Consider the following 57,671-nt stretch of genomic DNA (forward strand, 5'->3'; position numbering starts at 1 on the left):
CTGATATTACTGTAGTGGAGATGCTTGACACAATAGCAAAAGATATAGGACAATTACGTAATATTTGTGTTATGGAGAATCTGTATTCGGATGGTATAAAGACTTTAACTAATGCAAAATGTGTAGAAATTAGAAATGATGCTGTTGTTATTGAAAAAGATGGCAAGAAAGAAGATTTGCCATGTGATTATGTTGTGGTTTCCATTGGGGCAAGATCACGAAATTTTGATAACATAAGTAAGTATTGTGAAGAAAAAGGCATACCATGCCATGCTATTGGTGATGCAGTACGTGCCCGTAGAGCACTTAATGCTGTAGCTGAGGCAAGTGAATTAGCAAGAAAAATTTAAGAGCAAAGCAGTATATATAGAAAGTTTAAAATTGGAATATTTTAGTAATGCTAGAATGTTCCGACTTTTTTTGTTAATACGTTTGGCATGGGAACATTAATATTTTAATCCAATTTTAATTTTATCCCGTCATAATGATCACATGTACAAAACCGTACAGTTTAGTATTATATATATTATGAAGGGAATGACAAAATGAACTTAGAACTTTTTAGATTGATAAACAATTTAGCAAATAAAAACAAGATTTTAGATGATATAATGATTTTTTTTACAAACTATGTACCCTATATGTTTATGCTTATATTGGTAGTTTTATTTATTGGAGGCATAGTTAAGAAAAACTCTAAATATCAAAAGGCTGCAATAAATGTATTTATTGTTACGGTAATTAATTTAGCTTTAAACTTTTTAATTGGCAATATATTTTATGTAAACAGACCTTTCGTTAATAATAAAGTTAATTTACTATTGCCCCATGTACAAGATGCATCTTTCCCTAGTGATCATGCAACAGGAACCATGAGCATTGCTCTAGGACTAGGTAAGTACAATAGATTAATTGGAACAATACTAACTATGTTGTCCTTTGTTGTGGGATTTTCTAGAATATATGTTGGACATCATTATCCACTAGATGTTGTAGGAGCTTATATAATTGTGTTTATAACTAGTAATTTATATAGTTATAAGATTAGGGGGATTGTGGATAAGTTGTACGATAGAATTGTTAATAAGGCATACTTTTTTAAGTTGAAAATTAAGCGGTAAGGAAGATTTTTTGGCTAAGGCTCAAGAGTCAATAAGATAGGTATGCAAGTAGATTTGCCCAACAAATCTACTTGTATACCTATTTTGTTATTATTTTTCAATAAAAAGCTTCACCTGAAACAAAAAACTCTGTTTATATAATTAAATATTAGATTGGGATAAGATTCTTAACGAATATGAACTAGTACCACTTTATTATATTTCTGTTTTGTGTTAGGTTATTACTAAGGATTAGATTAGTTCTATTAATAATGAAGGGAAGTATTTAAATGACTGAAAAATTATTTTATGAGGATCCATATATTTGTGAGGCAGAATGTGAAGTAGAAGATATAATAAAAAAAGACGATAAATTTGAAATTATATTAAAGAGCACTCCTTTTTATCCAGAAGGAGGAGGTCAACCATCTGATACCGGGTTTATTGACAATATAAGAGTTGAGTATGTTCATGAAGAAAATGATATGATTTATCACGTTATGGGTGAAAAACCATCTAAAAGTTTAGTTAAATGTAAGGTGGATTTTCAGAGAAGAGTTGATCATATTCAGCAACATTCAGGAGAACATCTTATGTCAGCAGCTTTTTTTAAACTTTATAAGGTGTCAAATGCAGGATTCCATCTTGGTGTTGATTATGTAACTATAGATATAGAAATGAAAGATATAACAGAGGAAATGATACGAAAAGTTGAGATAGAAGCTAACTCCTACATATTTAGAAATGAAATTGTAAAAACATATTTTCTATCAAAGGAAGAAGCATTAAAACTTCCACTTAGAAAGGAAATAAAAGCTGAGGGTACTATTCGAATGGTTCAAATGGGTGAAAGCATAGATTATAGTGCTTGTTGTGGGACACAGGTAAATAGAACAGGAGAAGTTGGCATTATAAAGATAATCAAGTGGGAAAAAAATAAAGGCATGACTAGGGTGTATATAAAATGTGGATGGAGAGCCCTAAAGGATTACGAATTAAAACATGAATATGTTACGGACATTGCCCGTGGGTTTTCCGTTGATGATTCCGGAATTATAGAAAAAATAAAAGGTCAAAATGAGACAATAGAAGATCTAAGAAAAGAAGTTTCTAATCTTTATTCAAAAATAGCTTCAAAGGAAGCAGAGGCACTGATTGAAAGTTCGGACACTAAGTTTATTATTAAGGAATACAATGAAGAAGGTTTTGATTTTCTTGATAAGCTCTATGAAAAGCTTAAGGACACAGAGTCTATTTTGATATTGTCTTCAATTAAGGATAAAAAGTTGATTCTAGCACAAAATGGTTCTTTTGATTTTCAGTGTGGAAAATTGTTTAAGGAAAAATTAAAAGAGTTTGATGGTAGGGGTGGTGGAAACGCTAAAAGAGCACAAGCAAGTTTTCAAGATATTGCCTCAATGCAAAGTTTTGCTGAGTATTTAAAATCAAATCTATAATTGACAGATTGGGCCTTGAAGAATAATAGATCCTCAATGTAAATATTGAGGCAGCATGGCAATCACATGCTGCCTCACATGATTTACTAAAATAAAATATATTCATTATTGTGGCTTCTGGTAGTAACATTTTCATATGCCTAAATTGTTTTGTTAAGTGTATTGTCAGTGGTATGAAAAATACCACTTTTTTTTAGTAACACTGTAATAGGTACAGCAATAACAATACCAACAGCAAATTGTGCAATATTTCCTGGAATATCAAGTAAAGATGTTGCTATAGCTACGTTTAGGTTTGTTGATACTGTAAGTCCATATACAATGATTCCTGCGCCTAAATATGCGATCACTTCCCAAATACCAGCTACAATAAAACTTATAGTATCTATTATAATATTTTTTCCAGTATGATTATATTTTAGAACAATGGCGCCAACAATTAATGCCATAACTGCCTTTATTACCAAGGTAAATGGCGAATAGATAGGATATCCACCTAATAAATCTGATAAAAAACCACCAATTCCAGCAGCTGCAGCTCCTTTTTTTCCACCTAGTATAATTGCACCTACAAATACCATGCTATCACCTATATTTACATAGCCAGTACCAGAAGGTGAGGGTATTTTTATTATAGAAATTGCAACAAAAATGATTGCGGCCATCATGGCTATTTGAGATAAAGATCTTAAATCTAATATATTTTTTGATTTATTCATATATATTTCACTCCTTTAGTAAAGTTATAATGAGATTATATAATAAATATTTAAATTATTAAAGTGTATGGGTACAAACTTCAAATATAATATATAAGGGGATATTTTATGAGACAGGAATTAAAAACACATGTAGAGCAAATACATAGTGATTTTACTATTGTAGATGCTCATTTTGATATGTTAGGGGATGTCTTAAAAAAAAGAAGAATGGGATATACAAAGGTTATAGAGCGAGATTTTATACCGGATTTTATAAGCGGAGGAGTAAATATAGTTGTGGCTTCATTATTTGTGGAAAATCAATATGTTCCAGAAATGGCAATGAGAAATGCTTTGGACCAAATCTCAGCATTATATGAAGAAATAGAAGAATCACCTGACAAAATTATTATCTGTAAAACTTACCAGGATATATTAACAGCTATTAAAAATAAACAATTGGGAGTAATCTTATCGTTTGAAGGTGCTGAACCCATAGGAAATGATTTGAAACTGCTAAGGATTTTCTATGAGCTAGGGGTAAGGATTCTTGGTCTTGTATGGAGTAGAAGAAATTATGCAGGTGATGGCTGTCATTTTCAGCAGGTTGAAGAAGGGCAAAAAGGCGGGCTTACTGATTTTGGAGTTAAACTTGTACGGGAAGCAGAAAAGCTAGGTATGTTTATAGATGTAAGTCATCTGAATGATGAAGGGTTTTGGGATGTTATGAAAATAGCTAAAAAACCAGTAATAGCATCTCATTCAAATAGTAGGAGTATTGTAAATCATCCAAGGAATCTTACCGATGAACAGATTAAAGCTGTTGCAAAACATGGAGGAGTTATAGGCATGAATGCATACAGTGATTTTGTATCTGAGGAAACTTTGACTAAAAATGCTGAAGGTTTAGTAAAACATGTACTTCATATAGTTGATTTAGTTGGCATAAAACATATTGGGTTAGGTTTTGATTTCTGTGATTTGTTTACATCTTCTAATCCGAATTTTTTACCTGATAAAAAAGAAAAAAAATCTTTTGATGTTATAAAAGGACATAAAAACATAAAGAAATTTACTGAGAGGCTCATTATCCATGGGTTTAAAGATGAAGAAATAAAACTAATTCTTGGAGGTAATTTTTTAGAGATTTATAAACAAAGTTTAACAAAAATTAATTAAAAAATTTATTTTCACACAAACTTCACATGATAAGTACACAGTGATGTAATAATTCCTATGTATAATTACAACATGTTACATAGGAAGTGGGGGAATTAAAAATGAACTTTTTCAAAAATATAAAATTAGGTAAAAAAATAGCGTTACTTTCAACTAGTTTTCTGATATTTTTAGTTATTGTAGGTTTTGTTTCAATAAAGGATTTGGCAGATAGTAATGGACAACTTAGAGAACTTAATAATTCTAGAATGACTCCAATTGTACAATTGGAAAATGTAAAGACTGATATTGAGTATATAAGATCGCAGAGCAATTCACTTATGAATGCATCGGATGCTGCAGCAAAGGAAAAAATAGTAACAAATATTACCACGAAAGAAAAGGTAATAGCCACTAGTTTGTCAGTTTACAAAAGTAACACTGATTTTAAAACTGTACTTAGTAATTATAATAAATATATAACAGCTATAAATACATTTACTAAAAATCAAGAAGGTACTGATAATCAACAACAAGCAAATATGCAAGCTCAATCAGCACCAGGTACTAAAAGGGCTGAGCCAAGTGATATGGCAAATTTAGATAGTACAAAGACAGCAATAGAGTCCTCATTAGATAAAATTATTAATAAACATGTTACTGCTGCAAAACAAATATATAGTGACAGTGAAACATTTTTTATTAAAACTGTAATTGGAGCCGGGATATTTATATTGATGTGTATATTAATAGTAATAGCTTTGTCAATTTTTATAATAAAATCTATTGTTGTTCCTGTTAATAAGGTTACTCTAAAACTTAAGGAAATTTCAGATAGCAATGGAGATTTGACTCAAAGGATAGGATATGACAGTAAAGATGAAATAGGGGAATTAAGCACTAATTTCGATTTGTTTATGAGTAAGCTTCAATTAATGGTTGGTGAAGTTACAGAATCAGCTAAGACAATTTCTGATTCCACCATAGGTTTACATAAGGCTAGCTTTTCTAGTACACAGTCTTTAGAAGAAATATCAAATACTATAATGGAAATAGCCTCAGATACTACAGATTCTGCCGCTGCTATTGAAGAAACTAATGCTAGTCTTAGTGAGGCTTCAAATTTTAGTGAGTCTACAGCAGCAGCAAGTAAAAATACTACTAATAACGGTATGAATGTAAAGCGAGCAGCAGAAAAAAGTGCGTTCAAAATATCTGAAATCACAGAAAACATTACTGAAATAGCCACATCCTCAAAAGAAGTATCTACTATTATAAACGAACTCGACTATTCCTCAAAAAAAATAGGTGATATTATTAAGATAATAACATCAATTTCAGGTCAGACTAATCTTTTAGCATTAAATGCAGCAATTGAAGCTGCAAGGGCAGGGGAAGCGGGTAAAGGATTTAGTGTAGTAGCTGAAGAAATACGAAAATTGGCAGATGAGAGCAATAAAGCAGCAGCAGAAATAGCAGGTTTAATTAAGGATAATCAGTCAAAATCAAGTTTGGCAGTAACTTCTGCTGAAAAAGTTGAAGAAAGAGTATCAATTGGAGTAAATAAAGCAGTGGAAGTTAAGGCCAGTATGCAAAGCATAATTAAAAATATACAAGAAATTGCAGTAGAGATAGAGGAAATAGATAAGTCTAATGAGCAACAGGTGGCAAGTAGTAGGGAAATAGAGAAAGCCGTGGGAAATATAGCTCATAGTTCAAACAAAATGGCAGAAGGAACTGAGAATATTAGTGCTAGTATACAGGAACAACTTAGTACAATGAATGAAATAGAAAAGACTACAGAAAGTTTATCAAAAATGGCAGAAAAACTTAATAAAATAACACTTGGATTTACAGTATAGTTTGGCAAGAGACAAATTAAGAGGTTAGGAAGATAAGCAGATTTGTGTAAATAAATCTACCTATCTTCATTTTTTTTGATTTTTTGCCTTTGGCAGAAAAATCATCCTCTACTTGTCACTTGCAATTTGTCACTTTCCCTCATGGTTTATGACTAGTGAATTTATTTAGTACAACATACTTTATTTTATAAGTATATACTTATAAAATAAAGTATGTTATTATAAATTTATAAAAATTAATGATTGAATTTAGGGGTGATTATGGTGGTATTGAAGCTAGCAACTGTCTTTTCAGATAACATGGTACTTCAGAGAGAGGCTGAGGTTGTTATATGGGGTGAGGCAGAAGAAAATACAACAGTTAAAGGTATAATATGTGGACAAACTTCAGAATGTAAGGTGAAAAATGGTGGTTTTAGATTAACATTTAATTCACTTGAAGTTGGAGGACCCTTTCAGCTAGAGGTTTCATCTGAAAATGAGAGTATTGTTGTAAAAAATATTCTTGTTGGAGATGTGTGGGTTGCTGGAGGCCAGTCCAATATGCAACTAAGGCTTAAGGATTCGGCTAATGGACAAGAATATATTCAGAAATCCAATTATCCTGAAATTAGGTATTATGAAGTTCCAGAAATAGAATATGAAGATGATAAAATACGAATTCCAAATCTCTTAGATAAAGGTTGGCAGAGTTTCTCTAAGGAGCATTCACAATATTTTTCTGCAGTGGCATATCATTTTGCAATAAATTTGTATAAAGATTTATCCATTCCCATTGGAATCATTGACTGTGATAAGGGTGGTACATCAGCAGCATGTTGGATGTCAGAAAAATATTTAGCTAAAGATGAAAACGTTAAGATTGCATACTTGGATGAGTATAAAAAAACTATTAAAAACCTTACGGGGGAAGAAGAAGATAGACAAATCAATGATTTACACGAATCTCAAAAAAATTATACTAAAAGAGAAGCAGAATACAAGAAAAAATATCCACAAAACACCTTAGAAGAACTGCAACATGACATTGGATATGCTCCATGGAAACCTCCTATTGGAAGAAAGTCATATCTTAGGCCCTGTGGATTATATAAAACTATGTTAAGAAAAATCACTCCTTATACGATTAAGGGGGTACTATGGTATCAAGGGGAAGAGGATTCACCAAAATCTAGGCTTTATAAGAGTCTTTTTAAAAGTGTAATAGAAAATTGGAGGGAGGATTTTGAAAATGAAAATTTGCCATTTATATTTGTGCAACTTCCAATGTTTAATGATGAAAAGCTAGATACTTGGCAGATAATAAGGGATGCTCAGCTTTACACATTAAAAAATATAAAAAATACTTCTATGGTTGTAACTGTAGATTGCGGTGAAAAAGAAAATGTTCATCCAAAGGATAAAAAAACTGTGGGAGAAAGACTGGCACTATTAGTAAGGCAAGATATATATAATGAAGATATTAAGGGACACTCTCCTATATATAGTGGATATGAGTTGAAAGGGGATAAAATAGCTATATCTTTTGATTATGTTGAAACTGGAGATCTTGTAATACAAGAAGGAAAAGATTTAAATGGGTTTGAAGTAAGTGATGGTAACGGAAAATATTATCAAGCAAAAGCTGAGATTTTTGGGGATAAGGTGATTGTTTATAGTGAAAAAGTTAAAGAACCAAAGTCGGTTAGATATGGGTGGAGGAATTATGTTGAAATAAACCTATTCAATAAATACGGATTACCGGCATCACCATTTAATACAGAAAGTAAATACTAAAATTTAGAATGGAGTGGTAAAATTGAAATATAAATTTCCAAAAAACTTTTGGTGGGGTGCAGCAACATCCGGGCCTCAATCAGAAGGAAGATTTAATAAAAAACATAGTAGCATTTTTGATTATTGGTATGATATAGAGCCAACAGCATTTTATGATCAGGTTGGACCGAATATTGCCTCGAATTTTTATAATAGTTACGAAGAAGATTTGAAGATGATGAAGAGCATAGGTCTTAACTCATTCAGAACATCCATTCAGTGGACAAGACTTATAAAAAATTTTGAAACAGCAGAAGTTGATGAAGACGGAGTTAACTTTTATAATAATGTTATAAATCAATGTGTTGAACTAGGCATGATACCAATAATCAATCTACATCATTTTGATTTGCCAATAGAATTATATGAAAAATATGGGGGATGGGAATCAAAACACGTTGTAGAATTGTTTGCTAAGTTTGCTAAAAAGTGTTTTCAACTCTATGGAGATAGAGTTAAATATTGGACCACTTTTAATGAACCAATAGTTATTGTTCAAGGACAATATTTAAGTCAGTTTCATTATCCTAATTTAGTTAATGGTAAAAAAGCCATGCAAGTAGCATATAACTTAAATCTTGCATCAGCAAAAGCTATAGAGGAATTTAGAAAAGGCAAATATAATAAAGATGGGAAGATAGGCATAGTTCTAAATCTTACCCCTGCATATCCAAGAACACAATCAAAGGATGACTTAGAAGCAGCGGATATTGCAAATATGATTGATAACAGAATTTTTTTAGATACAGCAGTTCTAGGCAAATATCCTGAGGGATTGACACAAATGCTTGAAAAAGATGGAGTCATATGGGAATATACAGAGGATGAAATTAAATTACTTCAAAATAATAAAGTGGATTTTTTAGGTGTGAATTTTTATCAACCACTTAGAGTAAAAAAGAGAGAAAATAAATTTGATGATTCTAAAGGGTGGCTCCCTGATAAATATTATGAAAGTTATGAAAAACCAGGTAGAAGGATTAATCCTGATAAAAATTGGGAAATATACCCTGAAGCTATGTATGATATTGCTATAAATATAAGAGATAATTATGAAAATATCCCTTGGTATGTTTCTGAAAATGGAATGGGCGTACATGGGGAGGAAAAATTTATGGATGAAAATGGAATGGTAGTTGATGATTATAGAATCCAGTTTATTACTGAACATCTTCAGTTCCTCCATAAAGGTATTGAGGAAGGTTCAAATTGTTTTGGTTATCATCTTTGGACACCAATAGATTGTTGGTCATGGAAAAATGCTTATAGAAATAGATATGGGCTTATTTCACTAGACCTACCATCTCAGACAAAAACCATTAAAAAATCTGGATATTGGTTTAAAGAAGCAGCAGAAAACAACGGATTTTAGAAAGTTATAGGTGACAAATGCGATTAGGGGGAGAGGTGAAAAATGTATATACTAACATTTGATATAGGTGGAACTAGTGTAAAGTATGGCGTTTTAGACCGAAATGGAGATATATTTGAAAAGGGTAAGTTCAAAACACCACAAAATGATATTGATGAATTAATGGCTGGGATTCTACATATTAAGTCGAAGTTTGAAAAAAAATACGATTTTGAAGGCATAGCAATGAGCTGCCCTGGAGCAGTGGATGATAAAACTGGGTTTATAGGTGGTGCCAGTGCGGTGCCTTGTATACACGGTTTTAATTTTAGAAAAAAAATCATGGAAAAAACGGGAATTGAGAATGTTAGAATGGATAATGATGGAAACTGTGCAGGACTTGCTGAAGTTTGGAAGGGCGCTGCAAAGGACAACAACGATGTTCTTTTTGTTATATTTGGATCAGGTATTGGAGGCGCTGTTATAAAAGATAAGAAAATTCATAAAGGAGCTCATCTTGAAGGTGGCGAGTTTGGATATATGATTATTTCTGAGAAGTGTGATGTTCTAAGCGATGTTGCTTCACCTGTGAGTATGGCAAAAAATGTAGCCAAAAGAAAAGGGTTAGAATCCTTAACAGGGGAAGAAGCATTTAAACTTGCTGAAGATGGAGATATTATTGCTATTGATGAAATAGAGAAATTTTATTTTAATGTGGCAATAGGAATATATAATATTCAGTATATATTTGATCCAGAGGTTATTGTAATTGGAGGAGGTATAAGTTCAAGATCAGATATTCTAGAAAATATAGAAAAAGGTATGGACAAAGTTATGAATAAAATTAAAATAGCGGAAATAGCAAAGATAAGACCAATAATAAAAAAATGTAAATTTAGGAATGATGCAAATCTTATTGGTGCAGTCTACAATTTTATAAGTTAGTAGTTTAATTAATTTAAATGTATATATTTTTTAAAGAAAGTATATACATTTAAAAAAATATAGTATATAATAAAAATATGGAAATGTAAACGATATATATATATATGGAAATAAGGAATTTTAAGATCTTTTATTATTGTGGAAACGGCATTAGCCTTTCTTTATATTAACAATATAGTAAAACTAGGGGGAATTTTATAATGAAAAAAAAGGCTTTGGTAGCAATGATGACATGTGCATTAGTAGCGAGTGTTTTTGTTGGTTGCGGATCAAGTAGTTCAAGTTCAAGTGATAAAATAACACTTACAGTTCTTACAAATCGTACAGATATAGCAGATTCTGTGTTAAACAAAACTTACAGGGCTGCATACTTAAAGCTTCATCCAAATGTAACATTAAAATTTGAATCTGATGTTGCTTACGACAAGGACACAGAGACAAGACTGAACTCAAAGAACTATGGAGATGTTCTATTAATTCCTGGTATTATTAACAAATCTGAAGAACCAAACTATTTTGCGCCACTTGGAAAAGAAAAAGATTTAAGTAAGAAATATTATGGATTAACCGGTACAGGGGATCAATTTGGTGGGACAATTTATGGTATACCAACAGAAATGAATGTAAGTGGCATAGTATATAATAAAAAAGTATTTAAAGACGCTGGCATAACGGAAATACCAACTACTGAAGAAGATTTTATAAAAGATATGCAGTTAATTAAATCTAAAACTACTGCAACACCTTATTATACAAATTATAAAGATGGATGGCCATTAACTCAATGGGAGCCAGATGTTACATCTGTATCAGGTAGTGCTTCATATTATAACGTTGATATGGTTAATGATGACTCTCCATTTTCACCAGGAAAACCTGAATATATAACATACAGTTTATTGAGCAATCTAGTAAAGAATAAGCTTGTAGAATCAGACCCAACTACTTCAGATTGGGATAAATCAAAAACGGGGCTAGCTCAAGGGAAAATTGGTGCTATGGAACTTGGCTGTTGGGCAGTTGGTCAAATTCAATCTCAAGCAACAAATAAAGACGATATAGGATTTATGCCCTTCCCATATAAAGTTAATGGAAAAAGTTATACTAACATGTCTGCAGATTATATGCTTGCTGTAAGTAAATATAGTAAACATATACAAGAATCTAAAGATTTTGTTACATGGTTTATAGAAAAATCAGGATACTCAACTTATAATGGTACTATTAATACTTTGAAATCACAAGCAGCACCAAAAGTATTATCAAGTTTAACTGATTTAGGTGTTATAAAATTAGAGCCAACTGCTTCTAAGAGTGGTCAAGCAGATTGGAGTAATAAAATTGATAAAGCAGGACAAGTTGGGTTACAAACAGCAGATTTCAGACAAAAAATTGTTGAATCAGCTCTAGGAAATTCTAGTGATAGCTTCGATAAAATAATGAGTGATCTTAACGCTAAATGGAAAGCTGGAAGAGACGCAGTTAAAGCTGGGAACTAAATAAAATAAAATTTGAGAACTTTGTCTTTGTTCTTTATGAATAAAAACAAGGTTCTTACTTTAAAAAACAGAAATTATTTTATTAAAATCTATTTATGGTAGGTGAAATTTTATGTTTAAAAAACTTAGTTATGAATCTCAAAAAAGAGTGATAATTGTATTGTTTACAATTATACCAATAGCAATGCTGGCAACATTTACCTATTATCCACTTGTTAGGATGATTGAGTATAGTTTTACTAGTTGGGATGGGTTATCGCAAAATATCAAATTTATAGGACTAAAAAATTATATAACGGTATTTACTAACCCAGATTATTTCAAAGTCTTTGGGGTAAGTTTATACTATCTAGCTGCTACGTTTGTACAACTAGCACTAGCACTATATTTTGCTACAGTTCTTAGCTTTAATGTTAGATTTAAAAACTTTTTCAAAGGTGCATTGTTTTTTCCATACCTTTTAAATGGTGTTGCAATTGCATTTATATTTCAATATTTCTTTCAAGTAAATGGTACTTTTGATACAGTTCTAAAAGCTATTGGACTTGGCACACATACTCAGTTATGGCTTGGTAATCCTAAAATAATTAATATTTCACTTGCCGCTGTATCTGTTTGGAGATATATGGGCGGAAATTTTATAATATTCTTAGGGACAATACAAGCTATAGACCCACAAATATATGAAGCTGCTGAAATTGATGGTGCAAATAGATTTCAACAATTTATTAATATTATACTTCCAAATCTAAAGAGAATTATTTCACTTAATTTAATTCTTGCATTAAGTGGAGCATTTAGCGCATTTGAAATTCCGTTTATTATGACAAATGGAGCAAATGGAAGTAAAACGTTTGTTATGGAAGCTTTAGAAGTTGCTTTTAACTTTCAAAAGGTTGGACTCGCTTGTGCCATGGGAATAATTTTATTATTAATTTGTATTTTTGTAACAGTACTTCAAAAGGGATTGCTAGTTGATGAAGATTAATTTGAAAGGAGAAATAAAATATGAAAAATAAAGTTAGAGAAAGATCAGTGCTTCAATACAAAATAAAATATGCAACGTCAAGCATAATTAAATACCTTACTTTAATACTCGGAGTAGCTGTAGCTATTATCCCAATATTGGTTATATTTTTATCATCTATAAAAACAAAAAAAGATTATGATACTGGCGGTGTACTTTCACTTCCAACTAGTATAACTTTTCAGCATTATATAGATGCTTTTACAAAAGGAAATATGCTTTCAGGCTTTAAAAATACTTTCTTTATACTAGTAGTGGTTATTGTAGCTAAAATAGTTTTAGGAGCCGCAGCTGCATATGTTCTTCATAGGTTTAGATTCAAGGGTAAAATATTTATTATGACAGCATTTCTTATGGCTACATTTGTTCCTGGTATAGTAAATAATATTATCGTATATCAAATTATAAGTGCTATAGGGCTGTTTAATACCCTTGGGGCAGTAATGCTTCTAGGAATAGGAACTGATGTAATTTCCATGTATATTTTTCTTCAATTTCTTGATAGTATTCCGGCATCTTTGGATGAATCAGCAATGCTGGATGGAGCATCATATTTTACAATTTTTAGAACTATAATTTTCCCTCTTTTAAAACCAGCTATCGCCACTGTTGGTATTCTTCAAGGTGTTGCATTATATAATGATTTTTATACACCATATCTTTATATGCCAGATCCAGGTTTAAGTACAATTGCCACTGCACTTTATCGTTTTAAAGGTCCCAATGGATCAGATTGGCAGATCATTGCTGCAGGTGTAATGATAATTATAATACCAACGCTTATAGTTTTCTTAGCACTACAAAAACACATATACAATGGTATACAAGGTTCAGTAAAATAAAAACATTATAGTTATTCAAAGGGGAAGGCTATGGAATTTATTAATGGGTTCACTTTCGGCATTACAAATAGCAAGTCTGATTTTTCTTTAGATAGGGGAAAAGAATCTTTAAGGCTTTTAAAACTTAGGACAAATACCAGTTATGTTGTATTAGCTGTAGCAGCGTGGCAAGATACGCCACAGTCTACTGAAATACATTACAATACTAAAGATTCAGTAAAGGACGAGGATTTAGTAGGCATTATAAATTATGCAAAAGAATTAGAACTTAAGGTTATTTTAAAACCATTACTTAATTGCACTGATGGAACTTGGAGAGCACATATAAACTTTTTTGATATAGAGGCAAAATGTGAACCAAAGTGGTCTGATTGGTTTAAAAGCTATAATGAACTTATACTTCATTATGCTAAAATTGCACAAAATAATAATTGTGAAATGCTTATTATTGGTTGTGAGATGGTTCAGACTGAAAGAAAAGAGAAGTATTGGAGAGAACTAATTAAATGTGTTAAAATGGTATACAATGGGTTAGTATCCTATAATACTGATAAATACCAGGAAGCTAATGTTAAATGGTGGGATGCAGTAGACGTAATATCTTCAAGTGGATACTATCCAATTAATGATTGGGGCAACCAATTAGATAGAATAGAAAAGATTATTAAGCCTTATGGAAAACCATTTTTTTTCGCTGAAGCTGGATGTGCAAGTACAAGTGGGGCTTCAGTGGAACCGAATAACTGGGAATTAAAGGGAAATATTAATCTTGAAGAACAAGAGTTATATTACCAGACTATGTTTAGAGAAACTAGTAAAAAGTCATGGATTAGAGGGTTTGGTCTATGGGATTGGAAGTCTGAACTTTATAATGAAAATCAAGCTATAAATGATAGTGGTTACGAAGTTTTTGGAAAGCCAGCTGAAAAAGTAATATTTGATTATTATGGCAAGGCATCTAAAAAAAATAGCTAGTGGATATCTCAGTATGATTAAGGTCATTCTGGGATATTTACTAGTTATTTCTCATGGTCATTTATTAAGATAAGCTTCAAATACACATGGAAAGGTTAAATTATCTTACTATAACTGTTTCAAATGAAAAACAATCGTACCTATGAATGGATATTGAATATTCAAAGGCGGTACCGCTCTCAATATAAGCTACTTGTTCTACAACAGCCACAGGATCATTATCTTCAAGTTCAAGATATTGTTGTTCTAATTTATTTGATTTTCTAACGGTGATATTCCTATGAGAACTCTGTATCTTAAGACCCAATTTATCTTCAATGTATGCATATATTGATTCTTCTGCATGTTGCTTTTTTAGGCCTGATATTAGATTGATAGGCATATATGTATTTTCCATTACAAATGGAGCATTATCTAGATATCTAACTCTAAGGATATTATATAGGAATTCTTCATTTTCAAGATTAAGTTTATTCATAACATCCTCATTGCTATTAACTACGGCAAATTCAAGGAGCTTACTAGTTACCTTACGGTCAGAATACAAAGCAGTTAGTCCTCTAAATTGATTTGAAACTAAAAGTCTAGTCATATCCGAATTACTAATATTTTTAACAAAAGTCCCAGAACCACGTCTTTTTACTATAAGACCTTCAGCTACTAAAATATCTAATGCCTTTTTTACTGTCATTTTACTAACTTTGTATTTAATACAAAGATCTTTTTCAAATGGCAATTGTTCATTTGCTTGAACCATTTGTTTAACTATTTGATTTCTTATATCGTTTGCGATTTGAGTATACTTAGTCATAGCAATCTCCCCAAAATAAAAGTATAACGTACCTAAAGATATGTATATACTCATGATATCACATTATATATATGATATCATCTCTATTAGATGAAATATATTTATATTTTGGCGATTTTAATATAAAATATACTATAAAACAGTGAATTCTTATATAATAAAATAACAATGTAAGTATATATATGTAAAAAGATAAATAAATTTACAATAAATAGTTTTCAAATAAAACATAGAAACCATATCGAATGCTGAGTATTAACTCATGGATTTATAATTTTAAAACCATATTAAAAAGCATAATATGGATATTATTAATTTAAAAAAAATAACCAATTATTATTACAAAAATACATAAAAAAAGATATATTATTAACTGTTTATCAAAATAATCATTGACTTTTTGGGAAAATAATAATATACTCATTAACAATAAAATGTATTTTTGTTGAGGTGAGTTAGGGTATGATACTAAAAAAAATACAAAGAAAACTAATAGAATATTTAGATATAATAAGTGGAATATTAGATGTTAATATGAGGATCGTAGACAATAAATTTAATATAATAGCTGGAAGCGGAAGTTTTAAAGACAATATAGATATAAATTTAAAAGAAGATAATTGTAAATATAAAAAAATATTTAGTACAGGAGAAATAAATATTATAGGTAATCCACAAAAAGATGATATATGTGCAAAATGTAGTTATGATAACAATTGCACAACTAAATTTGAAATGTGCGCACCAATAATTTTAAATAATCAAATTATAGGAATTATACAATTGGTATGTTTAAATGAAAAGCAAAGAGAAAAGATAGAGGGGAATTTAAATAATTATATTGTGCTTCTAAAATATTTATCCCAAATAATAAGTGAAAAGGTTTCTGAAAATGTAGAACTGCAAAACAGTATATCACTAGTGGAATTGTTAAACATTATAACAGAGGAGATAAATGAAGCCGTGGTTATAATGGACAAATATTTTCACATATCTTATTCAAATAAAAAGGCTAATGATATTCTGGGGATTTATGATAGAAGTAGTTTTAAAATGAATATAGATTTCACTGGTAATTATATTATGGAATCTAAGGAGTACAAAGTTTTATTGCATGGAGATGAATATTTTTTAGTAGGTAGTTTAAATGATACGCAGCTTGAGGAAAGGTACAAACAAATATTTGTATTTTATGAAAGTAAGGTAGTTAAAAATAATATAAATCGTATGGTAAATATTGATAATGAAGTGGTATTTGATAGTATATTAGGGACATCTTCAAATATAATTAACATTAAAAAAAGTATACTAAAAATATCCGACTCTACATCTACAATATTAATTACAGGAGAAAGTGGGGTTGGAAAAGATACTTTAGCTAGAGCCATTCACAGATCAAGCTATAGAAAAAAAGAAGCCTTTATAGAATTTGATTGTAGCAATATTGGTGAGCAATTAATGGAGAGGGAACTGCTAGGTTATACTGCTAACAATGGTAGATATGAAAATGGAAAACTTCAACTTGCAAATAAAGGAACCATATTTTTTCATAACATAGATGAAATGCCATTGGATGTACAGGCAAAGCTTTTAAGGGCACTAAAAACTCAGGACATTAACATAATTAGTGAAGAAAAATTAAATAAAATTGATATTAGAGTTATATCGGGCACAGATAAGAATATTGAAGAGATAATAAAAAATCAAGGATTTATAGAGGAATTATATTATTATTTAAGCGCTATACCAATTGCAATTATGCCATTAAGGGAAAGAACAGAGGATATAAAGTTAATAGTCTATAATTTTTCCACCAGATTTGCAAAACTTTTTAATAAGAAATTTATAGGAGTAGATGGAGAAGTATGGGAATACCTACTTAAATATAATTGGCCTGGGAATACTTCAGAATTAAGAAGCACTGTAGAGTTTATGATAAGTATAATGGATTCTAGTGGAATAATTACTAAAGAAATGCTCCCAAAGAGATTAGCTCAAAAGGTTGAAACGGAAAATGCAAGTAAGAATGGAAAAATATTGAGTTTAAAGCATATTGAAAAGCAGGCTATAAAAAATGCTCTTTCAATATATGGATTTAGTACAGAAGGAAAAAAAATAGCAGCTACAAAACTAGGTATTGGTATTGCAACACTTTATAGAAAAATTGAGGAATATAAAATCATTAAGGGTTAAGGAATATACAAGGCATAATCAAAAGCACTTTCAAAGGGTAAGGGACGTATTTCCAATTGAAGTTTCAAAATCTGAAGCTAGATTTATATAAAGAAAAGCAAAAGTAGATTGATAAAAATCTGCTTTTGCTTTTTTTATACTTAGCAAAATTCATATACGAACACATTGTAAATCATAATATATTGTAATATTAAACTGTTATAATATATAATCAGAACAACAATAAGAAATAGTTAAAATTAAAAAATATTAGCTTAATAAAATCTGAGGTGGAGAAATAAATGAAAAAAATACGAGGATTACCTAAACCTAATAGTTTAAGATGGCAATTAATAGAACGATTTATTTTGATATTAGTGTTACTTCTTGTAATAATGGAAATCTTCCAATACACAAACACAAGACAATTTTTATATTCTAGCAAAGAACAGATTTTAGATGCTAGATTTCACAATATAGAAGTGGATACTTTCAAGCAAATTAAAACTGCAGAGCTTTTAAAAAATTCTTCTAAAATAATAGATACCACCATTGATGAAAATATGTGTGCAGCAGTTATAGATGTTAATGGAAAACAAATAGCCAGTAGAACTAAAATGAAAAGTGCAATTGATATTTATGATACTGATAGAGATAAAGTAAAAAAAATTGGGAAGCCACAAAGCCCACTTCCTATCCCAGAACTATCCCAAAATCAATATAAGGATTTATTAAAGCAAAAAGGAACATTGGAAGGATATAGATTAGTTAAAGACAAAAATAATAATTTGCAGATAGTGGGATTTCGGAAAATTGGAAACATCCATTCCCCAGTTGGTTTATTACAGCTAGCGATTACAGCAAAACCTGTTGAAGATATACTTGATAAGCAAGTTAAAATATATATTATAGCTTCTTTATTAATTCTTTTAATAGGGTCAATTGTAGCTGGCAAGGTATTTAAATATACTTTAAAACCACTTTATAGTATGAAGGATATGGTGGAACAGATTAATGTAGGACAATTGGATAAAAGGTTAACAATATATAACGGCCAAATTGAAATTGATAGCCTGTCTAATGCATTTAATAAAATGTTAGAGAGAATAGAAACATCTTTTGAAAAAGAACGGTCTATTAAAGAAAAAATGAGGCGATTTGTTTCTGATGCTTCCCATGAACTAAGGACACCTCTTACATCCATTCATGGTTTTGTTGAAGTGCTATTAAGAGGGGCAGCAAAAAATGAAGAACAATTACATTTAGCTTTGAATAGTATTTTGATTGAGAGCGAGCGTTTAACTAAATTAGTCAATGATTTGTTATTATTAAATAGATTAGATAATGATGCCGAAACGGATATGCATTCAGAAAACATAAGTGACATTATTGAAGAAGTATATCCACAGCTTAATATACTTTCAGGAGAAAGAAAAATAGAATTAGAATTAAAGGATGATATATTTGTTTATGTAAATAGAAATAAGATTAAACAGGTTATTTTCAATCTTCTACAAAATGCTGTTAGGCATACTGATGAAAAAAAAGGCTGTATCACTATAAGTGTTGATAATGCATTAGAAGCTTCTACGGATTATGTAGTTTTAAGGGTTAAAGATAATGGAACAGGAATTACAGAGGAACATTTAGGTAAAATATTTGATAGGTTTTTTAGAAGCGAGGAGCATAGAGCTCGTAAAAATGGCGGCTATGGGTTAGGTCTTTCAATTGTGAAATCTATAATTGATGCCCATGGCGGTAAAATTGAAGTTAAAAGTGAAATTGGAGTAGGGACTACTTTTTATATATTTATTAAAAAAGTGAACAAAATTGGTTAGGTTTTTTACAGTTTGTTTAAAATTTTCTCAGCAAAATCTCAGCAAATTCTAAACTTATATTAAGCTAAGCAAATTATAATAGTAATTGCTTACAAATACTGAGGTGATAAAAATGAATATACTTTTATTAATAATAATCCTTGCATTGATTATTATGTTAATTCTAATAGTGCGTACAGATAAAAGTAAAAAGCGACAATTTGTTAAGGAATTTTATTCATTGGGAACCACAATGACATTAATGGTGAATGGGAAAAAAGGTGAAAAAGCATTGGATGAAGCTATGAAAAAAGTCATGAATATTGACGATAAAATGTCAGTATTTAAGGATTATAGTGAAATTTCAAAAATAAATAAAAATGCTGGAGGAAAATTACAGATAGTTAGTGAAGATACTTATTTTGTAATAAAAAAGGCAATTGAGTTCTGCCATTTATCACAAGGTACCTTTGATATAACAATAAGACCAATTGTTGGTCTATGGGGAATTGGAAGTGACAATGCACGGATACCTAGTCAAATTGAAATAGATAATAAACTTAAACTTATAAATTATAAGGATGTAGTTTTAGATGAAAATAGTAATTCAGTAGGATTAAAATATAAAAATCAGGAAATAGATTTAGGTGGTATTGCTAAAGGTTATGCTGCAGATCAGGTTAAAAACATATTTTTAAACAGAGGTATAAAAAGTGCTTTGATTAACCTGGGAGGAAATGTGTTTGCTATGGGGGAAAAAACAAATGGAGATAAATGGAAAATAGGCATTCAAAATCCACTTAGCCCAAGAGGTGAATTTGTTGGAATTATAAGCATAATTAATAAGTCTGTAGTTACTTCAGGAAATTATGAAAGATATTTCGATGTAGAGGGTAAAAGGCTACAACACATTATTGATCCAAGAACAGGGTTTCCTTCTGAAAGTAAAATTATTAGTGCAACTATAATATCAGATTTATCCATTGATGGAGATGGATTATCCACAGGTGTTTATATATTAGGGCTTGATAAGGCATTGAGTTTAATAAAATCATTAGACGGAATTGAGGCTATATTTATAACAGAAGATAAAAAAATATCAGTTACAGCTGGTATGAAGGACAATTTTAAGTTATGTAATGAAGAATTTATATTGGACAAGAGGAGTGATTTAAATGAAAACTAAGATTCAAAAAATGCAGATATTAAGAATTGTAGTTCAAATTGCTTTTCTATTTTTACTACCGGGACTTTTTACATTAACTTTCAGCGGAATAAAAAGCATATACTTATCAATAATAAAAGGAACTTTTAATTTAGCCCAGTCTTATCCTAATATGATTGAGCTTTTTACAATCATACCATTAACAATCATCCTGGGAAGATTTTTCTGTGGGTGGATGTGTGCTTTTGGTACATTTAATGATATAATCTACAAAATATCTAGGCACATATTCAAAGTAAATTTTAAAGTGAACAGTGCAACGGACGCGACATTTAAATATGTAAAATATTTAGTTCTAGTTATGCTTATAGTATTTGTTTGGACAATGGGAAGCACTATATTCGTAACTTCAAATCCATGGGATGCTTTTGGCCAGATAACAAATTTCCCACAAGTTATATCCAAATATACTGTGGGTTTTATACTCTTAGTGTTAATAGGAATAGGTGCTGCATTTATTGAAAGATTTTTCTGTAGATATTTATGTCCACTAGGAGCTATATTTTCAATAACATCAAAACTAAGTATATTTAAAATTAATAAGCCTAATGATAAATGTGGTAAGTGTAGAATTTGTACAAATAATTGTTCTATGGGAATACAACTTTACAAAGTTAAGGAGCAGCGCGGGGGAGAATGTATAAGTTGTCTTAGATGTGTAGAGGTCTGTCCTAGAAGAAATACTCAGGCTAATATACTTAATGAAAATGTTAATCCAGCATTAGCTAGTTCAATTGCAATTGTTGGTTTTGGAGCAATATATGCTCTCAATAATCTAGGAGGCGATGCGGTAACTAGATATATGCCAACTACTGCCAGCGTGTCGTCTACTGTAGCTACAGGATCTCAGCAAGGTAAATATAAAGATGGAATATACAAAGGTACTGCAGATGGTTACCAATCAACAATTGCTGTTACAGTTACGGTAAAGGGCGGCAAAATTACTGACGTGAAAGTAGATAGTATAAATGATACACCAGGATATTATGAGAGAGCACAAAACGGAATACCAAGTGAAATTATAAAATCGCAATCAACTGATGTGGATGCAGTTTCAGGTGCAACTCATAGCAGTGACGGAATAATAAACGCAGTAAAAGATGCTCTAAAGACAGGTGCTTCAAGCTTATCTACGAATAATACAACTTCAGCAAGTAATGCTGTTTTAGCAGATAACAGTACTTCACAAAATACTAAGCAGGCTCAGAATATAGTTCCAGCACCAAGTAGCAGTACTACTGTTACTACTCAAGCTAGCAGTGCTACTGGTAAATATAAAGATGGAACATACACCGGCACTGCTGACGGTTTTAGACCTGGACTACAGGTTTCAGTTACGGTGAAGAGTGGCAAAATTCGTGATATTGAAATTACGCAGATAAATGATACACCAAGATTTTATCAACAAGCAGTGAGTGTAGTACCAAATGAGATTATACAATCACAATCTACGGCTGTTGATACAGTATCAGGTGCAACTTACAGTAGTAGTGGAATAATAAATGCAGTTAAAGATGCACTGAGTAAAGCATAGTAAGTGAAAAATTAAGAATATTTTGTCTGACAATAAAAAATGTGATGGAAAAAATACAGTATAAATGTAGGTGGATTTGTATAAAAATCTACCTACATTTTCTTTTTAATTGATTTTAGTTTTTGTAAGAAAATTTTCAGTAGATCTTTAATTGTGATATTAGGGTTGTGTTTGTTGAGATAATATGTAAAATCTGATATCATTAATTTATAATTAAGCATTTGTATAATTTGATTGGAGATGAATATCACGATTTTAGAGATAAAAAATCTAATAAAACGTTATGAAGAATTTTTGGCAGTGGATAATGTAAATCTATCAATTAAAGAGGGAGAAATTTTTGGACTTTTAGGTCCTAATGGAGCTGGTAAAACTACTATTATAAATTGTATAATAGGTCTTAATAGAATTGATTCAGGAAATATATTTGTGTTTGGCAAAGACATAAAAAAGAATGAACTAGAGATTAAAAAACATATTGGAATAGTCACTCAAAATGTATCTTTGTACTATGATTTAAGCGCCTATGACAATCTAATGTATTTTGGAGGACTTTATGGCTTAAAGGGAAAACATTTAAGAGAATGTGTTTACGATGCTTTGAACTTTTCAGGACTTTATGAGGAGAGAAAAAGGTTTCCAAATGAATTTTCAGGTGGGATGCTCCGAAGGCTTAATATAGCTTGTGGTATTGTGCATCATCCAAAACTTATAATTATGGATGAACCAACTGCAAGTATAGATCCTCAGTCCAGAAGCCATATTTTAGACGGTATTGAAAAACTAAATAAGGATGGCGCAACTATAATATACACTTCACATTATATGGAGGAGATTGAAAGGCTTTGCACTGATATTGCAATACTAGATCATGGAAGAATAATTGCTCATGGAAATAAAGATGAGCTTAAAAGTATGGTATCCGAAGAGGAAAAGGTTAAAATAAAACTTTCTTCAATTAATTACACATTGATTGATATGATAAAGGCTATATATGGGGTGCAGGAATGTAATATGGATGAAAATATTGCTCATATTATTTCAAGTAAAGGAAGCAAAAATTTAGGTACTATAATAGATTTAATTGTAAATTCAGGAATAGAAATTTTAGATATAAATATAGAAAAACCAACCATTGAAAGCGTATTTTTAACGCTAACAGGAAGAACACTTAGAAACTAGGAAGTGAATATATGAATGTATTACGCGTTGCCTTTTATACAGCTAAACGACAACTTAAAAATAAATCATCAATAATAAGTGTTGTATTTTTTACGCTTTTATTGATATTGGTTCTTGGGAATTCATTAAAACTTATATACGAACCTATGAGCTTTGACAAGCAGAGTATATGTATTTATAGTAATAATCAAAGAAATATTAATGATTTTAAAAATTTTCTAAATAATAATGATGCCTATAAGGATAGAATAAAGGTTGTAGAGGTTAAAGCAAGGAAAATCGGAATAGACAATGTGAAGAAAAGGATTAATGATGCTTATATGGAACTTGAAAATCCAAAGGTTATACCATCTGCATCGGTAAAAAACATATATATATATTACTCTAACGATTTTGAGGTGTCCATAATAAAAAATGCTATAGACAGCTATAAATATAGTGGTAATGTAAATATTAAGGATAGGAGTGATGTAGTACAAAATAATCCATTAAATTTGCAAAACAAAAGACCAAATTCAACAGGATATTATGCTGTAACCATGCTTCTTATGATAATGTTATATTGCGCGCCCTATGGCGTAGATATTGTGACTGAAGATAAGAATAGAAATATGATAGGGAGAATAAAAAGTCTTCCAATAAGTAGGACAAAACTTATGATTGGTAAAGTACTTGGAAGTGTAAGTGTGATTTTTTCCCTTGCTACATGCATAATAATTTTCAGTAAATTTGTTTATAAGGTAAATTGGGGAACCAATATTATAAATCTCATACCTATAATTCTTTTATTTTCTTTTTTTACTGTGAGTCTGGGAGCTTTTATGGGCAGTGTTATAAAGGATGCAGTGATAATTCACTACATAATTAATCTGATTGTGCCTTTTTTCACATTTATTTCAGGGGGCTATATTGGAAATATGTTTTTAGGTGATAGCATAAATAATATAAGCTTTTTATCTCCAAGTTATGCCGCTAAAAATATAATACTTAAAAATGCATATGGCTATGGAATGTATGTTAGTGGATTTTATATAGAACTAATAGTAGCATCAATTTTATTATTTTTAATTACAATAGTTTTAGGAAGGAGAAAGGCATAGTGACAGTTTTTATATATAATGCAAAAAGAATTTTAAAGCTAAAAAAAAGTATAATCTCTTTGCTAATACTTCCAATCATAGTGCCAATTTTAATTGTTTATGTTCATTTTAGCTGGACAACAGCTAAAATTGCTATAATAGATTATGATAAAACTGAAGTTACATTTGGTCTTACAAAAAGTCTCAGTGAGAATTACAGAATTATACATATAGATGAAAATAGTATTGAAGATGATTTAGGCTCTGGAAAAATTCAGTATGCATTAGTTTTAGATAAGGGACTCACAAATGAAATAATTACAGGAAAAAAATTAGCAATAAATAGTTATTTTGATAAGGACTCCAATGTCTATAGTGTTATAAATGATGAAGTTAATAATTATTTGAAAAATGTTATCAATGTAGCAGTTAGAGCAAAAAAAAATAAAAATAATTTTTATTCCATTTTAAAGAACTTGCCAGAACAAAACTATAAAACTAATGTTATAGAAGTAGGAAATAAGAAAAAATCATATATAGAAGGAAGTCTTGATTTTTTAATAATGTTTATGCTACTAAGTTCAATTAGTTTTGGATCTGCAATACTTACGGATAAAGAAAAGATGAAAAATATAAGAACTTTTGCAGCACCAATAACTTTAACAAGCTATATGTTTCAATGTTTACTGGTTTTATTCGTTCTGCAACTAGTTCAAGTAACAGTTTTATTCATAACATTGTTTATAATGTATAGAGAAATAATAATGCCATATATACTATCTTTATATTTATTGTTCATCTTCTTTTCAGTTACAACAGTGTCCATAGGATTGTGCGCAAATTCGGTGAATAGTAGTAGGAAAGGTCTATTGACTAGCATAATAGTGATACCAATGTGTATGTTAGGCGGATGCTTTTGGGATAACCAAATGATGCCAAGCACTTTTCAATATATATCTAATTTTATTCCAATTACTTGGATGGTTAAGGCAATAAGTCTTGTGACATCAGGGGAAGGAAAAATAAATACTGCCATTATAAATATAATAGTTATAAGCTTCTTCAGTGTTGTATTTTTTCTCATTGGAATTTTTACAAAAAAAGATATTGTAGATTAAAGCACTTTCAAGAATAATAAGCAAGTAAGTGAGTGAGGTCTATTTTATTTCATATGTCTAAATACTAAACTCATCGAGGTATACTATGAAAAAAGTTAATTATATTTTTAAAATCATCTTTTTCGGATTTGTATTAAGTCAATTTAAGATTATGGCATGGTTAGATTATAAAGTGATTATAATCTTTTTACTTGCTACGGCTATATGCATTGTAAAGGAAAAATTTAATGATTCAATATATATAGTCATAGTTGAATTTATAATCATTACATTGTCTGTTTATACGAATAATATATTCATACCATTGTATTCAATAGTTATATTTGATTTAGTTTATGCAGCCATGTACATAGAAACAGGGATTGTAGTTATTGCTACAATATACTTTAATACAAACAATATGGTGAGTTTGTTGGTGTTTTATTCCATAGCCTATATTGTTGCATATTTACTTAGGCAAATTAAAATCAAAGAAAAATCATATAGGGACACAATTGATAGCGAAAGAAGACTCCGTTATGAACTGGAAATCACTAAAATGCAACTGTTAAATTCATCAAGAGAAGCAGTTCATATTGCAGAAATTAAGGAAAGAAATAGAATAGCTAGAAACATTCATGATAATATTGGACACAGTTTAGCAGGTATATTTATGGAGCTGCAGGTTGCTGAAAAACTCTATGGAAAAGATGATGAAAAGGCAAAGGAAATGCTAACAAAAAGCATTAATGGATTGTCTGATTCTCTAAAGGTGGTTAGGGATACAGTACATAATATAAAACCAAAAGAAAATCTTGGCATAGAATATGTTACTAGGGTTATTGACGATTTTAAGTTCTGCAAGGTTAATTTTAAGCATAGTGGTGATATTAATATAGTTTCTCCAGCACATATGGAGCTGATTGCAACAAATATAAAGGAATCACTTACAAATGCTGCGAAATATTCTAGGGCAACTAAAATGGAGATTAGGATGGATATTAACGAAAAATATATCAGGTTATTTATAAAGGATAACGGTGTTGGATGTAATAAATTTAAAGAAGGACTTGGAATAAGTGGGATGAAGGAAAGAATAAAAAATGTAGGTGGAAGCATATCCATTAGTGGAGAAGATGGATTTTTAATTGTATGTGTTATTCCAAGTGATAGGGAAGGGGGAAAGATATTTGAAACTGCTAATAGTTGATGATGATGCATTAATAAGAGAAAGCTTAAGTATATTACTTGGACTAGACGAGGCCATAGAGGTAGTCGGCACGGCATCTAATGGTCAAGATGCATATGATTTATGTGCAGAACTTAATCCTGACATTGTACTTATGGATGTAAGAATGCCCATTATGGATGGAGTGCTTGGAACTAAACTCATTAAAACAAGTTTTAATGAAATAAAGGTAGTTATACTTACTACATTTAAGGACGATGAATATATAAAAGAGGCACTTAAAAATGGAGCCCAGGGTTATATACTAAAGAATCAAACTTCAGATAGTATAATTGATAGTTTGAAGGCTGTTGCTAAGGGAAATATGGTATTTGAAAAAAATGTGGCTGAAACTATATCATCGCATCTTAAAAATGAAAATAAAAAGACACCGGAGGATTTTAAACTAACTGGAAGGGAAATGGACATCTTAAGACTTATTGGTGAAGGATTATCAAATAAGGAGATTTCATCCAAGCTTTATTTAGGGGAGGGAACCATAAGAAATTATATTACCAATCTTTTAGAAAAACTTGAACTTCGTGATAGGACACAGCTTGCAATATTTTATTTAAAAAGTTTTTAACAACTAAGATTTGTGCATAAGTGTAGAAAAAAATAAATTTATGGAGGGTGATAAAATGTATCATAACCAAATAAAGGGGTTTCCAAAAGATTTTTTATGGGGAGCATCAACATCAGCGTATCAAGTGGAAGGCGCTTTCAATGAAGATGGGAAAGGTTTATCTGTACAGGATGTATCAAAACACCCTGAAGGAACTACTGATTTTAAAGTTACTAGCGACTTTTATCATAATTATAAAGAAGATATTAAACTATTTTCAGAGATGGGTTTTAAAGCATTTAGATTTTCCATTGCATGGACAAGAATATTACCAAATGGCATTGGTGAAATCAATGAAAAGGGAATAAAATTTTATGATAATTTAATAGATGAATTGCTATCCTATGGTATAGAACCCATTGTTACAATGTACCACTTTGATTTACCTGTAGAAATTGAAAAAAAAGGTGGGTGGTCAAGAAGGGAAACTATTGATGACTTCGAGAATTATGCTAAAATTTTGTTCGAGAGATTTGGAGATAAAATAAACTACTGGCTTACAATTAACGAACAAAACATGATGATTTTACATGGATCGGTTTTAGGAATCACTGGAGATAATGGAGAAAATCCAGGTAAAAAAGCATATCAGCAAAATCACCATATGTTACTTGCCCAGGCTAAAGCTATGAAGCTTTGTCACAATATGTGTCCTAAAGCTAAAATAGGACCAGCACCCAATATCAGTTGTGTTTATCCTGCAACTTCAAAACCTGAAGATGCACTTGCAGCTTCTAACTTTTCGTCCATAAGAAATTGGTTATATTTAGACGCGGCTGTATTTGGAAGATATAACAGTATAGCATGGAGTTATATGGAGGAAAAAGGTTGTACTCCAGTTATTGAAGAGGGAGATATGGATATATTAAAAGATGCTCATCCGGATTTTATTGCATTTAACTATTATGCATCCGCTACAGTAGCTGAAAGCATAAGAGATAAAACCAATGATAAATCTAAAGTTGTTGTTAATGTTGACCAACAAGCTTCTTTTGAGGAACTTGGAGTAGTTAAGGGAATAACAAACCCTAATTTAGAAAAAAATGAATTCGGGTGGGAAATAGACCCTGTTGGTTTTAGAAATACCTTGCGTGAATTAAATGAAAGATATGATTTACCTTTAATAGTCACAGAAAATGGATTAGGTGCGTTTGATAAATTGGAAGATGGGGATATAGTTAATGATGATTATCGTATTGATTTTCTTCGAAAACATATTGAACAAGGAAAACTTGCAATAAATGATGGTGTAAAGTTTTTTGGATACTGTCCATGGTCTGCTATAGATCTTGTTAGTACACATGAAGGTTGTAGTAAACGCTACGGTTTTGTATATGTTAATAGAGATGAATTTGATTTAAAAGATTTAAGGAGAATTAAGAAAAAAAGCTTTTATTGGTATAAGGACGTAATAAAGAGCAACGGGAACCAGCTGTAAGGGACAAGCAAGCGACAAGTTTCAAGTGGCAAGTTAAAAATTAAAATATTTTAGGGATGTAAGTGGATCTTTGTATAAACAAATCTACTTGCATCCCTATTTTATTCATTTTCAGAGTCAGTGACGATTAAAATGACAATTGTCATAAATATATGTGTTAATAGTAACTATCTCATTAAGTGCAATTTTTGTATTATATAAATATAAAGAAGAAAAACAAGCACAAAGGTGGGTAAAAAACTCTACTTATATCGAATCTATAGGAGGAATTATTATGTTATTAGAAATCAAAGATCTTCAGAAAAAGTATAAAGATTTTGTTGCAGTGGATAATTTGAATTTGAAAGTTGAAGCAGGGGAAATTTATGGACTTCTAGGACCTAATGGGGCAGGAAAATCCACAACTATAAACGCTATATGTGGTTTAACAAAAGTAGATGCCGGTGAGATTATGATATTTGGTAAAAAGTTTAAGCAACATGAAATGGAAATAAAAAAAGACATAGGCGTTGTTCCACAGGATATTGCAGTGTTTGATGAGCTTTCAGCCTATGAAAACGTGGCTTTTTTTGGAAGATTAAATGGTTTAAAAGGAGCACCTTTAAAGGAAAGAGTTAAGGAAGCCTTAGATTTTACTGGATTATGGGATAGAAAAAAGGATAAGCCATCTCAGTATTCAGGTGGAATGAAAAGAAGACTTAATATAGCTTGTGCAATAGTTCATAGACCCAAATTAATTATCATGGATGAACCTACTGTTGGCATTGATCCCCAATCAAGAAATCATATTCTGGAGTCAGTTAAAAAACTAAATGAGCAAGGGTCTACAATAATATATACATCCCATTACATGGAGGAAATAGAGCAACTGTGTACAAGGATAACCATTATTGATCATGGCAAAGAAATTGCCACGGGAACTATAGAGGAATTAAAAGAATTAATCCTAAACGAAGAACGGGTGGAACTAGAATTATCACATGTTGAGGATGTTTTAATTAAAGCAATAAAGGATATAAAGGGAGTTAAAACTTGTGAAGTGAATGGAAATACAATAATAGTGGTGTCGGAAAAAAACAGTGAAAATATAAGTGCTATTACTGGTAAGGCAGCTGAATTCAAGAGTAAAATCATCGCCATTGTTGTTGAAAAACCAACACTTGAAAGGGTATTTTTAACACTGACTGGAAGAAAATTAAGGGATTAATATTAAGGAGGTTATAAAATTGAAAGTATTTTATATAGCATTCAGTGTAATTCAAAGAAATTTACGTGATAGGAAAGCGCTTATTACCACATTATTATTGCCCATAGTTTTGATACTAATTTTAGGAAATGCTCTTAAAAGTATAGATACATTCTCTGAAAAAAGCTTAGGGAAAACAACTGTATATTATTTAAATAACGATAATAAAGACATATCAAAGAATTTTGATAATTTTCTTAAAGACAAAGAGATTGAGTCTATACTGGATGTAAAAAAAGCAAATAACTATAAAGAAGGTACTAAACTTGTTAATGACGGAAAAGCCTCAGCACTTATATATATTGATAAAGATTATTCTAATAATATAAGCAAAGATAAAAAAGGAAAAATCAATATCTATGAAAGTAAAAGCAATACCGTTAGGAATAGTATTGTGGAGAGCATAATTGATAGTTATAATAACGGAGCAAATACTACTATGACTGCTTCGAAAATAGCTCATAAAATGACTCAGTATAAAACAAAGGACAATATTAATGAAAACTATTTAAATATAGAAGGCACTAGTCCTAGAGCTATAGATTATTATGCAGTAACTATGCTTGTAATGACACTTATGTATGGGGCTACTTATGGGTGCATTGAACTGGATGACATGTTCTTTAACAATATTGGTAAACGGATAAAAACGACATCCACAGGAGCTTTTCAGCATCTACTTGGAGTAATGCTTGGAGCTGTATTTACACTAATACTTCAAGCTTTGGTTCTGATCTTATTTACTAAATATGTTTATGGGGTAAATTGGGGGAGTCATCCATTTATTATAGCTGCAACTATTTTTGCTTTGTCTGTACTGTCTACAGCAATTGGAGTTATGTTTGCCTCTATTATGGGAGATTCGGATAAAGCATCGGGAATTTTAAATATAATTGTGCCGATATTTACATTTATATCTGGAGGGTATGTAAAGATTTCCATGGGCAATATTCCACTTATTAATTACGTGCCAAACCAATTGGCACACACAGCATTATTTAATACAATTTACGGTGGTTCACCTTCTGTTGCAAATCAATCTATAATAACAATGTTTATAATTGCCATAAGTGCTTTTGTAATAGCTGCGATTGCTGCAAGGAGGAAGATATCATGACAATATTTTTTAATAATTTAAAGAGGATATTTAGAAAAAAAACAAATCTAATAGTTATGTTTGTAATTCCTATTGCATTCACTGCAATTATAGGAAGTCTGTACAGTTCTGCAAATACTGGTTTTGATATAGGATTTGTGAATAATGACAATACCAAACTAACTTCAATGTTAAAAGAAACATTAAAGGCAAAAGGCACAATTCATGAAATGAAACAGGATGAAATTAAGAACGCTATTATTGATAAAACCATTGACACGGCAGTCGTAATCCCCAAGGGTTTTACTGATAGTATATTAAAAAATACAGGCTCAGGTAAAATTCAAATGTATGGTATCAAAGGAATGAGCAATGATTCCTCCATAAAATATTTAGTAGATAGTTTTACAAATGCTGCTATAAATATATCAGTAGCATCAAATGGAGATAGTAATAAATTTTATCAGGGAATAAAGGATTATGAGAAAGGGGATTTTGCGTCAAAGGTTAGCTATACTAACGGAGAAAGTGAAAAATTACAGACTTCATCAAGTTCTTTAGGCTTTTTAGTAATGAGCATGATATATCTCAGCACTACGGTAACCACACTGATTTTAAAGGATAAAAAATCAGGGACATACAATAGGATATTTGCTAGCGGAATAAAATCCGGAAACTATATGGTTCAATGTGTATTAAGTTTTATAGTTGTAAATTTAATACAAACCGCAGGAGTCCTATTAGTAATGAAATATGTGTTCCACAGTGATTTAGGACCATCTTTAATCAATCTGTTTGTAGTATTTTCTGTGTTTGGTATTGCCTGTGTGGCACTGGGGGTTGCAATATGCAATAGATCCAAGACTTTAAAACAAGCCAATGCACTGGTTGCACTAATAAGCACACCTATAGCAATGCTTGGAGGATGTTTCTGGCCAAGAGCTGTAATGGGAAGCACACTTCAAAATATATCAAATTTTGTTCCTTCTACTTGGGCAATGAAGGCATCAGACAAAATTTTGAGTGGAGGATCATTAATAAATGTTTCACAGGAACTTGGAGTTATAATGCTATTTGCAGTTGTTTTCTTTATTATAAGTAGTACTAAGACAGTCAAAAGTTAAGGTAGATTTTTGTAGAAAACTTAAAAACTAATGAAAGGAGATGCATTCAGATTTGTTTACACAAATCTGAATGCATCTCTATTTTGGCTTAAAGTAATGATATGGAACTTTAAACTTGTAAATAAAACTTGATTTCCATATAAGATTTTTTGTTTTCTTAAATATATTTACATAATAATACAATTATTAAAAAGATATAAAATATGAAAAAAATATAAAAATTTAACAAATAAGCTGTTGATATATTATTAATATGTGATATTATATATACATAAATAACAATATATGTAAACTATAACATTATAAAGGGGTGTAAAATATGAAAAAAATCACAATAATCACCAGGCAAGAAAAATTTGAAGTATTAAAAAAGCTGCTAAATGATTTAGGCATCAAAGGTATGACAGTATCTAACGTTATGGGTTGTGGTAATCAAAAAGGTAGTACTGAATTTTACAGAGGCACTGAGGTTAGGGTAAGTCTAATAAACAAAACAAAGGTGGACGTGATTGTTTCAGACTCATTAGTAGACCAAATTGTAGATGAAGTAATTAAGCATGTGGCAACAGGAAAAGTAGGGGATGGAAAGATATTCATTTCGGCCATAGAAAATGCAGTTAGGATAAGAACAGGAGAAAAAGGAGATACAGCAATTTAGTCAAAACTCGAGGGGGGATATTGTGAATAAAACAGTGTCTATTTATGTACTCGTGATTTTTAATATTCTTATAATAATGTCTGGAGCTTTTTTTATAATATATAGCATTTTATTTAAGATAAGTATAAAAGTTTTGAATACAAATATTTCTGGTGTTATTTTTGGGATTGTAGTTTTGTATTTTGGAATTCGTTATTTTATAAATCTTTTGAATTTAAAAAAGGAAGTTAACAAGCAAGAAAATAAATTTTCGTGGTCTAACTTTAAAAAGACAAAGAGGGGGAAAGGTAAATGAGGCGAATAACAAGAGTTTCAATGGTGGGAATTTTAATTTTAGTATTTATTAATATTTTTTCAATGATGGCTTTTGCGGATGATACATCAAAAGCAGGTGACCCTGGTGGAACTAAAATAGGCACATCCTATGACATAACAGCAAAAGAAAGTGGCAAACCAACGCAGCAGGAAGTTTATGATCAAGTTGGAAGAAATAAATTAGGGATAAATTACGTATGGGTATTACTTACAGGGTGTCTAATATTCTTTTTTCAGGCAGGGTTTGCTATGGTTGAAACAGGATTTTGTAGAGCAAAAAATGCCATGCATACTATGAGTATGAATTTTATGGTTTTTCTCGTAGGTGCAGTAGGATACTTTATGGTTGGGTTTGCACTTCAATTTGGAGGTGTAGGAAGCTGGACATCTTTGGGCACAGGAACAACTACTCTTAGTCATGAAATTGCTATTGGTGGTCTTGGGTTGTTTGGAACAAAAGGATTTTTCCTTACAACAGGCGGAACTTATGATGTAGGTGTTTATGCATTATTTTTCTTCCAAATGGTTTTTATGGATACCACATGTACAATACCAACTGGAGGTCTAGCAGAACGGGTTAAATATTCTGCAGTAGTAGTAAGTTCATTTTTCGTATCTATGATTTATTATCCACTATTCGGTAACTGGTTATGGGGTGGTGGCTGGTTATCACAACTTGGGGTAAAGGCAGGACTTGGCCATGGAGCGCTAGATTTTGCAGGATCTTCTGTTGTTCATGGAATGGGCGGAATGATGGCATTAGCTGGCGCAATAATAATAGGACCTAGAATTGGTAAGTTTAGAAAAGATGGAACAGCAGTTGCGTTTCCGGGGCATCATATACCAATGGCAGTTATAGGAACAATAATACTTTTCTTTGGTTGGTTCGCATTTAATGCAGGAAGTACTATGAATGGAACAGACTTTAGAATTGCTATTGTTGCAACAAATACTATGATAGCAGGAGCAATTGGCGGACTTGCAGCAATGTTTTATATGTGGTTTAGATATGGCAAGCCCGACCCTTCAATGACATGTAATGGAGCATTAGCAGGGCTCGTTGCTATAACTGCACCCTGCGCATATGTAAGTGGTATATCAGCATTTATTATAGGCCTAATAGCAGGAATATTAGTATGTGTATCAGTTAAGGTAGTTGAAAATAAATTTAAAATTGATGATCCTGTTGGAGCAGTTTCAGTTCATGGAGTAAATGGTATTTGGGGAATAGTAGCTCTTGGACTATTTGCTGATGGAACATACGGTGCTGGAACTAATGGGGTATCAGGCGGAGTAATTGGATTGTTTTTTGGAGGTGGGTTTGGTCAACTTGGAGCGCAACTCATTGATGTTATTACCTTAATTATATGGGGATTTGGAACATCTTATTTGTTCTTTAAAATACTAGATAAAACTATAGGCATTAGAGTATCAAGAGAGGCGGAACTTCAAGGGCTTGATCTTCCTGAAATGGGGATGCTGGCATATCCTGATTTTGCATTGAAACCTGATAATATAGATATACAGACTTCTATTGAGGAGGCATTGGCTACTAATAGCAAATAAATTCACATATAAATAGAAATTTAAAAAAGATGGAACTCTATAAAAGTGAAGATTTTATGGAGTTCCATCTTTTTGAATCTTGGGTAATTAATAGAGGGAACTTGATATAGCAAGGAGAAATTTTACCATAATGATAATTTGTATAAGAATATAACATGTGTAATAACAAAGCTTTTAACTGCAATGTTATCAAAATAATAATAATTTTATTGACAATCAGATAATAATACTATAGAATAGAAAACAATATGATTATAGTATTAAAGAAAAGAACTTATTTATTAATCATAATTTTAAACCTAAAAACAGAGGAGGAATTCTTTATGAACGGAATAAACACAGGAGATACGGCATTTGTGCTTTTTGCAACAGCACTAGTTATGTTAATGACTCCAGGGCTGGCATTGTTTTATGCTGGAATGGTTAGAAGGAAAAATGTATTAAGTACAACTATGCATAGTTATGTAGCAGTAGTAATAGTATCATTGCAGTGGATACTAATTGGGTATACCTTAGCATTTGGTAAGGATATCAGTGGACTTATAGGTAATTTTCAATTTGCAGGGCTAAATGGTGTAGGTTTTGCACCAAATCCTGATTATGCAGCTACAATACCACATCAAGCATTTATGTTATTTCAAATGATGTTTGCAATTATAACTCCAGCCTTAATTTCAGGAGCAATTGCTGAACGAATGAAATTTATGGCTTTTGTAGTATTCTTAGTACTTTGGACTACTCTAGTTTATGATCCACTAGCTCATTGGGTATGGGGAGTTAATGGTTGGATAAGAAATTTAGGAGCATTGGATTTTGCAGGTGGAGACGTTGTTCATATAAGTTCAGGTGTGTCAGCATTGGTGGCAGCAATAATGCTTGGTGGGAGAAAGAGAAAAAAGACGGTAACCCCACATCATATACCAATGACCATGCTTGGAGCGGGACTTCTTTGGTTTGGATGGTTCGGATTTAATGCAGGTAGTGCTCTTGGAATAAATAGTTTAGCACTAAATGCTTTTGTTACAACAAATACATCTGCAGCTGCATCAGCACTTGCATGGGCAGTATGTGAATATATTCATAGAAAAAAAGTAACATCTTTAGGAGTTGCCAGTGGAGCAGTAGCCGGACTGGTTGCAATAACACCAGGTGCAGGTTTTGTTAGTCCATTAGCATCTATATTAATAGGATTAATTGGAGGAGCAATTTGTTTCTCATCTGTTACATTCTTAAAGTCAAAAATAGGTTATGATGATGCTCTTGATGCTTTTGGTTGTCATGGGATTGGCGGAATTTGGGGAGGAATTGCTACTGGTATATTTGCTTGGAAGGGCATAAATGCTGCTGGCGATAATGGCCTAATTCATGGTAATATAGCATTAGTTGGTAAGCAATTAGTAGGTATTGGTGCAACAATAGTTTATGCAGCAGTAGTTACATTTCTAATATTATTAGTAATTAAAAAGGTTATTGGTTTAAGAGTTAGTGACGAGGAAGAACAAGCTGGACTAGATGTTTCATCACATGGTGAAGATGCATATGGTGGTTTAAACTAATATATAAATAAAGAGAGGAGGATTTATTATGAGTGAAAAGCTTACAAAGATAGATATTATTACTTCTCCAAGTAAATTTGATGATCTAAAGGATGCACTGAATGAAATTGGAGTTGCAGGAATGACGGTTTCAAATGTCTTGGGTTGTGGAATGCAAAAAGGACATAAGGAATACTATCGTGGAAATACTGTAGAGATGAATTTATTACAAAAGGTGAAAGTTGAGATAGTAGTTAGCGACATACCAGTTAAAGAGGTTGTGGAAGCAGCCAAAAAAGTATTACATACTGGTAATATTGGCGATGGGAAAATTTTTGTATATGAAGTTCAAAATGTAATCCGCGTAAGTACAGGTGACGAGGGAAAAGCTGCTCTTCAATACAGAGACAAATAAAAAAGAATCAACAAAAATAATTACACTGTCATTGGGGTGTAATTATTTTTGTTTTTTGACAAATCCACTTGAAACTTGTCACTTCCACTTTTAAAACTTATTGACTAACCTTTATATTGACAACATATATTAGATGTAGTATCGTGAGCTTATTCATCGGAGGGTATATAAATAGCTATATGCTGGATAAGATGGCTTGATAATGCCAATTGTGTTATCTAGCATTTTTGCGTTTAGGAGGTTTATATACCATGGAGCAGCAGAACAATTTATTAGAAGGGAATATTGTAAAAACATTATTAATATTCGCAGGGCCTTTTTTAGTAGCCAATTTACTTCAGGCACTTTATGGTGCGGCTGATTTATTAATTGTTGGTAAGTTTTCTAGTTCAGCAGAAGTTTCGGCTGTGGCTACAGGAAGCCAGTTTATGCAGACAATAACTGGAGTTATTGTTGGAATAAACACGGGGGCCACCGTTTTAATTGGCCAGTATTTTGGGAAAAAAAAATACAAACATATTGCAGACACAATGGGAACTGTAATTTGTATATTTGCTATAATGGCAGTTATTTTAACTGTAGTTATGGTGGTGTTTACTGGAAATATTACAACTTTAATGCGCACCCCAGTTCAGGCTACTGAGTATACTAAAGAATTTATATTAATCAGTTCTTGTGGTATTCCATTTATTATTGGTTACAATGCGGTAAGTGGTATTCTAAGAGGTTTAGGTAATTCAAAAGCACCATTATTTTTTATTGCAATAGCTTGTCTAATTAATATCGCTCTAGATTTGATTTTAGTTGCTGGTTTTCATATGGGATCTACTGGAGCAGCAATTAGTACTGTAACTGCTCAATCAGTAAGCTTTTTACTTGGAATTATATTTTTTAAAAAGAAAGGTTTTTGCTTTGAGTTTAATCGTACTCATATAAAACTTCAAGCAGCTAAGGCAAAAATCATACTTAAGTTAGGACTACCAATAGCATTACAGGATGGTTTAGTGAATATTGCTTTTCTAGTAGTTACAGCAATTATTAATACCATGGGACTCACCGCGTCAGCATCAGTAGGTGTTGTAGAAAAATTAATTGTTTTTTCTATGATTCCACCATTTGCATTTGCTTCAGCAATTGCAGTAATGACAGCTCAAAATATTGGTGCAGGAAAGCCTAAAAGGGCAAAACAAAGTTTGTACACAGGGATTGGATTTTCTTTGATATTTGGCATAATATTTTGCATATATTCACAATGGAATCCAAAATCACTGATATCATTGTTTTCAACAGATAGAGCAGTGATAGTTACAGCTTCACTATATCTTAAATCATACAGTATTGATTGTATTTTAGTTTGTTTTGTATTTTGTATAAACTCATTTCTCGTTGGTTATGGCAATTCAATGTTTCCTATGATCCAGAGCACAATAGCTACATTTCTTATTCGTATTCCTGTTCCTTATGTCTTAAGTAAAATGCCAGGGGTAACGCTTTACCAAATTGGTTTTGCATCGCCTTTAGCAAGCGCCTTATCAATTGTGATGTGTATGATTTACATGAGGCATGGAAGATATAATAAAAGGCATATTTATTAGAATTTTATATTATAAAAAAGGAATGCAAGTAGTGGACAACTACTTACATTCCTTTTTATTTGAAACAATTATGAATGATTGAAACTTGAAACTTGTATCTGATTAAGCTTTAGCTAGTGCTTGATTCAAATCGTAAATAAGGTCATCAACACCTTCAATACCTATTGAAAGTCTTACTAAATCTGGTGTAACTCCGGCTGCTTTTTGTTCTTCTTCATTAAGTTCCGCATGAGTTGTGCTTGCTGGATGAATTACAAGGGATTTTGCATCAGCAACATTTGCAAGTAGAGAAAATAATTCAAGACTATTTATAAATGTTTTTCCAGCCTCAAGACCGCCTTTAATTCCGAAAGTGAAGATTGAACCTGCTCCCTTTGGTAGGTATTTTGCGGATAATTCTCTATATGGGCTACCTTCTAGTTCAGGATAATTTATCCATGCTACTTTTGGGTGCTTGCTTAAGAAATTAACTATTTGTCTTGTATTAGATACGTGTCTTTCAACTCTTAGAGATAATGACTCCAGGCCTTGAAGAAATGTGAATGCACTTTGAGGGCTTAAAGTTGCACCTGTGTTTCTAAGTAGTTGAACTCTAGCTTTTAAAGCGTATGCAGGAGCACCTAAATCAGCATATACTAGTCCATTATAACTTTTATCAGGAGTTGTGAAATCAGGGAATTTACCACTAGCTCTCCAATCGAATTTACCAGCATCTACTAAAATTCCGCCTATTGTAGTTCCGTGTCCACCAATGAATTTAGTTGCTGAGTGGACAACTACATCTGCACCATATTCTATTGGTCTTACAAGATAAGGTGTACCAAATGTATTATCAATAATAAAAGGTATTTTATTTTCGTGAGCAATTTTCGCAACTGCTTCTATATCTAATACGTTAATTCTTGGATTACCAATTGTTTCAGCATAAACAGCTTTTGTTTTATCTGTAATGGCGCTTCTAAAGTTTTCAGGATCATCTGGATCAACAAATATTGTTGTAATTCCAAGCTTTTTTAAAGTAACTGAAAATAATTCATAAGTTCCACCATATAATGTGCTTGCTGCAACTATTTCGTCACCTGCACTTGCTACGTTAAGAATTGCATAAGTAATTGCAGCTAGTCCTGAAGCAGTTGCAAGTCCTGCAACTCCGCCTTCAAGTTCTGCTACTCTTTTTTCGAAAACATCTGTTGTAGGGTTCATAATTCTTCCATAAACATTACCAGGTTTTTTTAATTGGAACAGGTCAGCAGCGTCATCGGCATCATCAAATACAAAAGATGTTGTTTGATAAATTGGAACTGCTCTTGAATGGGTTGTTGGATCAACCACTTGTCCTGCATGTACTTGTAAAGTTTCGAATGATAATTTTCTTTCACTCATCTTAATCTCTCCCTTAATTTTAAAATTTATATTTTTATTTATTACTAGCAATTTAATAGTTTGTTTAGATCATAAGGTGTTTCTTGATAAACATAGTAATTAAGCCAATTTAAAAATAATAAGTTTGCGTGACTTCTCCAAGTTGATAATGGAATCAAATTTGGATCATCATTAGGAAAGTAATTTTGTGGTATATCAATATTAATTCCACTTGAAATATCTCTAATATATTCATCTTTTAAGGACAATAGATCATATTCAGAGTGACCAGTTACGAAAATTTGCCTACCACCCTTAGTTGCAACTATATATGGACCTGAGGTTTTTGATTCAGCCAAAATCTCTAGTTCAGGGGTTTTTATTATATCTTCTCTTAAAAATTCTGTATGTCTTGAGTGTGGCACATAAAACAAGTCATCAAAGCCACAGAGTAGTTTTACACTTTTTTTATCTATTATTTGAGGGAAAACTCCAAATAATTTTTTGCTAAGTTTATGTTTTGGAATTCCAAAATGATGATAGAGACCTGCTTGGGATGCCCAACAAATATGGAATGTGGAATAGACATTTTTAAGGCTCCAATCCATTATTTCAGTTAATTCATTCCAATAATCTATATCTTCAAATTCAAGGAGTTCTACAGGTGCTCCTGTTATTATCATTCCATCAAATTTTTTGTGCTTTATTTCATCGAAGGTTTGATAATATTTAAAAAGGTAAGCCTCAGAAGTATTTTTTGAAACATGAGTTTTAGGATATATTAGCGTTATATCAACCTGCAATGGTGAGTTACCTAAAAGTCTAAGTAACTGAGTTTCTGTAACTGTTTTTACGGGCATAAGATTTAATATAACTATATTAAGAGGCCTTATATCCTGCTTTATAGCACGGTCTTCATTCATTATAAATATATTTTCCGCTTTTAATATTTTAGAAGCAGGAAGTCCGCTCTGAATATTTATTGGCATAAAACTCCTCCTTAATTTAGTATAATATACTTTTCATATTTGCATAATAGGTAAAAGAAGAGAACTATACTATAATTAACGAATACTAGTAATAAAAAAAGTTGCCTTCCATAAGGAAAACAACTTTGTAAAGTCGTAATTTCTCCTTATCTATCAGAAATAATCTGTTGGATTTAACACCATACATTCAAATGATAAATGTTGGTTGTCGGGTTTCAAAGGGCCAATCCCTCCACCGCTCTTGATAAGATTTTATTTGATTTATTACATATTATACTAAAAGAAAATATTTGTCAACATAAATTATTAGGAACTTTTTAAAGCTATGCTAAAATAATAAAAAGCCAAAATACTAGTCTAATTTATTACGGATGATTAAGTTATCTCAAAATCATTTTGATTAACAAGGTAGCTATAATAGGAATCATTATTCATTAGCTTACTATGATTTCCAACTTCAAGTATTGCACCGTTTTTCATAACAATTATTTTATCAGCATTTCTTATAGTAGATAATCTATGGGCAATAACAATGGTAGTTATATTTTGAGCAATGTTATCTATAGCCATTTGTATTAATTTTTCTGTTTGAGTATCAATATTGGCAGTGGCCTCATCAAATACAAAAATAGATGGATTGTGAGCTATGGCTCTTGCAAAAGATATTAGCTGCTTTTCACCTTCGGATAGGGTATTGCCCCTTTCCATGACAGGTTCATCAATACCAGCATCAAAATTTTTAATAAGATCTTTAACACAGGACATATTTAGGGCTTTATCCAATAGTGATGGTTCAACCTGATCGTTTAAAGTAATATTGCTCCTTATAGTTCCAGAAAATAAAAATACATCTTGAAATACCACCGCAATATTTTTTCTTAGAAATTCAAGGTTAAGGAGATTGATATTTATCCCATCTATTAAAATTTCTCCCTTTTGAATTTTATAAAATCCATTCAAAAGCGTTATTATGGTGGATTTTCCTGCCCCGGTTTCGCCAACAAAAGCTACAGTTTCCCCTTTTTGTACTTTAAAACTTATATCTTTTAGTATCCAATCAGAATTATTATATGAAAACCAAACATGATTAAACTCTATGTTACCCTCAATTTTATCTAGTATAGAACCAGCATCTAAAGATTCAAGAGTGGGCTTTTGATCAAGTAGTTCAAAAATTCTATCTGCCGAAACTAAAGCTGATTGTATTGTGGTATATTGGTCTGCTAAGTCTGATATTGGGTCAAAAAAATTTTTAATATAAGTTGTAAAAGCATATATTACTCCAATTTCTAAAGTGTGATTTGCAATTTTATTAACACCATAAAAAAGAAGTATTGCTATGGTTATGTTTTGGAAAAACTGAGTTCCCGGTTTTAATATACTGTTTAATTGAACTTGAAGTACAGTACTTTTAAAATAACTTTGATTTAGTTTTACAAATTCATCATGTTTTTCTTTTTCAGCTTTGAAGATTTGAATAATTTTCATACCAGATATATTTTCAGCCATAAAGCCATTTATCTTGCCTATTATACTTTTTATATTCAAAAAATTTTGTTTTATCCTCTTTTTTAGAAGAAATAGTATCAATGACATAAGTGGTAAAACTGCCAGTGAAATAAGGGCAAGTTTGAAATTCAAAGCAAACATTGCATATATTATTCCAATTAAAAGAAAAACATCTTGAAACAGATTTAAAATTACATCTGTATACATATCACTTATTGATTCAATATCGTTGGTTGCACGAGTTATAAGCCGCCCAGAGGAATTATTATCCAGATATTTAAGTGGAAGATGTTGTATTGTAGTAAAAACTTTACTTCGCAAATTCCTTAAGATATCCTGGCCAACTTTATTTATTATGTTTTCTTGAGCATAGGAAAAAAAGTTACCCAAAATTGACACAATTAAATATAATATTCCTAAATTAACTATTGAATATAAACCCTTAGAGGGAAGGCGTTTTACTAAGAAATCGTCAATAACTAATTTTAATATATATGGTTTAATTATTATAGATAAATTTATAAGAAGTACGCATATAGCTGCAAGTAAAATTCTTTTCATATGTGGTATTGTGAGTTTTAATAATCGTTTTAAGCTACTTTCTTTATTAGAATAAAAATCATGATTTTCCGTCTGCACATTGTTCATTGTAGATTTCATAATAAAGCCCCCTTTCTTTAATAAGTTGGGTATGGGTTCCTCTTTCACAGATAGAGCCTTTATCAAGTACTATTATTTCATCAGCATGTGCCACGGCAGATATTCTGTGAGCAATTATTATATTTGTTTTACCCATCCTTAGCTTTTTTAAATTGTGAAGCACTTGTTTTTCAGTTATGGTATCAACTGCAGAAAGTGAATCATCCAATATTAAAACTGAGGGATTTTTTATTAGAGCCCTGGCAATTGAAACACGTTGTTTTTGACCACCAGAAAGATTTACGCCACGTTCACCTAGTAGGCACTCAAACCCGTCTTTAAATCCTAATATGCTTTCATAAATAAGCGAATTTTTAGAAGCTTCTTCCAAATCATTTTGAGAATAAATATCTTTAAAAAAAGAAATATTATTTTTTATTGTGTCTGAAAATAAAAAATTATCTTGGGGAACTATGGCGAAGCTCGTTCTTAAGGAATTAATAGGAATAGTGTTTATGTCCTTTCCATCAATAAATACTTTGCCAGATTCTAAATTGTATAGTTTAAAGAGGCTAGTGGCTAGAGTGGTTTTTCCAGAACCAGTTTTACCTATGATTCCAAGAGTATGACCTTTAGGGAGTTTAAGATTTATATTATTTAAAGATTTTGTCTTAGCAGCAGGGTAAATAAAGTCAAAATCTTTAAATTCAATATTTCCATGCAGATCAATTGACGAGCCGCTCAGAGCATCTTTTATTTGAGGCTTAACTTTAAAAATGTCATTTAGCCTACCAAGGGAAGCCATGCCTCGTTGATATACGTTTATAACACGTCCAATTGATACTATAGGATTCATAATCATAGTTAGATAACTATTAAATGCAACAAAATCACCTAAAGATATTTTTCTTTGTAGAACCATATTACCGCCTATAATAAGATTCATAACAAAACTTATGCTAAAGGAAACCTCTATAACTGGGGTTAAAAGGGAAGAAGCTCTAACCATACTTAGGTTAGAATCTGAAATCTGTTTATTTAAAGTTTCAAAATTTTCTATTTCACTTGATTCTTGTACATAAGCTTTAATAACTCTAATGCCGTATATATTTTCTTGAACTTTATCAGATATATTTGAAAAATTTTCTTGAACCCTTCGAAATCTAATTTTTATAATTTTGCCTATTTTAGTTGTAAATATAACTATAAAGGGAATTGGAAGTAGGGTTATTAGAGTAAGCCTTAAATCTATGGCATTACACATTGAATATATTGAAACTATGCATAATACTATTCCGTTTATAGCAAGAGCTGTGGCAGGACCAAAGGTCATCCTTACAGCAGATATGTCGTTGATTGCATAGGCTATAAGGTCACCAGTTTTTCTTTCACTATAAAATTCAGGCGACATTTTTTGAAAATGTAAAAATAGTTTTTCTCGAAGATCGCACTCAAGTTTCCTAGCATTTCCTATGACAAGGTTTCTCCACACAAATGTAAATACAAAAGAACCTATGGATATTAGGGCTATGTAAAAAATATCTATAAAAACCATTGATTTATTGATAGTTTTTACACTCAATAAATCAATAGCTTTTCCAAGGATTTTAGGAAAAAGTGCTTGAACGTAAGAAGATAATATCATGAAGATTATGCCAACAGTATATGTGAATTTATGCTGCTTGAAGAAAGTGAGAATTTGGTTATCTGTCAATGTTATACCTCCCAATTATTTTGATGGCTTAATAAATCTTAAATAAATACAAATGCCCTCTATAATATAATTAAAGTTATTTAACTTAATTATATTATAAAGAGCACTACATTATCAAATCTTAACATGAAACTATATTGATTTTTTCTATCATTCGGGTAAATCTTTTATATTTTAAATTTTAGGACCGCTTCATTTAGTTTTTCAGCAAGATCAGCTTGGGTCTCAGCTGTAACTGACACATGAGCTATAGCAATAGTGGTTTCATTAATTCTTTCTTTTATGTTGTTGGAATGCTCAGCAGAAATTTCAGCATTAGCTGCCATATTTTGTGCAGCGTTATTTACTTCTCCAACTGTAGCTGTAATCTCCTCTGACATAGCCGCAATTTCTTCTGACATTTTACTTACAAAATCAGAATCTTCATAATACTGATCACCCATTTCACCGAAAATTTTAAATTGGGGGTTTACGTTTTGGTTTATAAAGGATAACATATCTTTATTTGTTTCTGTACTGGCTTTAAATGCATATTGCACCTTTTTAATCATATCTTGAATTCCATCGACGGCCTGGGATGACTGTTCTGCAAGTTTCCTGACTTCTTCAGCAACTACTGCAAATCCTTTTCCAGTTTCACCTGCACGAGCCGCTTCTATTGCAGCATTTAGTGCTAAAAGATTGGTCTGTTCTGCTATACTAGCTATAGTCTCAGCCATAACTTTTATGTTATCAACTACCTTACCGCTATTTATAGCTTCAAGTATTTTACCCTCCTTATCTTTATATATACTTTGTGTTTTGTGTATTGCTTCAGTACCGTTTTTTTGTACTTGTTCTGCTCTTTCTTTGGATTTTTGTGACATATTACTACCACTCATAGCTTTACCTGAAAGTTCATTTATACTTGAATTAACTTCTTCAATGGATGCAGTTATTTCTTCAGAACCTGAACTTGTTTCTTGTATGCTAGAAGATATATTTGATACCGCTACCTTTATATTTTCAGCTTTTGAAGACAGTTCTTCAACCGTTGCAGCCAAATCTTCACTAGAAGTACTTATGTTTTGAGAATTTTCTATTATTGATTTAACAAGATCCTTTATGTTTTGCTGTGCCGTTATAATCGCGTTACCTAATTTTCCGAATTCATCTTTCCTTGAAATTGAATAACTTTTAGATAAATCAAAATTAGCCAAATCCTCTGATATACTAATCATTTTAGCTAATGGTAAACTTATATCATTTGTCATTATAATTCCAAGTGTTATAGCAAGAATCATACCAATGGCTAGGACACACCACATTGTTAATGTTGATAAATTGGCTATTGAATTATTTTCGTTGTAGGCACTTTCTGACTGCGTGTTGTTTAAATCTATAAGTTTGTCCAGGTTATCAATCATTGTATTTCTACTAATTGATACTTTTGTCATAAGTTCATTACTTGCTTCATCATAGTTACCACTTTGAATTAATTTAATTACAAGATTTTTTGCATTACTATATTCAATAATTTCAGCTTTTATTGTTTTCCACTGCTTAATATCTTGATTAAAATTCACTAAACTATCATAAGTATTAATGTAATTGTTGTTTTCCGCCACTATAAGGTTTATACCAGCTTCCATACTTTCTTGATTAGAATCTTTATTATAAACTAAAATATCCATATCATCTTTAAGTATTTCAAGATTTTTTTCTAATTCACCTAATATTTTTATACTTTGTAAATTATCTGAGTACATTATCTTAGAATTTGTACTCAACTTTTTTAATGATGCTGTGCCTATAAAGCCAACTACTCCAATAAGCAGCGCTAGGATTATAAATGATATGATTAACTTAAATCTTACATTTATATTCTTAATAAACAACATAATTTTACCTCCTTTTATTCTTATAAAATGTGTAATGCAAGAAAATTATTGTGTAATTCAACTCTAAGAGTTAATGCAATCGTTTGCACTATCCATAAATTATATGTTATATGTTTGTAAATGTCAAATGTATCCTTATGTTTTTTATTTAAGAATATTTAAGATATTAATGTAGATTTACGGTCTATAAATTATAAATAAAAACAGCATTAATATCTGTGAATATTAATGCTGCTTATGCGTTATCAACTATTTTATACTTCCGGCGGCAACTGATTTTAAAATATGTTTTTGTGCAAAAAAGTATAAAATAATCACTGGTATTATGTCAAGTATCAGCCCAGATAAGGCTAAATTCCACTGCTTTGTGTATTCTCCGAAGAAGAAGAATGTTTTTAATGGAATTGTAAGGGTATTTGGATTGTTTATTACTAGGGATGGTAATAAGTAATCATTCCAAATCCATACTGAATTAAGGATGGCAACCGTAATGGACATAGGTTTCAGGAGAGGGAATATTATATACCAAAAGGTTTGAAATTTATTACAGCCGTCTAGTGTTGCTGCCTCATCTAGTTCCACTGGGATACTTTTTAAAAATCCGTGGTATAGGAAAATAGACAAGGAGGCGCCAAAACCAATGTACATAAAAATTATTCCACCAATGTTTAAAAGGTTTAATTTTCCCATAAATCTTATAAGTGGAAGCATTACAGCTTGAAAAGGGATAATCATAGATACTATGAATACCATAAGAATGATATTACTAATCTTGCTTTTTGTTCTCTCTAGCATCCATGAGGCCATGGATGAGAAAATAATAATTAAAACAACGCTTACAACAGTTATAAGTAGTGAATGGAAAAAAGATTGAGCAAAGTCTAAGTCAATGAAAGCCTCTTTAAAATTGTCTAGAGTATAAGTTATTGGCAATGACAATGTGTTTTTAAATAATTCTAGCTTTGTTTTAAAAGCATTTACTATAATTATGTAAAAGGGAGATAAAAATAATAGGCCTAGTGCAATACTTAATACTGTTATTAAAATATTTGGCAAACTTAATTTTTTCTTTTTTATCATCATACCTCAACCTCACCTTTCTTAGAAAAATATACTTGAGTTAAGGAAATAGCACCTACAACCAAGAAGAATATAACAGCCTTTGCCTGTGCAACACCCATAAGGTTAAACTGAAAAGCAGTATTATATATATTCATAGCAAGCATTTCAGTTGAATTTGCAGGCCCCCCAGCAGTTAATGATAAATTTTGATCGTAAAGCTTAAATGAATTTGCTAGTGTTAGAAATATGCTAACAGTAAATGCAGGTCTTACTAATGGTATTGTTATATTTTTAATTTTTTGCCATTTGGAAGCACCATCAATTTCTGCTGCCTCATTTAATTCAGGTGGAATATTCTCTAATGAAGCAATATAAATTATCATGAGATAACCTGACATTTGCCAAGCCATAATTATAACTAAACCTGCCAGACCAGTTGTTCCATCTGATAGCCAACCTAAAAGCCAATGCTCATGAGTAGCAGTTCCAATAGCAGAAAACACTTCCATAAATATAAATTGCCATATAAACCCTAATATAAGACCACCAATTAAATTTGGCATGAAAAATATTGTTCTTAAAAAGTTATTGAGTTTAGATTTTCTTGTAACCAAAAGGGCAAGCCCAAATCCAAAGACATTTAAAATAATAAGGGATAAAATAGTAAATTTCAATGTAAAGATGAAAGAATCAGTAAATGATGCATCCTTTAAAGCAGTGACATAATTTTTAATACCAACCCAAGCTACACTGGAATTAATTCCATTCCAATCTGTAAAAGAGTAATATATGCCTGTTACGAGTGGAACTAACTGAACTAGAGTGTATGCAATAAGAATTGGAGCTAGAAAACACCAAAATGATATATTTTTCTTTTTCATTACCCTTCCTCCTTTGAGAGACTATTTGATAAAAACCTGGAAAGGCTGTTAAGCATATCCAGGATTTATTGACTTAAAATATATATGTTACTTTCTTGAAGACACCCAATTGTCTTTAGCATTTTGAACTAGTTGAGTCCAAGGTAAATCACCAGAAATGTATTTTTGAATATCAGCACCTAATTTATTTTGTCCCCAACCAGTAGGATACCCCATGAATACCCAAGGAATAGTGTTCTTTTCATTTGAATATTTTGTAATATCTTTTGATATTGGGTCAACAGGTTGTAGATCTTTTGCTTCATAACCCTTAAGAGCTGGTATAAATTGAAAATCATGAATTATCATTTGTTTACCTTTATCAGATGTATATAACCAATTTAAAAAATCTTCAGCAGCTTTTTTTGTATCAGTATCCTTATCTTTATTTATAGCCCAATACATTGGTACTCCAACATCAACTGCACCATCCTTAACACCATCAACTGGTATAGGAAGTAAACCCATGTTAGTAGCTATAGTTTTATCTATGCCATTTACAGTTCCATAAATCCAGTTACCTTGTTGAATCATAGCAACTTTACCTAGAGAAAATTCTTTTTCAACTTGAGTTGAATAATCTACACTAGTTATAGATTTATTACTTCCATCTGGTTTATATGCATATTTAATCTGTAAATCTAACAGCTTTTTTAGAGAATCATTATATTTAAAATCTATAGTTTTTGCATTGAATGCAGAAACGCCATCCTTTAATTCAGGTGCAAGAGCTGCATTAGAAAGATGAAGACCTTCCGTCCAAGTTTCTTTTCCTGATAATGCAAAAACAGAATCAATACCCAGATCTTTCTTTTTTGAATCAAGGGTTTCTGAAGCTTTCTGTAAATCTGTATATGACTTTATAGTTGACGGATCTATGCCTGCTTTCTCAAATATAGCTTTATTATAAATAAATCCAAATCCTTCTAAATCAAAAGGCATTCCATATATTTTGTTACCTTCTTTTACTGCGTCTAAAGTTCCATCGTATGCTTTTGAAATCCAAGGCTGGCTGGATAAGTCCTCAAGTTTATTTTTCCAATCTTTAGTATCCTGTGGGCCACCAATATTGTATATAGTTGGTTCACTTCCTGAAGCAAATTTTGTTTTTAGTGCTGCACCATAATCTTGACCACCACCAACGGTCTCAATATTTAATGTAACGTTTTTATGATCTTCTTCGTAAGCTTTTACGGCCTTTTCAAGGGCAGTTTTAGCCTCAACTTTAAACTGGAAAATATTAACGGTAATGTTTTTACTGTCAGAAGAACTGTTAGTACCACAACCTGAAAATAGCGTAATACTTAGGGTTAACACACAAGCTAATGCTGTAAGTTTTTTGATTCTTTCCATATATACCCCTCCATATAATATAATAAGGATATAATGCAATCGATTGCATTATATCCTTATTATACATAAAATGTTTATTAATGTCAAATACATCTTAGTAATTTTTTAATATTTATACTATGCTGTATCCACGCTAATAATCTAAAGAAAATGTGGGATTATTAGTGTGGTACACGCCTTATTAACGATTTCTCATAAAGGATAACAGACCTCTAAGCATAATGGATGCTTAGAGGTCTGTTAATAGGAATAGATTAGGTCAAAATCCATCTACCTGGTTTGAAAAACGTTGTTTAGCCTAGGGCATTAAACTTACGATTTCAGACAAAGCCGTGCTTATTGGAGTTACTGGACGAGAGATTAACCTTTCTAAATCATTGCTCTCAATTTCAAGTGCACCACTTCGAATAGCTTTCTGAATGTCAACTAGGATAGGAATTACAAAATCCGGTACCCCAGCACCTTTCATTTTATCAGCGTAAACATGGTCATCTACCTGCTCAACGTGTACTTCCTTGCCGATTACTGTTCCAAGAGTAGACGCCAAATCTTCTTGAGTCATGAGCTTTCCTGAAAGCTCATAGATTGTATTCTCGTGTCCTATACCCGAAAGTACAGCAGCTGCAGCATCTGCGTAATCTTGTTGTACTGCCCAGCCTACCTTTCCAGTTCCAGCAGATGTTATCCAAGGTGAGCCTGCCAGCACTCCTTGAATGCTTCCAATCTCATTCTCCAAATACCAGTTGTTTCTAAGGAATGAGTAAGGAATTCCAGTTTTTAGAATGGCTTCCTCAGTTCTACGATGTACTGGAGCAAGGAATAATGAGCTCTCACTTGCATTGACTAAACTGGTATAGGCAATGAACTTAACTTTAGCTTGATTAGCCGCTGCCACAGCATTTGCATGCTGGCTAATTCTCGTTTCATTGTCACCATCCGTTGATATAATTAATAGTCTATCAATGTCTTTAAAAGTTGAAGCCAATGTTTCAGGGTGATCAAAATCACCTTGTCTAACTTCCACTCCATGTTCCCGTAACCACCCTGCCTTCTCTGGATTACGAACACTGACAGCCAGTTGACTTGCTGGTACAGTTTTCAGTAATGTCTCTACAACTTTTGATCCGAATTTCCCTGTTGCCCCTGTTAATAATATTTTCATAGTTCTTCCCTCCATATATGCTTTGCCATTGGTTACCAAGTGCCGTACTCTCGGCCTAAGCAAGTGGAGAATACGCACAGCAATTTGGTTCAAAGCTAGTAATTTATTTTAAATTTAAAACTATTGCTTTAGGTCTACTCATAGCCTCAATACTGTATCTTATGCCTTGGGTTCCCATACCAGAAGATTTAACTCCAAGGAATGGGAAATGATCTGGTCCTCGCTCAGTTTTATTGTTAATCTGAACAGCACCAACTTCAAGTTTTTGGGCTACATAAAATGCATCATTTATATTTTCTGTAAAAACTGCAGATTGAAGACCATATTCAGATTCATTGGCGATTTTTATACCTTCATCCATATCATTAATACGAATAATAGGAAGTACTGGACCAAAAGGTTCTTCCCAAGCTAGTCTCATGTCAGTAGTAACATTATCAATTAGTGTAGGGTATATCAAATTATCTTTTCGCTTATTACCGACTATAAGTTTTGCTCCTTTACGTATTGAATCATCTATGAGTTCTTGAACAAAGTCAGCAGCTTTATCACTAATTAGTGGAGTTATATCTACACCATCTTCAGGACTACCAACCTTTAATTGTTTGATTTTTTCTGTAATAAGCAGGGTAAGTTTATCTGCTACATCATTTACAACTAAGACTCTCTTTACTGCAGTACATCTTTGACCAGAATATCCATAAGCACCTGCAACTATATTACTAGAAGCTAGGTCTAAATCAGCGTCCTTAAGAACTATTGCAGCATCTTTTCCACCAAGCTCAAGAAGCAACGGAACCATATCAGATATTTTTGATATGTGTCTTCCAACCTCGCTACTTCCTGTGAAATTGATAAAGTTAATATCCTTATGAGCAACGATATAGTCACCTATTTCCGAACCTTTACCAGTTACAACGTTAAGAAGTCCTGCAGGAAGTCCTGCTTTATTAAATATTTCAGCTAAATATAATGCGCTTATGGCACCTTGTGTAGGTGGTTTTAAAATCACACTGTTACCAGCTATAAGTGCTGGAGCAATTTTAGAAGCTGAGAGGTTAACAGGATAATTAAATGGTGAGATTGCAAGCACTGTACCTAGAGGTATTCTTGTAACAAATGAAATCTTGTTTTTTTTATATCCAGGGAAACTATCAGCGCCAATGGTTTCACCTTCAACATGATTTCCTTCACTTGCAGTAAAATTAATAAAATCCACTGTCCTTTTTACTTCGGAAGTTGCTGATTTTGAATCTTTAGCAATTTCTTTCTGCATTATTTTTGATATTGTTTCTACATTTTCATCTAAAAGTGCGGCTACTTTATATAGTACTTCAGCACGCTCATTAATTGGTGTATTTCCCCAAGCTTTTTGGGCTTCTTTAGAATTTTCAATTATTTTATCTACTTCATCCTTTGAAAAAGCTTGGATTTTTCCAACTAGACTCTTGTCCACAGGTGAATATATTTCTATAGTTTTTTTACTATTACTTTCAATCCATTTTCCATTAACTAAACTTTTGTAAGTATTTCCACTTAAAATATTTTCAAACATTATATACATCGCCTTTCTAATTTTAATATTCACAATTATATGATTATTTTATGTAGAATTAACAAATATTGATTATCATATAATAATCATAATAGATTAATTAGATTAAATCAAGGGGTATTAGTAAATATATTTTAAATGTTCATACAATTTGGATCTAGTTGCAATTTTTAAAAGAAGTATGTATAATTCTTATATATTAGTTAAAAGAGGCGATTTAATATGACGGACAAAACTAAAAAAAATTATATAGAAGATATTTTTAATTCCATAGGAAATTATGTTTCCAAAGAAAAGGAAGAAGAATTAAGAGAAAAAGTTTCCATTAGTATTAAGGCAAAAATATTTTCAGATGAAATTGAAGAATGCTTGAATTCAAGAGATTTTTCACATGTTGGGCTATTGGATAATTCTTCAGATGATAAAGCTTTTATGTTTTCAACTATATTTCCTATATTCATTAAGGTCAGAGACGCAACATTTAGACTGTATAAACATAAAGTTGAAATAATGCTTTCCGATGATATGAAAGATCGTTTTGTATACATCTTTTCAGATGGTAGACTAACTTCTGGTGAGTTTAAATGTTATAAACTTTATGAAGATGAATATGTGTATATAATTAAAAGGATAATTGAAAATATACCAAAGTTTGAATCGGCTTTAAAAGAAGAAATACATAATTTAGATGCAGAAATCGATGAAGTTGATAAGAAAAAGGACACTTCAAAAATTCAACTTGATAAGGCAAAAAACAATTATAAGCTTTTACTGGATATGCTAAAATAAGCTATTGACAAATATTAAGAAAAGATGTATATTTATAAAAAATATAAAATAAATCTATGAGCAGAAGTAGTAGATATAGGAATTAAGTTAAAGCGAATTTGGGGTAGTGAAAGCCAAGTACTGTAGCTTATATTGAATGGATCTGTGAGACGCAATGTGAAATTTTAGAGTAGCAGTAGCCGGTAGTCTACCGTTAAAAAGACCTGGTATCGAGTGATCTGTACCTTGATTAAAACAGTTTTTTGCTTAGGTGGCATACGAAATTTTACATTTCGTCCTTTATTGGATGAGATGTTTTTTTATTTGTAAAATTTTTCGTATAAATATGCCTAAATAAGTTATATTAACTAAAATGGGTGGCACAAAGTCACTTCATCCCATTACAAGGATGAAGTGACTTTTTTTATATAAAAAAAAAGGTGGGATAGTATGTTTAATCTTACAGAAAATCAATTTTTAGAGTACAAAGAAAAGAAAAAAACATTTCCAGTTACCCTTAAATTAAGTGGAGATGAGTTAACACCTATTTCTATATATTATAAGCTTAAGGGGAGAAGAAAATTCCTTCTTGAAAGTGTATATTCAGAAAGTGAAATAGGCAGATTCTCTTTTCTAGGGGTAGATCCATATTTAACAATAAAAAGTTACAAGGAAAAAATAATAATTGATGACTTTAAGGAAGTTACCACTGCTGATGGGAAGATTTTAGATTATGTAAAAAAATACGTGGATGCGGAATATGATAAATCATTGTTTAATGTTCCATTTACAGGTGGAGCTGTTGGGTATGTAGGTTATGACGTAATAAGACAATATGAAAAATTACCTGATAATAATATTGATGAGCTAAAATTACCGGATAGCTACCTAATGTTTTATAAAACTTTTATATGTTATGACCACTTTAAACATGAAATATATATCGTCTACAATGCATTTTCACAGGACAACTCAAGTTATGAAGATATAACTCGGGAATTAAACAAGATAAAAGAAGATATTACAGCTGATAGCATTATGCATAAATTTAAAGAGGTAGCAAAGACAAAGACTTTTGAATCAAACGTCACTGAAGAAAAATTTTGCACTATGGTAGAAAAGGCTAAGGAATACATAAAGGCGGGGGATATATTTCAAGTGGTATTATCACAAAGACTGAAATTTAAAAATACAGATAATTCATTTGATGTATACAGAAGGCTGCGAGCAGAAAACCCATCACCATACCTTTTTTATTTTGATTTTGAAGAGTTTCAAATTGCGGGGTCTTCACCTGAAATTTTAGTTTCATGTATAAATGGGACTGTGACAACTAATCCTATAGCTGGTTCAAGACCAAGAGGGAAAGATTCAAAGGAAGATGAAAAACTTAAATCAGAGCTGCTTTCAGATGAAAAGGAGACTGCAGAGCACTTAATGCTTGTGGATCTTGGACGAAATGATATAGGAAAAATAAGTGAATTTGGAACAGTAGAAGTTACAAGGTTCATGGATGTTGAGTTTTATTCACATATTATGCATATAGTTTCTGCAGTTTCTGGAAAGCTAAAATCAGGATTAAACTGTTTTAATGCGCTTAGTTCATGTCTGCCTGTGGGAACAGTTTCAGGTGCACCTAAGGTAAGGGCTATGGAGATAATAGATGAACTTGAAAATCTTAGAAGGGGAAGTTATGCTGGCGCAGTAGGGTATTTTTCAGCAAATGGGAATATGGATATGTGCATTGCTATAAGGACAATTATATTTAAAGATGAGTACAGTTATGTTCAAGCAGGTGCTGGAATAGTTTATGATTCGGATCCTAAGACTGAATACAAGGAAACTCTAAATAAAGCAATGGCAATGAGAGAGGTGATTTAGGTGATTTTAATAATTGATAATTATGATTCTTTCACTTATAACCTTTATCAATATGTTGGAGAAATATATGAGGATGTAATTGTAAGAAGAAATGATGAGATAACGGTAGAGGAAATAAAAAATATGAAGCCTGAGGGGATAATTATTTCACCAGGACCGGGTACTCCTGAAAAAGCGGGTATATGTGTAGAGGTTATAAAAAAATTAGGTAGTAAAGTGCCAATACTTGGTATATGCCTAGGACATCAAGCTATTTGTTATGCCTATGGTGGAAATGTAATTAGAGCACAAAACATTAAGCATGGTAAAACTTCAATGATAAAACATGATAAAGATGGCTTATTCCATGGGGTAAAGGAACCTTTACTTGTTATGAGGTATCATTCGCTGGTGGCTCAAGAAAGTACATTCCCAAATAATTTACAAATTACTGCAGAAAGCCTTGATGATGGAGAAATCATGGCACTTAAGCACAAGGAATTTCAGGTTTATGGATTGCAATTCCACCCTGAATCCATTAAAACAGAATGTGGCAAGCTTTTGATTAAAAATTTTGTGGGGGGGATATGCAATGTTACAACAACTAATTAAAAAATTAGCTGAAAAGCAAAATTTAAGTGAGGAAGAATCTTACTCAGCAATAAATGAAATTATGACAGCAGTGACAAAACCAGCATTGGTGGGTGCATTCTTAATGGCACTTCGAATGAAGGGCGAAACTGTAGAGGAAATAGCGGGAGCAGCTAGGGCAATGAGAGATAAGGCGTTACCATTAAAATTAGATTCCACCTATACTATTGATACTTGTGGAACTGGTGGAGACGGTGGTAAAACTTTTAATATATCTACAGCTGTAGCAATTATTGCAGCATCTGCTGGGGTAAAGGTTGCAAAACATGGAAATAGAGCTGTATCTAGTAGCAGTGGCAGTGCAGATGTGCTTCAAGAATTGGGAATTAATATAAATTTAGGTACTGAAAGGGCAAAAAAACTTATTGAAGAAAATGGAATGGCATTTTTATTTGCTCAAAAGTATCATTCAGCTATGAAAAACGTTGGGCCAATAAGGAAAGAACTAGGAGTAAGAACTATATTTAATATTTTGGGACCACTTACGAATCCTGCTTTCACAAAGGGACAGGTATTAGGAGTGTACAGTAAAGAATTAACGCATCCTATAGCAGAAGTTCTACTAAGGCTTGGAACTGAAAAAGCAATGGTAATTCATGGTAAAGATGGTTTGGATGAAATAACCACAACTACAGTAACCTATGTAAGTGAAATTAAAGAAGGCAAGATTACAGATTATATAATTGATCCTACTGACTACGGCATCGCTAGGGCAAAACCTGAAGATATACTTGGGTTTAGTGCTAAGGAAAATGCTGAAATAATAATTGATATATTTAATGGCAGAATTGGACCTAAGAGAGATATAGTTGTTATAAATAGTGCAGCGGCTTTATATGTGGGAAAAGTAGTAGAAAACATTAAAGATGGAATTGTGCTTTCAGAAAAGCTATTAGACAATGGGGTTGTATTTAAGAAATTAGAGGAACTTATTAGGTGCAGTAATGAAGTTTAAATCTTAACAAGGGAGGGAAAATTTTGATTTTAGATGATATAGTGAATTATAAAATGAAACAATTAGAAGAAGAAAAGATTATTGAACCACTAGCCAGTTTTGAAAACAAAATAATAGATATTAAAAATCGTGATTTTAAGGAAAGCTTAAATAAAGATGGAATAAGCATAATAGCTGAAATTAAAAAGGCATCACCTTCTAAGGGCATTATAAAAGACAATTTTGATCCGAAAAACATATCAAAGATATATGAAAAAATAGATATTGATGCCATTTCAGTGCTAACTGAAAGAAAGTTTTTTAGGGGAAGAGATGAGTATATAAAAATTGTTAAAGATATTACTACAAAACCAATACTTCGTAAGGATTTTATAATTGATGAGTATCAGATATATCAAGCAAAATATATTGGTGCAGATGCAGTGCTTCTCATTGTAAGTATCCTTGGAAAAAAGCTAAAAAACTTTTATAAACTTTCACGGCAACTAGGGCTTCAATGTCTTGTGGAGGTACATGATAGAAAAGAATTAGAAATAGCTCTAGAAGCAGAAGTAGATATAATAGGAATTAACAATAGAAATTTAAAAGATTTTGTTGTGGATTTAAAGTGCACAGAAGAACTTATAAAATATATTCCTCAAAATAAGGTTATTGTTTCAGAGAGTGGTATAAAAACCGCTGAAGATATATTGTATCTAAGGTCAATTGGTGCAAATGCAGTGCTTATAGGTGAAACTTTTATGAGGAATATAGACAATATTTCTAATATTAATGATTTTTTAGTAAAGGCAAAAGGGTAGTG

Annotated in this window: 48 protein-coding genes and 1 riboswitch (1 of these 49 cut by a window edge); of the genes, 36 read left to right on the forward strand and 12 right to left on the reverse strand. The window is 31.4% G+C overall.

All coding sequences use genetic code 11. The annotated features are described in order from the left end of the window. The 3 genes from baiCD to BR66_RS0103095 form a co-directional block, all read left to right on the forward strand. A protein-coding gene (gene baiCD, locus BR66_RS0103085; protein ID WP_026881578.1) for a bile acid Fe-S flavoenzyme BaiCD crosses the window boundary here: on the forward strand, positions 1-350 show its 3' end. 1,588 nt of this gene lie to the left of the window's left edge; only the last 350 of its 1,938 coding nucleotides appear in the window; its start codon lies beyond the left edge, outside the window; the stop codon is at positions 348-350. A 195-nt stretch (positions 351-545) separates the two neighbouring features. Further along, positions 546-1,121 carry an undecaprenyl-diphosphatase gene (locus tag BR66_RS0103090; RefSeq protein ID WP_026881579.1) on the forward strand — a complete coding sequence of 192 codons (576 nt, stop codon included), beginning with the start codon at positions 546-548 and terminating at the stop codon, positions 1,119-1,121. A gap of 269 nt (positions 1,122-1,390) precedes the next feature. Continuing rightward, the gene (locus tag BR66_RS0103095; RefSeq protein ID WP_026881580.1) at positions 1,391-2,557 is read left to right on the forward strand and encodes an alanyl-tRNA editing protein; all 1,167 of its coding nucleotides are present in this window, start codon (positions 1,391-1,393) and stop codon (positions 2,555-2,557) included. Between the two features lie 140 nt (positions 2,558-2,697). On the opposite strand, the gene BR66_RS23050 is transcribed toward BR66_RS0103095, so the two are convergent. Further along, positions 2,698-3,276 carry an ECF transporter S component gene (locus tag BR66_RS23050; RefSeq protein WP_051624081.1) on the reverse strand — a complete coding sequence of 193 codons (579 nt, stop codon included), beginning with the start codon at positions 3,274-3,276 and terminating at the stop codon, positions 2,698-2,700. A gap of 108 nt (positions 3,277-3,384) precedes the next feature. On the opposite strand from BR66_RS23050, the gene BR66_RS0103105 reads away from it, so the two are divergent. The 9 genes from BR66_RS0103105 to BR66_RS0103145 all read left to right on the forward strand — a co-directional run bounded on the left by BR66_RS0103105 (position 3,385) and on the right by BR66_RS0103145 (position 14,732). Next, positions 3,385-4,437, forward strand: coding sequence for a dipeptidase (locus tag BR66_RS0103105; protein WP_051624082.1), 1,053 nt, complete (start codon positions 3,385-3,387; stop codon positions 4,435-4,437). A 101-nt stretch (positions 4,438-4,538) separates the two neighbouring features. Beyond that, on the forward strand, positions 4,539-6,278 hold the full coding sequence (locus BR66_RS0103110) for a methyl-accepting chemotaxis protein (protein ID WP_026881582.1): 1,740 nt from the start codon (positions 4,539-4,541) through the stop codon (positions 6,276-6,278). A 261-nt stretch (positions 6,279-6,539) separates the two neighbouring features. Continuing rightward, entirely contained in the window at positions 6,540-8,054 is a 1,515-nt protein-coding gene (locus tag BR66_RS0103115; protein ID WP_026881583.1) for a sialate O-acetylesterase, read from the forward strand. 22 nt (positions 8,055-8,076) lie between these two features. Next, a complete protein-coding gene (locus tag BR66_RS0103120) occupies positions 8,077-9,465 on the forward strand; it encodes a glycoside hydrolase family 1 protein (protein ID WP_026881584.1) in 1,389 nt (462 codons plus the stop codon). 42 nt (positions 9,466-9,507) lie between these two features. After that, positions 9,508-10,389 (forward strand): ROK family protein, encoded by an 882-nt coding sequence (locus BR66_RS0103125; protein WP_026881585.1) that lies wholly within the window; start codon positions 9,508-9,510, stop codon positions 10,387-10,389. A gap of 200 nt (positions 10,390-10,589) precedes the next feature. Beyond that, positions 10,590-11,888 carry an ABC transporter substrate-binding protein gene (locus tag BR66_RS0103130; RefSeq protein ID WP_035795360.1) on the forward strand — a complete coding sequence of 433 codons (1,299 nt, stop codon included), beginning with the start codon at positions 10,590-10,592 and terminating at the stop codon, positions 11,886-11,888. A gap of 112 nt (positions 11,889-12,000) precedes the next feature. Beyond that, positions 12,001-12,876 carry a carbohydrate ABC transporter permease gene (locus BR66_RS0103135; protein WP_026881587.1) on the forward strand — a complete coding sequence of 292 codons (876 nt, stop codon included), beginning with the start codon at positions 12,001-12,003 and terminating at the stop codon, positions 12,874-12,876. Between the two features lie 20 nt (positions 12,877-12,896). Beyond that, entirely contained in the window at positions 12,897-13,757 is an 861-nt protein-coding gene (locus BR66_RS0103140) for a carbohydrate ABC transporter permease (RefSeq protein WP_051624083.1), read from the forward strand. Between the two features lie 30 nt (positions 13,758-13,787). After that, on the forward strand, positions 13,788-14,732 hold the full coding sequence (locus BR66_RS0103145) for a glycoside hydrolase family 113 (protein ID WP_026881589.1): 945 nt from the start codon (positions 13,788-13,790) through the stop codon (positions 14,730-14,732). Positions 14,733-14,832: 100 nt separating this feature from the next. On the opposite strand, the gene BR66_RS0103150 is transcribed toward BR66_RS0103145, so the two are convergent. Next, positions 14,833-15,543, reverse strand: coding sequence for a GntR family transcriptional regulator (locus BR66_RS0103150; protein ID WP_026881590.1), 711 nt, complete (start codon positions 15,541-15,543; stop codon positions 14,833-14,835). A 462-nt stretch (positions 15,544-16,005) separates the two neighbouring features. Between BR66_RS0103150 and BR66_RS0103155 the strand changes: the two genes are divergently transcribed. The 19 genes from BR66_RS0103155 (at position 16,006) to BR66_RS0103245 (ending at position 38,490) form a co-directional block, all read left to right on the forward strand. Continuing rightward, a complete protein-coding gene (locus tag BR66_RS0103155) occupies positions 16,006-17,736 on the forward strand; it encodes a sigma 54-interacting transcriptional regulator (RefSeq protein WP_026881591.1) in 1,731 nt (576 codons plus the stop codon). Between the two features lie 281 nt (positions 17,737-18,017). After that, positions 18,018-19,553: a sensor histidine kinase gene (locus BR66_RS0103160; RefSeq protein ID WP_026881592.1), complete on the forward strand. Its 1,536-nt coding sequence runs from the start codon at positions 18,018-18,020 to the stop codon at positions 19,551-19,553. A 112-nt stretch (positions 19,554-19,665) separates the two neighbouring features. Continuing rightward, entirely contained in the window at positions 19,666-20,718 is a 1,053-nt protein-coding gene (locus BR66_RS0103165; RefSeq protein ID WP_026881593.1) for an FAD:protein FMN transferase, read from the forward strand. Next, complete coding sequence (locus BR66_RS0103170; protein WP_026881594.1) at positions 20,708-22,291, forward strand: FMN-binding protein; 1,584 nt, start codon at positions 20,708-20,710, stop codon at positions 22,289-22,291. Before BR66_RS0103165 ends, BR66_RS0103170 begins: the two co-directional genes overlap by 11 nt. Before the next feature lie 240 nt (positions 22,292-22,531). Continuing rightward, positions 22,532-23,473 (forward strand): ABC transporter ATP-binding protein, encoded by a 942-nt coding sequence (locus BR66_RS0103175; protein ID WP_026881595.1) that lies wholly within the window; start codon positions 22,532-22,534, stop codon positions 23,471-23,473. 11 nt (positions 23,474-23,484) lie between these two features. Next, positions 23,485-24,573 (forward strand): ABC transporter permease, encoded by a 1,089-nt coding sequence (locus BR66_RS0103180; protein WP_026881596.1) that lies wholly within the window; start codon positions 23,485-23,487, stop codon positions 24,571-24,573. Then, positions 24,573-25,670 (forward strand): ABC transporter permease, encoded by a 1,098-nt coding sequence (locus BR66_RS0103185; RefSeq protein WP_026881597.1) that lies wholly within the window; start codon positions 24,573-24,575, stop codon positions 25,668-25,670. The genes BR66_RS0103180 and BR66_RS0103185 overlap by 1 nt, the downstream gene beginning before the upstream one ends. A gap of 85 nt (positions 25,671-25,755) precedes the next feature. Next, complete coding sequence (locus BR66_RS0103190; RefSeq protein ID WP_026881598.1) at positions 25,756-26,859, forward strand: sensor histidine kinase; 1,104 nt, start codon at positions 25,756-25,758, stop codon at positions 26,857-26,859. Continuing rightward, the gene (locus BR66_RS0103195) at positions 26,840-27,463 is read left to right on the forward strand and encodes a response regulator (RefSeq protein WP_026881599.1); all 624 of its coding nucleotides are present in this window, start codon (positions 26,840-26,842) and stop codon (positions 27,461-27,463) included. Before BR66_RS0103190 ends, BR66_RS0103195 begins: the two co-directional genes overlap by 20 nt. A 55-nt stretch (positions 27,464-27,518) precedes the next feature. Continuing rightward, entirely contained in the window at positions 27,519-28,940 is a 1,422-nt protein-coding gene (locus BR66_RS0103200) for a glycoside hydrolase family 1 protein (protein WP_026881600.1), read from the forward strand. Between the two features lie 274 nt (positions 28,941-29,214). After that, positions 29,215-30,147 carry an ABC transporter ATP-binding protein gene (locus BR66_RS0103205; protein ID WP_026881601.1) on the forward strand — a complete coding sequence of 311 codons (933 nt, stop codon included), beginning with the start codon at positions 29,215-29,217 and terminating at the stop codon, positions 30,145-30,147. A gap of 19 nt (positions 30,148-30,166) precedes the next feature. Next, positions 30,167-31,303 carry an ABC transporter permease gene (locus BR66_RS0103210; RefSeq protein WP_026881602.1) on the forward strand — a complete coding sequence of 379 codons (1,137 nt, stop codon included), beginning with the start codon at positions 30,167-30,169 and terminating at the stop codon, positions 31,301-31,303. Continuing rightward, positions 31,300-32,406, forward strand: coding sequence for an ABC transporter permease (locus BR66_RS0103215; RefSeq protein WP_026881603.1), 1,107 nt, complete (start codon positions 31,300-31,302; stop codon positions 32,404-32,406). Before BR66_RS0103210 ends, BR66_RS0103215 begins: the two co-directional genes overlap by 4 nt. A 319-nt stretch (positions 32,407-32,725) precedes the next feature. Further along, positions 32,726-33,064: a P-II family nitrogen regulator gene (locus tag BR66_RS0103220; RefSeq protein ID WP_026881604.1), complete on the forward strand. Its 339-nt coding sequence runs from the start codon at positions 32,726-32,728 to the stop codon at positions 33,062-33,064. Positions 33,065-33,086: 22 nt separating this feature from the next. Continuing rightward, on the forward strand, positions 33,087-33,359 hold the full coding sequence (locus tag BR66_RS0103225) for a hypothetical protein (RefSeq protein ID WP_242841102.1): 273 nt from the start codon (positions 33,087-33,089) through the stop codon (positions 33,357-33,359). Beyond that, positions 33,356-34,945 (forward strand): ammonium transporter, encoded by a 1,590-nt coding sequence (locus tag BR66_RS0103230; RefSeq protein WP_026881606.1) that lies wholly within the window; start codon positions 33,356-33,358, stop codon positions 34,943-34,945. Before BR66_RS0103225 ends, BR66_RS0103230 begins: the two co-directional genes overlap by 4 nt. Before the next feature lie 323 nt (positions 34,946-35,268). Beyond that, positions 35,269-36,501, forward strand: coding sequence for an ammonium transporter (locus BR66_RS0103235; RefSeq protein WP_026881607.1), 1,233 nt, complete (start codon positions 35,269-35,271; stop codon positions 36,499-36,501). Between the two features lie 28 nt (positions 36,502-36,529). Next, positions 36,530-36,895, forward strand: a complete 366-nt coding sequence (locus BR66_RS0103240; protein WP_026881608.1) for a P-II family nitrogen regulator — start codon at positions 36,530-36,532, stop codon at positions 36,893-36,895. A gap of 251 nt (positions 36,896-37,146) precedes the next feature. Continuing rightward, positions 37,147-38,490 (forward strand): MATE family efflux transporter, encoded by a 1,344-nt coding sequence (locus BR66_RS0103245; protein WP_026881609.1) that lies wholly within the window; start codon positions 37,147-37,149, stop codon positions 38,488-38,490. 102 nt (positions 38,491-38,592) lie between these two features. Here BR66_RS0103245 and BR66_RS0103250 read toward each other — a convergent pair whose 3' ends face one another. The 10 genes from BR66_RS0103250 to BR66_RS0103295 form a co-directional block, all read right to left on the reverse strand. Next, positions 38,593-39,873 carry an O-acetylhomoserine aminocarboxypropyltransferase/cysteine synthase family protein gene (locus tag BR66_RS0103250; protein WP_026881610.1) on the reverse strand — a complete coding sequence of 427 codons (1,281 nt, stop codon included), beginning with the start codon at positions 39,871-39,873 and terminating at the stop codon, positions 38,593-38,595. Between the two features lie 44 nt (positions 39,874-39,917). Further along, positions 39,918-40,841, reverse strand: a complete 924-nt coding sequence (gene metA / locus BR66_RS0103255) for a homoserine O-acetyltransferase MetA (RefSeq protein ID WP_026881611.1) — start codon at positions 40,839-40,841, stop codon at positions 39,918-39,920. 143 nt (positions 40,842-40,984) lie between these two features. After that, positions 40,985-41,092: riboswitch (SAM riboswitch) on the reverse strand. A 124-nt stretch (positions 41,093-41,216) separates the two neighbouring features. Continuing rightward, on the reverse strand, positions 41,217-43,010 hold the full coding sequence (locus tag BR66_RS0103260; RefSeq protein ID WP_026881612.1) for an ABC transporter ATP-binding protein: 1,794 nt from the start codon (positions 43,008-43,010) through the stop codon (positions 41,217-41,219). After that, entirely contained in the window at positions 42,970-44,703 is a 1,734-nt protein-coding gene (locus BR66_RS0103265) for an ABC transporter ATP-binding protein (protein ID WP_026881613.1), read from the reverse strand. Before BR66_RS0103265 ends, BR66_RS0103260 begins: the two co-directional genes overlap by 41 nt. Before the next feature lie 167 nt (positions 44,704-44,870). After that, positions 44,871-46,583 (reverse strand): methyl-accepting chemotaxis protein, encoded by a 1,713-nt coding sequence (locus BR66_RS0103270; protein WP_026881614.1) that lies wholly within the window; start codon positions 46,581-46,583, stop codon positions 44,871-44,873. Between the two features lie 249 nt (positions 46,584-46,832). Next, complete coding sequence (locus BR66_RS0103275; RefSeq protein WP_207641226.1) at positions 46,833-47,663, reverse strand: carbohydrate ABC transporter permease; 831 nt, start codon at positions 47,661-47,663, stop codon at positions 46,833-46,835. After that, positions 47,663-48,526: a carbohydrate ABC transporter permease gene (locus BR66_RS0103280; protein WP_026881616.1), complete on the reverse strand. Its 864-nt coding sequence runs from the start codon at positions 48,524-48,526 to the stop codon at positions 47,663-47,665. Before BR66_RS0103280 ends, BR66_RS0103275 begins: the two co-directional genes overlap by 1 nt. 87 nt (positions 48,527-48,613) lie before the next feature. Then, positions 48,614-49,918 (reverse strand): ABC transporter substrate-binding protein, encoded by a 1,305-nt coding sequence (locus BR66_RS0103285; protein WP_026881617.1) that lies wholly within the window; start codon positions 49,916-49,918, stop codon positions 48,614-48,616. 298 nt (positions 49,919-50,216) lie between these two features. Continuing rightward, on the reverse strand, positions 50,217-51,119 hold the full coding sequence (locus BR66_RS0103290; RefSeq protein WP_207641222.1) for an SDR family oxidoreductase: 903 nt from the start codon (positions 51,117-51,119) through the stop codon (positions 50,217-50,219). Positions 51,120-51,183: 64 nt separating this feature from the next. Continuing rightward, positions 51,184-52,635, reverse strand: coding sequence for an NADP-dependent glyceraldehyde-3-phosphate dehydrogenase (locus BR66_RS0103295; protein ID WP_026881619.1), 1,452 nt, complete (start codon positions 52,633-52,635; stop codon positions 51,184-51,186). Between the two features lie 222 nt (positions 52,636-52,857). Between BR66_RS0103295 and BR66_RS0103300 the strand changes: the two genes are divergently transcribed. The 5 genes from BR66_RS0103300 (at position 52,858) to trpC (ending at position 57,669) form a co-directional block, all read left to right on the forward strand. Beyond that, positions 52,858-53,424: a hypothetical protein gene (locus tag BR66_RS0103300; protein WP_026881620.1), complete on the forward strand. Its 567-nt coding sequence runs from the start codon at positions 52,858-52,860 to the stop codon at positions 53,422-53,424. A gap of 429 nt (positions 53,425-53,853) precedes the next feature. Next, the gene (trpE, locus tag BR66_RS0103305) at positions 53,854-55,284 is read left to right on the forward strand and encodes an anthranilate synthase component I (RefSeq protein WP_026881621.1); all 1,431 of its coding nucleotides are present in this window, start codon (positions 53,854-53,856) and stop codon (positions 55,282-55,284) included. After that, positions 55,285-55,875, forward strand: coding sequence for an anthranilate synthase component II (locus BR66_RS0103310; protein WP_026881622.1), 591 nt, complete (start codon positions 55,285-55,287; stop codon positions 55,873-55,875). Continuing rightward, positions 55,856-56,869, forward strand: a complete 1,014-nt coding sequence (trpD, locus tag BR66_RS0103315) for an anthranilate phosphoribosyltransferase (protein WP_026881623.1) — start codon at positions 55,856-55,858, stop codon at positions 56,867-56,869. Before BR66_RS0103310 ends, trpD begins: the two co-directional genes overlap by 20 nt. Positions 56,870-56,892: 23 nt before the next feature. Further along, positions 56,893-57,669: an indole-3-glycerol phosphate synthase TrpC gene (trpC, locus tag BR66_RS0103320; protein ID WP_026881624.1), complete on the forward strand. Its 777-nt coding sequence runs from the start codon at positions 56,893-56,895 to the stop codon at positions 57,667-57,669. The last annotated feature ends 2 nt before the right edge of the window (positions 57,670-57,671 follow it).

It is taken from the genome of Clostridium akagii DSM 12554 (genome assembly GCF_000686725.1).
Taxonomy (GTDB): domain Bacteria; phylum Bacillota; class Clostridia; order Clostridiales; family Clostridiaceae; genus Clostridium_I; species Clostridium_I akagii.

Coding starts and splice junctions, on each gene's coding strand:
- trpE (WP_026881621.1), top strand. CDS start 53,854: ATGTTTAATCTTACAGAAAATCAATTTTTAGAGTACAAAGAAAAGAAA.
- BR66_RS0103285 (WP_026881617.1), bottom strand. CDS start 49,918: ATGGAAAGAATCAAAAAACTTACAGCATTAGCTTGTGTGTTAACCCTA.
- BR66_RS0103180 (WP_026881596.1), top strand. CDS start 23,485: ATGAATGTATTACGCGTTGCCTTTTATACAGCTAAACGACAACTTAAA.
- BR66_RS0103270 (WP_026881614.1), bottom strand. CDS start 46,583: ATGTTGTTTATTAAGAATATAAATGTAAGATTTAAGTTAATCATATCA.
- BR66_RS0103130 (WP_035795360.1), top strand. CDS start 10,590: ATGAAAAAAAAGGCTTTGGTAGCAATGATGACATGTGCATTAGTAGCG.
- BR66_RS0103230 (WP_026881606.1), top strand. CDS start 33,356: ATGAGGCGAATAACAAGAGTTTCAATGGTGGGAATTTTAATTTTAGTA.
- BR66_RS0103200 (WP_026881600.1), top strand. CDS start 27,519: ATGTATCATAACCAAATAAAGGGGTTTCCAAAAGATTTTTTATGGGGA.
- BR66_RS0103125 (WP_026881585.1), top strand. CDS start 9,508: ATGTATATACTAACATTTGATATAGGTGGAACTAGTGTAAAGTATGGC.
- metA (WP_026881611.1), bottom strand. CDS start 40,841: ATGCCAATAAATATTCAGAGCGGACTTCCTGCTTCTAAAATATTAAAA.
- BR66_RS0103245 (WP_026881609.1), top strand. CDS start 37,147: ATGGAGCAGCAGAACAATTTATTAGAAGGGAATATTGTAAAAACATTA.
- BR66_RS0103150 (WP_026881590.1), bottom strand. CDS start 15,543: ATGACTAAGTATACTCAAATCGCAAACGATATAAGAAATCAAATAGTT.
- BR66_RS0103140 (WP_051624083.1), top strand. CDS start 12,897: ATGAAAAATAAAGTTAGAGAAAGATCAGTGCTTCAATACAAAATAAAA.
- BR66_RS0103280 (WP_026881616.1), bottom strand. CDS start 48,526: ATGAAAAAGAAAAATATATCATTTTGGTGTTTTCTAGCTCCAATTCTT.
- BR66_RS0103170 (WP_026881594.1), top strand. CDS start 20,708: ATGAAAACTAAGATTCAAAAAATGCAGATATTAAGAATTGTAGTTCAA.
- BR66_RS0103235 (WP_026881607.1), top strand. CDS start 35,269: ATGAACGGAATAAACACAGGAGATACGGCATTTGTGCTTTTTGCAACA.
- BR66_RS0103145 (WP_026881589.1), top strand. CDS start 13,788: ATGGAATTTATTAATGGGTTCACTTTCGGCATTACAAATAGCAAGTCT.
- trpD (WP_026881623.1), top strand. CDS start 55,856: ATGTTACAACAACTAATTAAAAAATTAGCTGAAAAGCAAAATTTAAGT.
- BR66_RS0103105 (WP_051624082.1), top strand. CDS start 3,385: ATGAGACAGGAATTAAAAACACATGTAGAGCAAATACATAGTGATTTT.
- BR66_RS0103160 (WP_026881592.1), top strand. CDS start 18,018: ATGAAAAAAATACGAGGATTACCTAAACCTAATAGTTTAAGATGGCAA.
- BR66_RS0103215 (WP_026881603.1), top strand. CDS start 31,300: ATGACAATATTTTTTAATAATTTAAAGAGGATATTTAGAAAAAAAACA.
- BR66_RS0103135 (WP_026881587.1), top strand. CDS start 12,001: ATGTTTAAAAAACTTAGTTATGAATCTCAAAAAAGAGTGATAATTGTA.
- BR66_RS0103205 (WP_026881601.1), top strand. CDS start 29,215: ATGTTATTAGAAATCAAAGATCTTCAGAAAAAGTATAAAGATTTTGTT.
- BR66_RS0103275 (WP_207641226.1), bottom strand. CDS start 47,663: ATGATAAAAAAGAAAAAATTAAGTTTGCCAAATATTTTAATAACAGTA.
- BR66_RS23050 (WP_051624081.1), bottom strand. CDS start 3,276: ATGAATAAATCAAAAAATATATTAGATTTAAGATCTTTATCTCAAATA.
- BR66_RS0103190 (WP_026881598.1), top strand. CDS start 25,756: ATGAAAAAAGTTAATTATATTTTTAAAATCATCTTTTTCGGATTTGTA.
- BR66_RS0103260 (WP_026881612.1), bottom strand. CDS start 43,010: ATGAAATCTACAATGAACAATGTGCAGACGGAAAATCATGATTTTTAT.
- BR66_RS0103165 (WP_026881593.1), top strand. CDS start 19,666: ATGAATATACTTTTATTAATAATAATCCTTGCATTGATTATTATGTTA.
- BR66_RS0103295 (WP_026881619.1), bottom strand. CDS start 52,635: ATGTTTGAAAATATTTTAAGTGGAAATACTTACAAAAGTTTAGTTAAT.
- BR66_RS0103095 (WP_026881580.1), top strand. CDS start 1,391: ATGACTGAAAAATTATTTTATGAGGATCCATATATTTGTGAGGCAGAA.
- BR66_RS0103300 (WP_026881620.1), top strand. CDS start 52,858: ATGACGGACAAAACTAAAAAAAATTATATAGAAGATATTTTTAATTCC.
- BR66_RS0103175 (WP_026881595.1), top strand. CDS start 22,532: ATGAATATCACGATTTTAGAGATAAAAAATCTAATAAAACGTTATGAA.
- BR66_RS0103115 (WP_026881583.1), top strand. CDS start 6,540: ATGGTGGTATTGAAGCTAGCAACTGTCTTTTCAGATAACATGGTACTT.
- BR66_RS0103110 (WP_026881582.1), top strand. CDS start 4,539: ATGAACTTTTTCAAAAATATAAAATTAGGTAAAAAAATAGCGTTACTT.
- BR66_RS0103240 (WP_026881608.1), top strand. CDS start 36,530: ATGAGTGAAAAGCTTACAAAGATAGATATTATTACTTCTCCAAGTAAA.
- BR66_RS0103250 (WP_026881610.1), bottom strand. CDS start 39,873: ATGAGTGAAAGAAAATTATCATTCGAAACTTTACAAGTACATGCAGGA.
- BR66_RS0103155 (WP_026881591.1), top strand. CDS start 16,006: ATGATACTAAAAAAAATACAAAGAAAACTAATAGAATATTTAGATATA.
- BR66_RS0103220 (WP_026881604.1), top strand. CDS start 32,726: ATGAAAAAAATCACAATAATCACCAGGCAAGAAAAATTTGAAGTATTA.
- BR66_RS0103090 (WP_026881579.1), top strand. CDS start 546: ATGAACTTAGAACTTTTTAGATTGATAAACAATTTAGCAAATAAAAAC.